54 protein-coding genes and 1 tRNA gene (1 of these 55 cut by a window edge) are annotated in these 57671 nt (G+C 31.3%); 25 read left to right on the plus strand and 30 right to left on the minus strand.

Features of this window, described 5'->3' with window-relative positions:
* Positions 1-38: 38 nt before the first annotated feature.
* Positions 39-1013: an NAD-dependent epimerase/dehydratase family protein gene (locus Q0873_RS13635; RefSeq protein WP_299108231.1), complete on the minus strand. Its 975-nt coding sequence runs from the start codon at positions 1011-1013 to the stop codon at positions 39-41.
* A 181-nt stretch (positions 1014-1194) separates the two neighbouring features.
* Here Q0873_RS13635 and Q0873_RS13640 point away from each other — a divergent pair, with 181 nt between their 5' ends.
* Entirely contained in the window at positions 1195-1716 is a 522-nt protein-coding gene (locus Q0873_RS13640) for a hypothetical protein (protein WP_299108233.1), read from the plus strand.
* On the opposite strand, the gene Q0873_RS13645 is transcribed toward Q0873_RS13640, so the two are convergent.
* The 3 genes from Q0873_RS13645 to Q0873_RS13655 are packed head-to-tail and all read right to left on the minus strand — an operon-like array spanning position 1706 to position 3988.
* Positions 1706-2176, minus strand: a complete 471-nt coding sequence (locus tag Q0873_RS13645) for a regulatory protein RecX (protein ID WP_299108235.1) — start codon at positions 2174-2176, stop codon at positions 1706-1708. The genes Q0873_RS13640 and Q0873_RS13645 overlap by 11 nt on opposite strands.
* Positions 2177-2193: 17 nt before the next feature.
* Complete coding sequence (locus Q0873_RS13650; RefSeq protein ID WP_299108237.1) at positions 2194-2910, minus strand: LytTR family DNA-binding domain-containing protein; 717 nt, start codon at positions 2908-2910, stop codon at positions 2194-2196.
* A 1-nt stretch (position 2911) separates the two neighbouring features.
* The gene (locus Q0873_RS13655) at positions 2912-3988 is read right to left on the minus strand and encodes a sensor histidine kinase (RefSeq protein ID WP_299108239.1); all 1077 of its coding nucleotides are present in this window, start codon (positions 3986-3988) and stop codon (positions 2912-2914) included.
* Between the two features lie 209 nt (positions 3989-4197).
* On the opposite strand from Q0873_RS13655, the gene Q0873_RS13660 reads away from it, so the two are divergent.
* Positions 4198-6528, plus strand: coding sequence for an outer membrane beta-barrel family protein (locus tag Q0873_RS13660; protein ID WP_299108241.1), 2331 nt, complete (start codon positions 4198-4200; stop codon positions 6526-6528).
* A 96-nt stretch (positions 6529-6624) separates the two neighbouring features.
* Here the strand turns inward: Q0873_RS13660 and Q0873_RS13665 are convergent, their stop codons facing one another.
* The 4 genes from Q0873_RS13665 to Q0873_RS13680 are packed head-to-tail and all read right to left on the minus strand — an operon-like array spanning position 6625 to position 13246.
* Positions 6625-10089, minus strand: a complete 3465-nt coding sequence (locus tag Q0873_RS13665) for an efflux RND transporter permease subunit (protein WP_299108243.1) — start codon at positions 10087-10089, stop codon at positions 6625-6627.
* Positions 10090-10112: 23 nt separating this feature from the next.
* A complete protein-coding gene (locus Q0873_RS13670) occupies positions 10113-11294 on the minus strand; it encodes an efflux RND transporter periplasmic adaptor subunit (RefSeq protein ID WP_299108245.1) in 1182 nt (393 codons plus the stop codon).
* 11 nt (positions 11295-11305) lie between these two features.
* Entirely contained in the window at positions 11306-12628 is a 1323-nt protein-coding gene (locus tag Q0873_RS13675) for a TolC family protein (RefSeq protein ID WP_299108247.1), read from the minus strand.
* Positions 12629-12640: 12 nt separating this feature from the next.
* Positions 12641-13246 carry a TetR/AcrR family transcriptional regulator gene (locus Q0873_RS13680; protein WP_299108249.1) on the minus strand — a complete coding sequence of 202 codons (606 nt, stop codon included), beginning with the start codon at positions 13244-13246 and terminating at the stop codon, positions 12641-12643.
* A gap of 126 nt (positions 13247-13372) precedes the next feature.
* Here Q0873_RS13680 and Q0873_RS13685 point away from each other — a divergent pair, with 126 nt between their 5' ends.
* From Q0873_RS13685 to Q0873_RS13705, 5 genes are all read left to right on the plus strand, one after another.
* Positions 13373-14344, plus strand: a complete 972-nt coding sequence (locus tag Q0873_RS13685; protein WP_299108251.1) for a polyprenyl synthetase family protein — start codon at positions 13373-13375, stop codon at positions 14342-14344.
* A 53-nt stretch (positions 14345-14397) separates the two neighbouring features.
* Positions 14398-14471: transfer RNA gene (locus tag Q0873_RS13690), tRNA-Ile, on the plus strand.
* Positions 14472-14796: 325 nt separating this feature from the next.
* The gene (locus Q0873_RS13695; RefSeq protein WP_299108253.1) at positions 14797-16254 is read left to right on the plus strand and encodes a hypothetical protein; all 1458 of its coding nucleotides are present in this window, start codon (positions 14797-14799) and stop codon (positions 16252-16254) included.
* A complete protein-coding gene (locus tag Q0873_RS13700; protein WP_299108255.1) occupies positions 16241-16717 on the plus strand; it encodes a hypothetical protein in 477 nt (158 codons plus the stop codon). The genes Q0873_RS13695 and Q0873_RS13700 overlap by 14 nt, the downstream gene beginning before the upstream one ends.
* Positions 16718-16855: 138 nt before the next feature.
* On the plus strand, positions 16856-17245 hold the full coding sequence (locus Q0873_RS13705; protein ID WP_299108258.1) for a hypothetical protein: 390 nt from the start codon (positions 16856-16858) through the stop codon (positions 17243-17245).
* Between the two features lie 256 nt (positions 17246-17501).
* Here the strand turns inward: Q0873_RS13705 and Q0873_RS13710 are convergent, their stop codons facing one another.
* Entirely contained in the window at positions 17502-17699 is a 198-nt protein-coding gene (locus tag Q0873_RS13710; RefSeq protein WP_299108260.1) for a hypothetical protein, read from the minus strand.
* Between the two features lie 171 nt (positions 17700-17870).
* On the opposite strand from Q0873_RS13710, the gene Q0873_RS13715 reads away from it, so the two are divergent.
* Positions 17871-18083, plus strand: a complete 213-nt coding sequence (locus tag Q0873_RS13715) for a helix-turn-helix transcriptional regulator (protein WP_299108263.1) — start codon at positions 17871-17873, stop codon at positions 18081-18083.
* A gap of 64 nt (positions 18084-18147) precedes the next feature.
* Here Q0873_RS13715 and Q0873_RS13720 read toward each other — a convergent pair whose 3' ends face one another.
* On the minus strand, positions 18148-19824 hold the full coding sequence (locus Q0873_RS13720; protein ID WP_299108265.1) for a formate--tetrahydrofolate ligase: 1677 nt from the start codon (positions 19822-19824) through the stop codon (positions 18148-18150).
* Between the two features lie 207 nt (positions 19825-20031).
* Between Q0873_RS13720 and secDF the strand changes: the two genes are divergently transcribed.
* The 4 genes from secDF to Q0873_RS13740 all read left to right on the plus strand — a co-directional run bounded on the left by secDF (position 20032) and on the right by Q0873_RS13740 (position 25835).
* Positions 20032-23025 (plus strand): protein translocase subunit SecDF, encoded by a 2994-nt coding sequence (gene secDF, locus Q0873_RS13725; RefSeq protein WP_299108267.1) that lies wholly within the window; start codon positions 20032-20034, stop codon positions 23023-23025.
* Positions 23026-23119: 94 nt separating this feature from the next.
* The gene (locus Q0873_RS13730) at positions 23120-24238 is read left to right on the plus strand and encodes an adenylate kinase (RefSeq protein ID WP_299108269.1); all 1119 of its coding nucleotides are present in this window, start codon (positions 23120-23122) and stop codon (positions 24236-24238) included.
* A gap of 77 nt (positions 24239-24315) precedes the next feature.
* On the plus strand, positions 24316-25305 hold the full coding sequence (obgE, locus tag Q0873_RS13735; protein ID WP_299108271.1) for a GTPase ObgE: 990 nt from the start codon (positions 24316-24318) through the stop codon (positions 25303-25305).
* 110 nt (positions 25306-25415) lie between these two features.
* Positions 25416-25835: an RDD family protein gene (locus Q0873_RS13740; RefSeq protein WP_299108273.1), complete on the plus strand. Its 420-nt coding sequence runs from the start codon at positions 25416-25418 to the stop codon at positions 25833-25835.
* A 363-nt stretch (positions 25836-26198) separates the two neighbouring features.
* Here Q0873_RS13740 and Q0873_RS13745 read toward each other — a convergent pair whose 3' ends face one another.
* The 12 genes from Q0873_RS13745 to surE all read right to left on the minus strand — a co-directional run bounded on the left by Q0873_RS13745 (position 26199) and on the right by surE (position 37287).
* A complete protein-coding gene (locus tag Q0873_RS13745; protein WP_299108275.1) occupies positions 26199-27497 on the minus strand; it encodes an HlyD family efflux transporter periplasmic adaptor subunit in 1299 nt (432 codons plus the stop codon).
* 1 nt (position 27498) lies between these two features.
* Positions 27499-29688, minus strand: a complete 2190-nt coding sequence (locus tag Q0873_RS13750; RefSeq protein WP_299108494.1) for a peptidase domain-containing ABC transporter — start codon at positions 29686-29688, stop codon at positions 27499-27501.
* Positions 29689-29774: 86 nt separating this feature from the next.
* Positions 29775-30773 (minus strand): hypothetical protein, encoded by a 999-nt coding sequence (locus tag Q0873_RS13755; protein ID WP_299108277.1) that lies wholly within the window; start codon positions 30771-30773, stop codon positions 29775-29777.
* A gap of 170 nt (positions 30774-30943) precedes the next feature.
* Complete coding sequence (gwsG, locus tag Q0873_RS13760; RefSeq protein ID WP_299108279.1) at positions 30944-31984, minus strand: grasp-with-spasm system ATP-grasp peptide maturase; 1041 nt, start codon at positions 31982-31984, stop codon at positions 30944-30946.
* 105 nt (positions 31985-32089) lie between these two features.
* Positions 32090-32257, minus strand: coding sequence for a hypothetical protein (locus Q0873_RS13765; RefSeq protein WP_299108281.1), 168 nt, complete (start codon positions 32255-32257; stop codon positions 32090-32092).
* A gap of 146 nt (positions 32258-32403) precedes the next feature.
* Positions 32404-32646, minus strand: a complete 243-nt coding sequence (locus Q0873_RS18255; protein ID WP_363322556.1) for an HTH domain-containing protein — start codon at positions 32644-32646, stop codon at positions 32404-32406.
* Positions 32647-33639: 993 nt separating this feature from the next.
* Entirely contained in the window at positions 33640-34116 is a 477-nt protein-coding gene (locus tag Q0873_RS13770) for a C40 family peptidase (RefSeq protein ID WP_299108283.1), read from the minus strand.
* A gap of 1 nt (position 34117) precedes the next feature.
* Positions 34118-34621, minus strand: coding sequence for a C40 family peptidase (locus Q0873_RS13775; protein WP_299108285.1), 504 nt, complete (start codon positions 34619-34621; stop codon positions 34118-34120).
* A gap of 14 nt (positions 34622-34635) precedes the next feature.
* On the minus strand, positions 34636-35097 hold the full coding sequence (locus Q0873_RS13780; protein WP_299108287.1) for a hypothetical protein: 462 nt from the start codon (positions 35095-35097) through the stop codon (positions 34636-34638).
* 6 nt (positions 35098-35103) lie between these two features.
* Positions 35104-36225 carry a lipid-A-disaccharide synthase gene (lpxB, locus tag Q0873_RS13785; protein ID WP_299108289.1) on the minus strand — a complete coding sequence of 374 codons (1122 nt, stop codon included), beginning with the start codon at positions 36223-36225 and terminating at the stop codon, positions 35104-35106.
* A 13-nt stretch (positions 36226-36238) separates the two neighbouring features.
* A complete protein-coding gene (locus Q0873_RS13790) occupies positions 36239-36529 on the minus strand; it encodes a hypothetical protein (protein WP_299108291.1) in 291 nt (96 codons plus the stop codon).
* Positions 36517-37287, minus strand: a complete 771-nt coding sequence (gene surE, locus Q0873_RS13795; RefSeq protein ID WP_299108293.1) for a 5'/3'-nucleotidase SurE — start codon at positions 37285-37287, stop codon at positions 36517-36519. Before surE ends, Q0873_RS13790 begins: the two co-directional genes overlap by 13 nt.
* Positions 37288-37402: 115 nt before the next feature.
* Between surE and Q0873_RS13800 the strand changes: the two genes are divergently transcribed.
* From Q0873_RS13800 to Q0873_RS13810, 3 genes are all read left to right on the plus strand, one after another.
* Entirely contained in the window at positions 37403-37924 is a 522-nt protein-coding gene (locus Q0873_RS13800; RefSeq protein WP_299108296.1) for a hypothetical protein, read from the plus strand.
* A 71-nt stretch (positions 37925-37995) separates the two neighbouring features.
* On the plus strand, positions 37996-40113 hold the full coding sequence (locus Q0873_RS13805; protein WP_299108298.1) for a carboxy terminal-processing peptidase: 2118 nt from the start codon (positions 37996-37998) through the stop codon (positions 40111-40113).
* Between the two features lie 585 nt (positions 40114-40698).
* Positions 40699-40872 carry a hypothetical protein gene (locus Q0873_RS13810; protein ID WP_299108300.1) on the plus strand — a complete coding sequence of 58 codons (174 nt, stop codon included), beginning with the start codon at positions 40699-40701 and terminating at the stop codon, positions 40870-40872.
* Here Q0873_RS13810 and Q0873_RS13815 read toward each other — a convergent pair whose 3' ends face one another.
* Positions 40873-41667 (minus strand): DUF2797 domain-containing protein, encoded by a 795-nt coding sequence (locus Q0873_RS13815; RefSeq protein WP_299108302.1) that lies wholly within the window; start codon positions 41665-41667, stop codon positions 40873-40875. It lies immediately after the preceding gene.
* Positions 41668-41735: 68 nt separating this feature from the next.
* Here Q0873_RS13815 and Q0873_RS13820 point away from each other — a divergent pair, with 68 nt between their 5' ends.
* From Q0873_RS13820 to Q0873_RS13830, 3 genes are all read left to right on the plus strand, one after another.
* Entirely contained in the window at positions 41736-43247 is a 1512-nt protein-coding gene (locus Q0873_RS13820; RefSeq protein WP_299108304.1) for a GH3 auxin-responsive promoter family protein, read from the plus strand.
* Positions 43248-43323: 76 nt separating this feature from the next.
* A complete protein-coding gene (locus tag Q0873_RS13825) occupies positions 43324-43809 on the plus strand; it encodes a Crp/Fnr family transcriptional regulator (protein ID WP_299108306.1) in 486 nt (161 codons plus the stop codon).
* Between the two features lie 68 nt (positions 43810-43877).
* The gene (locus tag Q0873_RS13830) at positions 43878-44420 is read left to right on the plus strand and encodes a hypothetical protein (RefSeq protein ID WP_299108308.1); all 543 of its coding nucleotides are present in this window, start codon (positions 43878-43880) and stop codon (positions 44418-44420) included.
* Here the strand turns inward: Q0873_RS13830 and Q0873_RS13835 are convergent.
* The 7 genes from Q0873_RS13835 to Q0873_RS13865 all read right to left on the minus strand — a co-directional run bounded on the left by Q0873_RS13835 (position 44398) and on the right by Q0873_RS13865 (position 50807).
* Entirely contained in the window at positions 44398-45180 is a 783-nt protein-coding gene (locus tag Q0873_RS13835; protein ID WP_299108310.1) for an ABC transporter permease, read from the minus strand. The two genes, Q0873_RS13830 and Q0873_RS13835, sit on opposite strands and share 23 nt — an antisense overlap.
* Before the next feature lie 4 nt (positions 45181-45184).
* Positions 45185-46102, minus strand: a complete 918-nt coding sequence (locus tag Q0873_RS13840; RefSeq protein ID WP_299108312.1) for an ABC transporter ATP-binding protein — start codon at positions 46100-46102, stop codon at positions 45185-45187.
* A gap of 99 nt (positions 46103-46201) precedes the next feature.
* Positions 46202-46666, minus strand: a complete 465-nt coding sequence (locus Q0873_RS13845) for a hypothetical protein (RefSeq protein WP_299108314.1) — start codon at positions 46664-46666, stop codon at positions 46202-46204.
* A gap of 77 nt (positions 46667-46743) precedes the next feature.
* Complete coding sequence (locus Q0873_RS13850) at positions 46744-47997, minus strand: tetratricopeptide repeat protein (protein ID WP_299108316.1); 1254 nt, start codon at positions 47995-47997, stop codon at positions 46744-46746.
* A gap of 11 nt (positions 47998-48008) precedes the next feature.
* Entirely contained in the window at positions 48009-48896 is an 888-nt protein-coding gene (locus Q0873_RS13855; RefSeq protein ID WP_299108318.1) for a DUF4350 domain-containing protein, read from the minus strand.
* Between the two features lies 1 nt (position 48897).
* A complete protein-coding gene (locus tag Q0873_RS13860) occupies positions 48898-50442 on the minus strand; it encodes a M56 family metallopeptidase (RefSeq protein WP_299108320.1) in 1545 nt (514 codons plus the stop codon).
* On the minus strand, positions 50439-50807 hold the full coding sequence (locus tag Q0873_RS13865) for a BlaI/MecI/CopY family transcriptional regulator (RefSeq protein ID WP_299108326.1): 369 nt from the start codon (positions 50805-50807) through the stop codon (positions 50439-50441). The genes Q0873_RS13860 and Q0873_RS13865 overlap by 4 nt, the downstream gene beginning before the upstream one ends.
* 121 nt (positions 50808-50928) lie before the next feature.
* Between Q0873_RS13865 and Q0873_RS13870 the strand changes: the two genes are divergently transcribed.
* The 7 genes from Q0873_RS13870 to Q0873_RS13900 form a co-directional block, all read left to right on the plus strand.
* Positions 50929-51435 carry a DUF456 domain-containing protein gene (locus Q0873_RS13870; RefSeq protein ID WP_299108327.1) on the plus strand — a complete coding sequence of 169 codons (507 nt, stop codon included), beginning with the start codon at positions 50929-50931 and terminating at the stop codon, positions 51433-51435.
* A gap of 254 nt (positions 51436-51689) precedes the next feature.
* Entirely contained in the window at positions 51690-53387 is a 1698-nt protein-coding gene (gene lysS / locus Q0873_RS13875; protein WP_299108328.1) for a lysine--tRNA ligase, read from the plus strand.
* Positions 53388-53538: 151 nt separating this feature from the next.
* Positions 53539-54969, plus strand: coding sequence for a DASS family sodium-coupled anion symporter (locus tag Q0873_RS13880; RefSeq protein ID WP_299108329.1), 1431 nt, complete (start codon positions 53539-53541; stop codon positions 54967-54969).
* A 70-nt stretch (positions 54970-55039) separates the two neighbouring features.
* Entirely contained in the window at positions 55040-55513 is a 474-nt protein-coding gene (locus Q0873_RS13885) for a Crp/Fnr family transcriptional regulator (protein WP_299108330.1), read from the plus strand.
* Positions 55514-55597: 84 nt separating this feature from the next.
* The gene (locus Q0873_RS13890) at positions 55598-55891 is read left to right on the plus strand and encodes a DUF1330 domain-containing protein (RefSeq protein ID WP_299108331.1); all 294 of its coding nucleotides are present in this window, start codon (positions 55598-55600) and stop codon (positions 55889-55891) included.
* A gap of 407 nt (positions 55892-56298) precedes the next feature.
* Positions 56299-56964 carry an ATP-binding cassette domain-containing protein gene (locus Q0873_RS13895; RefSeq protein WP_299108333.1) on the plus strand — a complete coding sequence of 222 codons (666 nt, stop codon included), beginning with the start codon at positions 56299-56301 and terminating at the stop codon, positions 56962-56964.
* A 155-nt stretch (positions 56965-57119) separates the two neighbouring features.
* Positions 57120-57671 carry the 5' end (the start) of a ComEC/Rec2 family competence protein gene (locus Q0873_RS13900; RefSeq protein ID WP_299108335.1) on the plus strand. It continues 1467 nt past the right edge of the window, so the window shows 552 of its 2019 coding nt (coding positions 1-552); it begins with the start codon at positions 57120-57122; the stop codon falls past the right edge of the window.

Genomic DNA, 57671 nt, shown 5'->3' on the forward strand with positions numbered 1-57671 from the left:
TATGTTTTTGACTTCCGTGCATATGTAGTCGTAAAAAATTACAAAGCTTTCATGTCCAACTCACCACCCAATTTTATCTTTAAATTGCTAAGCATTTCTTGGGTCATAGAAGTTAAATCAAATTCGTGTCTCCAGTTCCAATCATCTCTTGCATTGGTATCATCAATTATCTGTGGCCAACTATCGGCAATCTCTTGACGAAAATCTGGATTATAGGTAATTGTAAATTCTGGAATATGTTTTTGAATTTCAGCAGTTATTTCAGCTGGCGTAAAACTAATTGCTGCTAGGTTATATGAAGTTCTCACCTTTATACTTTCTTCTGGTGCCTGCATTAATTGAATGGTAGCATTTACAGCATCATTCATATACATCATTGGCAAACGAGTAGTAGCGCTTAAAAAACACTCATATGTACCCTTCTTTAAAGCATCAATATAAATATCAACCGCATAATCTGTAGTTCCTCCTCCTGGTAATGTTTTCCAACTTATAATCCCTGGATATCGAATACTACGAACATCAACTCCATATTTAGCATGATAATAATTACACCAATGTTCACCAGCAATTTTACTAATTCCGTATACCGTTGATGGTTCCATTACCGTTTGTTGTGGTGTATTGATTTTTGGTGATGTAGGTCCAAATGCTGCCATTGAACTTGGCCAATAAATTTTATCGATATGTTTTTCTCTTGCTAGTTCTAATACTGCAAGCAACGAAGTCATGTTTAAATCCCAAGCTCTTTGAGGATATTTCTCTGCAGTTGCAGATAACATTGCCGCCATTAAGTATACTTGGTTTACTTTATATTTCTGAATGACTTTTAAAATATCTTCTTGACTAGTTGCGTCTAAAATTTCAAACGGTCCTTCACTCATCATCTCCTCAGACCCCTCTCTTATATCTGAAGCTATCACATTTGATCCTCCGTATATAGTTCTTAATTTTTGGGTTAATTCAGTTCCTATTTGCCCGCAAGCTCCTATAATTAATATCGTGTCACTCATTTTTAAAAGTTCAAAAAATATAGGTTTCAAAGTTAGTAAATTTCATTTTTCGTAAAAATTATTTATTAAAATTTAACTTAAAACAAAAAACACACATTAACCACCTGAGTATAAAGGTTTAACTTTTTTATTTGAAAAATACGCAATTAAAAATGTAATTTTACGCCATAATTATGGCTTTATGTTTAATCGAATTGGTATTTTAATTTTATTAGTAATTAGCATTAGTTGCACTTCTAAAAAGCAACAAAATAAGGCAAACACTGTAGATACTACAGACATGTCTTCTATAAAAAACTATGCTGATTATACTTCTTTAGATGAGCGTGCTTCAAGTAAAGTTAAAGACTGGAATGAATACCAAGAATTAGAAGAGTTTTTACAAGAATTTAAAAGTGTTTCCCCTACCGAAGCACTCAACAATGCTTTAGAGCTAAAACGACTTACAAAGCAATTAAAAGATAGTTCTGATATTGACATTATGAAGCTTCCTGCTTTTAAAGCTCGTATCAACGTTTTTGAAAATGAAGTGTTACGTTTAGCTGATATGACCTATATCTCTGCTATTAAAGCTAACGATGTTTCTGCCCAAATTGAAAGAACCCTTGCGTTGTTTGGAAGTGTAAACTCAAAACTTAATAACATCTACTTAAAAGAACAGTTTGATGCTGAAATTAACTTAGATAGTTTATTTAAGCAATAAGCTCATTTACTGTTTTAAAAACCAAGTCGGTTTCATACCCTCGATAGAGTAAAAAATCAATTATTTTTTTCTTTCTTTTAAAAATATTCTCTTCTGTAACTTGATTATTTTTCTTTTCAATTAAACTATGCAAAGATGTTAGATAATCCGTTTCGTTTATTTCTTTTAAGGCAGTTTTGATATTGTAAGTAGAAATATCTCTTAACTTCAACTCTCTTGTAATACGTTGCCTTCCCCATTTTTTTATTCTAAACTTTCCTCTTGCAAAACTTTTTGCAAAACGTTCTTCATTTAAAAAATTATGTTCAAATAAATGTAGTAAAATAGCTTCCTTTGCCTCAGGAATTAAATGATATTCTGCCAGTTTTTTCTCAACTTCTTTATGACATCGATCTTGATAAACACAATAGCGTTCTATTTTTCTTTTTACTTCTTCTATTGATGTTACCTGCTTCTTCATACAGCAAAAATACAATGCTACTTCCAGTTATTTAAAAAAGAAACTACCTTTTCTTTATAGCTAGCTCCAATAGGTATTTCTGTAGAATTCACTTCGATATCATTTACAGTAAATGCAGATATTTTATCAATATTTATAATATACGAACGGTGCACTCTTAGGAAGTTCTTTTCTTTTAGTTCTTCTTCTATTTCACTTATTCGGTATTTAGAAACTATTTTTTTATTGTTCGTGGTATGAATTTTAATATAATCTTTCAAACTCTCAATAAACAAGATATCTTCCAAGATAACTTTATGAAATTTATTCCCTGATTTTATCAGCATAAACTCCTCCGCAGCTTCTTTATTGGGTACAACCTCAACCGCTGTTTTGTTATCCTTTACAAAGCGATCTACCGCTTTAAAAAAGCGTTCAAAAGTAATGGGTTTTAACAAGTAATCAATTACCCCTAAATCATAACTTTCTATAGCATAATCTCTGTAAGCCGTTGTAAAAATTGTTTTAGGAGGATTCTTTAAGGTTTTTAAAAAATCGATACCTGTTAAGTTTGGCATTTTTATATCTAAAAACAACAAATCAACTTGCTGTGTATTTAATATTTCAAAGGCTTTAATTGCATTATTACACGTTGCTACGACTTCTAAGCTTTCTATTTTCCCAATGTGTTTCTCTAGCAATTTAATTGCTAATGGCTCATCATCTACTAACAAACATTTTATTTTCTTATTCATATTACTGATTCACCATTAATGTTACTTCAAATGTATTTTCTGTTCCTCCAATAGCCAATTCATATCCTTCATTATAAATTAAATCTAGCTGCTTTTTAACATTTAACAATCCTAGATTCCCTTTATTATTTGATTGATAATCTTTAGAGACAGTATTCTTTATATTAAAAACAAATTTAGCATCTTTACTGGACACATGAATATTAATCTCCGGAGAGCCACTATCCTCTCCTGCTCCATGTTTAAAAGCATTTTCTACTAGAGACAATAAAATTAATGGTGGAATCTCTGTATCGTTTTCAATATCTTCTACAAACGTAACTTTTAGTCTTTCATCGTAACGTAATTTTTCCAATTCAATAAAATTCTTTAATAATTCTATTTCACTTGAAAGCAACACAAATTTTCCATTACATCGATACAAAACATGATCTAAAATTTCAGAAAGCTTGCTAATTGAAGTAGATGTTTTTGGTGAATTTATGATAGAAAGTGAATATATATTATTCAATGTATTGAACAAAAAGTGTGGGTTTAATTGCCCTTTTAATGTTTTTAATTCTATTTCTGATTTCTCTTTTGCTAAGGTTAACTTTTTTGATTTTTCTCTTGAATCTTCAAAATAATACTTCACTGCAACAAACACTAAAACATTGAGTAAAATTGTAGGAATATATTTTGCCAGTAACCATCTATAATCCGAGAAAATTTCTTGAATAGATTCTTGTTCAAATGGAGGTACCCTCACCAAAGGTTCAGCTACATGAACTACCAACACTCGACTCAAGACACCAAACAAATAAAAAGCTCCTAAAAACACTAATATCGAAAGCAGATATTTTTTGGTTTTTATAAATTTAGGTATCCAAAAATAAGCAACAAAATAGGCTGCTATTATCTGAGTTACAAAACTTAAGCAATTAAATATCAAAGCCTCAACAATAGTAAAATGTTGGTTCTTATCATTAATAATAATATCTCTTAGAAGGTCTAAACTAAAAAGTATAAACCAAAATAATATATGACGAGCATATTGGTTCTTTCTAATATATTCAGAAAATTTTTGTAGTGCATCCATATCACCACAAAAATAAACGCTATTCCTTCAAATTCTACAATGAGTAGACGAAACTTGGTTTTTTACTCCCAAACAACCACTTTCGACTCCCTAATTAATTCGGTCTTTAAAAAACACTTTAACGTCGATTTTTCACCCCTGTTTATCTATATATAAAATAGTGCATGCTAGAATGATTCACATTTGCGGTATAACTCAAATTAAACGAAATGAAAAAAATATTCTGCATGCTCATCTTCTTGAGCTCAGTAGCTTTAACCGCCCAAGTAACCATCAAAGGAAAGGTACTTGAACAAAACTCTAATCAACCATTAGAGTTTGCCACTGTTATTTTAACAGACCCAGCCACCAAACAAATTATTGCTGGAGAAACTACAGATCAAAACGGACAATACACTATAAAAACTAAACAAGGAACCTATGATATTAAAGTTGAGTTCATTGGTTTTAAAAACAAGTCTATTCAAAATATATCTTTGAGTAAAAATCAAACGATTCCAACTTTCTTTTTAGAAGAAGATGCTGAAAAATTAGATGAAATTGAAGTAACTGCCGAAAAGTCTACGACCGAATACAAATTAGACAAACGAGTGTTTAACGTTGGAAAAGATTTAATTTCTAAAGGAGGATCTGTTAATGATATTTTAAACAATGTTCCTTCTGTAAATGTCGATATTGAAGGAGCAGTTAGTCTAAGAGGAAACCCTAATGTTCGTATTTTAATAAATGGAAGGCCTTCAGTTTTAACAGCAAATAACGGATTAGAGTCTATTCCTTCAGAAACCATAGAAAAAGTAGAAGTAATTACCAATCCTTCTGCTAAATACGATGCTGAAGGAACTGCTGGTATTATTAATATAATTCTAAAAAAGAATAAAAAAGGGCGTTTTGGAAGTTCTTTACAAGTAACCACAGGTATACCAGACAACCATCGTGTGAATTATAACCTCAATTATAAAAAGGAAAAATTCAACCTGTTTTCTAATCTTGGATATCGTTATATGAAATTTGATGGAAGCGGTTTTTTAAACAGAACGAATTTTAATGCTACCAACAATCCAATTTCTTTTTCAAACAGGACAACTCAAAGCACAAGAAGCAGGAGTACTTTTAATATTTATTTTGGAAGTGACTATTATATCAATGATAAAAACACCATTACTTTAAGTTATTATCACAGAAACAACTTAAGTAAAAACAGTGTTTCTTATGAGTTCGATTTTTTAAACAGTGCACAACAAACCGATAGCAAACTTTCGACAGAAGAGTTTTATAGAGAACCTCAAAAAGCCAATCAAATTGAGTTTAACTATGTAAAAACCTTTGATAAGAAAGGACAAAAATTCACTTTAAATCTTCAATACGATTTCTGGAATGACGATGAAAATGAGTTTGTAAAAGAACAGCAACTATTCCCTGCTAACGCAACTATTAACACTTTACAAAGTAGAGATATTGAAAGTAGTAAAGACTTCTTGTTTCAATCGGACTTTAAACTTCCTATTACAAAAAAATCGCATATAGAAATGGGAATTAAAGGAGAGCTTAGAAATATAGATAGTGATTACAAAGTTTGGGACAATACCGTTTTAATAGATAGTTTAGATAATCTATTACGCTACCAAGAGCGTATTTACGGAGCCTATGTTCAATACGGAAACAGAAAGAACAAACTACAGTATTTATTAGGTTTACGTGCTGAACATGCGAACACTGGAAGTACCGATAGAAAAGACCAATTTAGAACAGACAAAAGTTATACTGATTTTTTCCCAACAGCTCACTTGACGTATAATTTTAGTCAAGCAACCAATTTACAGTTAAGTTATAGCAGAAGAATTCGTCGTCCGAGCTTCTGGCATTTAAATCCGTTTGGTGGAATCTCCGATCGTAGAAATATTCGTGTAGGAAATCCAGATTTAGATCCTATGTATACCAATTCTTATGAATTAGGTTTTCTAAAAAGATGGAGTAAGTTTACAGTGAATCCTTCTGTATACTATCAAAAAACTACCAATGTATTTGAAACTTTAGTTACGGCTAATTCTTTCGGTGCCTTGGTTTCAAAACCTATCAATTCAGGAACTGAAAAAAGATTCGGAGCAGAACTAGCGGTTCGTTTTTCTCCATACAAATGGTGGAGATTATCTAGTGAATTCAATTATTTTTCATTTACACAACGTGGAATTTATACAGTAGATGACAATAACTGGTCTACTCGAGTAAACTCACGAATGAGGTTTTCTAAACTAACTATTCAAACAAGTTTTAATTACCAAGGAGAGCGTCAAAGCGGACAAATATTTACAGAGGCTCAATACCAAGCAAACGTGGGGATTAGTAAAGACTTTTGGAACGATAAAGCTACCATAACCTTAAATATGAATAATATTTTCGATTCTCGTGTACGTAAGCAATTGATTACAGGAAGTAATTATACAGCATACCGCTATGAAAGACCTATAGGCCGTTTTTCTTCATTAACCTTTATTTATCGATTCAATAGAACTAAAAGAGATCGTGATCGTTTACCTGATTAATAAACAAATTATCAAAAATTAACAACCATATTTTAAAACAAAAAGGGCTGAAAGCACGATGACTTTCAACCCTTTTTTTAGTTAACAAATATTGTTTTACATAACTCTACGTAACCACATTTTAAAACGTGTTATTAGGTAGAATAATATTGGAACCACAATTAACGTTAAGAAGGTAGCTATGAATAATCCGTAAATTACTGTCCATGCTAATGGACCCCAGAAAATTACGTTATCACCTCCCATATAAATATGTGGATTAAATTCACTAAATAATGTATAGAAGTTAATATTGAATCCAGTTGCTAACGGAATTAATCCTAAGATGGTTGTAATTGCCGTTAATAATACCGGACGTAAACGAGCTTTACCTCCTCTAATGATTGCTTCTCCTAAGGTATTTACATCTACATAATCATCTTCAGCAATACCATTTTCAACTTTCTTTCTATCAATTAATAACTGAGTATAATCTAAGAGGACTACCCCATTGTTTACTACAATACCCGCCAATGAAATAATACCCATCATGGTCATCATAATTACGAATGGTTTTGCAGTAATAATTAATCCTCCAAATACTCCAATTAAACTTAAGAAAATCGCTAACATGATAATTCCAGGCTTCGAAACTGAGTTGAATTGGAAAATTAAGATTAAGAAAATCAAACCAAGTCCAGAAAAGAACGCTCCCATTAAGAATGCCATTTGCTTGTTTTGTTCTTCAATCTGTCCAGTATAATTAATCTTTACAGTATCTGGTTGTTCTGTAAACGATTTCATTTCATTTTCAATCTGCGCTACAATTGCCGCTGCATCTGTATACCCTGGAGCTAATGCCGAATAAACAGTTACCACACGTTTTACATCTTTATGCTTAATAGCACTATATCCTGAGGTATTGGTTTGTTTCGCGATAGCTGATACTGGAATCTCTTTGATTTGACCAGAAGCCATATCTCTAAAGGTTATTTTCTGATTGAAAATAGCACTCTTATTATATCTATTATCCTTGTTAAAACGTACATAGATATCATAATCTTCACCGTCTTCTTTATAAATACCCGCTTTCGATCCGAAAATTGCATTACGTAATTGACTACCTACTTGAGAAGAGTTTACTCCTAATTCTCCAGCCTTTTTACGATCTACATTTACCAACATCGATGGCTTTGATTTATTAACATCAATCTTTAATTCATCAATACCAGCAATACTTTTCGAATTGATAAAATCACGCATTTTTTCTGCTGTATTAATCAATTCTCCATAATCCTTTCCTTCTAATTCAATATTAATAGGATATCCTGCTGGTGGTCCAACGGCTTCTTTTTCTACAGAAATTGCCAATCCTGGATAAATTCCTTTTAAGGCCTCCGTTACTTTCTTCTGCAACTCCTTACTATCTGCTCCTTCACGGTATTTATACTCACGCATTGAAGCGGTAATCTTTCCTCTGTGTGGCATTTCTGCGGTAGATCCACCATCTGTTTGTGGATTTCCAGATCCTGCTCCTACTTGAGAAACGGCACTTTCTACTAAGAAGTTATGATCACCATGCATATACTCAGGAGAGTTTAATACATTGTATACACGTTCTTCTAGGTCTTTCATAATCAGATTTGTCTTTTCAATATCGGTTCCTTGTGGATATTCGATATAAACAATAATCTGATTTGGTGTGTTATCTGGGAAGAATTCTACTTTTGTTCTCTGACTCTGCACTGAAGCTCCAAACCCTCCAAAAGCAAAGAATAATAAAAGGAATGTTCCTAGCGTAATTACATACGGTCTCCACCCTTTTAAAGCAGCTCTTAATGCTCTTTCATAAAAACGCTCCCAACGTGGTAATACATTATTTTGAAACGCATTTGCCCATGGTCTTAAAGCCATTCGATACACCCATAACATAATTGCTGTGAATACCATGATTGACCCTAAAGCTCTATATGTTCCTCCAAAAATGATTATCAGTAATCCAATTACTGCCATGATAGATGACAAGGTGATAATTCTCTTTAATGGCATGTTCTTATCTTCAACACTCATAAATTGAGATACCATTACTGAGTTAAAGAAAATTGCCACAAATAAAGACGATCCTAATACTACTGATAACGTTACTGGGAAGTAAATCATAAACTGTCCCATTACTCCAGGCCACATTCCTAAAGGAATAAATGCCGCTACAGTTGTTGCTGTAGAAATGATAATTGGAAAAGCAATCTCTCCAATACCTTTTTTAGCTGCTTCAATTCTTGGCATTCCTTCATCCATTAAACGATATACGTTTTCTACAACCACAATACCATTATCTACTAACATTCCAAGTCCCATAATTAATCCGAAAAGAATCATGGTGTTCATCGTATATCCTAACCAACTTAAGATCATTAAGGACATGAACATCGACATTGGAATTGCAAATCCTACGAACAATGCATTTTTAAATCCAAGGAAGAACATTAGTACTAATACTACTAAGATTACCCCGAAAATAATGTTGTTTACTAAATCATCTACCTGACCAATTGTTTTTGATGATTGATCATTGGCAATTGTAACTTTTAAATTACTTGGAAAAACATTTTCTCTAGCATCCTTTACAATTACTTGAATCTTCTCAGCTGCCTCTACCATGTTTTTACCAGAACGTTTCTTTACATCAAGCATTACTACTGCTTCACCAAACTCACGTGCATAGGTAGTTTTATCTTTATCTTTAAAAGAAACACTTGCAATATCTTTTAAGTAAATTGAGTTTCCTTTTTCAGATTTTACCACAAAGTTTTGTAATTCTTGCGGATCTTCTATTTCTCCTAAAATTCGAATGGTTCTACGTTGCCCACTTGCAATCAAATTACCAGCAGACATGGTTAAGTTCCCTCCATTTACCGAGTTGATAATATCTTGGAAACTCACCTGAGCAGCCATCATTTTATAAATATCAACCGCAATCTCTACTTCTTTCTCCTCTGCTCCACGGATATCTACTTTCTTGATCTCTGGTAAATCTTCAATCTCATCTTCTAAATACTCACCAAACTCTTTTAACTTATCTACTGGATAATCTCCTGAGATGTTAATGTTTAAGATTGGCATTTCTTCAGACATACTCAATTCAAACACATTTGGTTCTACTTTAGCCCCGTTAAAGGTTGGCCAATCTTCACCAGAAGTTTCTTGATCTATCTCGTCTTTTACTTTTTGCTTCGCTTGGTCTACGGTAATGTTTTCATCAAACTCTACCACTACCATTGAGTAATCTTCTTGTGATGTAGAAGTAATTTCTACCACATTACTTACCGTTTTTAATTTATCTTCTAACGGATCTGTAATTAATTTCTCTATATCTTCGGCAGTGTTTCCAGGGTATATAGAACTAATGTAAATCTTAGTTTCTCTAATCTCCGGAAAGTTTTCTCTTGGCATACTTAAGAAGGCAGAAATACCCATAATAAGTATCATCACCATCATTACATAAATGGTTGTCTTATTATTAATTGCCCAAGAGGATAAACCGAATTCTTTATCGACTTGTTTTTTTTGTTTTTCAGTCATTTTAACGTGTAGTCTTTAGTTGATTATTTTGCTTGAGACACTGCTAAGATCTTCACCTCTTGCCCATCTTTTACACTACGAGCTCCTTCTTCTACAATCTGCGCTCCGTTTGCTACTCCAGATAAAACCTCAATAACATCTCCTTGTGTTTTTCCTGTAGTAATAATAGCCTGCTTAGCAACTCCTTTTTGATCTTTTACATCTTTTACTACATAGATATACTGCTCTCCTTTTGCATTTTCAGAAATAATACTCTGTGGAATTAAAATTGCATTCGGATTTGTATAATCGTTGATTTTTAACTTTGCAGTTAGGTTTGGCTTGATGCTTCTATCTTTGTTAGGAACTCCAATCTCTACTTTAAAAGTTCTATTTGCTGGATTGATAAAGTTTCCTGCTTGACGAATAGTAGATTCTAATGATTTTCCTAAGATTGGAAACTCTACCTGAACACTTTTTCCTTTTTTAATAGAAGTGATATAACTTTCTGGAACATCTGTTTCGATATACATATCTCCTAAGTTTACAATTCTAAAAACTTCAGATCCCATTCCTGGAGCAACTACCGTTCCTTGTTCTTTAATTACATCATCAATTACTCCTGTAAAAGGTGCTCTAATTACAGACTTTCCTAATTGTCTTTTTAATTGGTCTACCGCATTCTTTTGTGCTTCATAAGATGTTTTTGCTTGTAAGTATTGAATCTCAGATCCAATTCTTTGCTCCCATAATCTCTTTTGACGCTCGTAGGTAGTTTTTGCTAATGCAGCTTGTGCTTCTACTTGTGCTAACTGGTTTCCTAAACCACCATCATCAATTTTAGCTAAGGTTTGTCCTTTTACTACTTTTTGTCCTTCTTTTACAAAAATGCGTACTAATTGCCCTGGCATTTCAGGATAAATCAAAACATTTTGTTTTGTTTGTACATCTCCTTGTAATTCTAAATAGTGTACAAAATCTTCAGTTTTTGCAGAAAACACTGTAATTAAAGGAACTTTTTTATTGGTATCTAATTCAGAAATCTTATCGTTTAATTGTTTGATCTCTGCAGCTAGTTCTTGCTGTTTTGTATCTAACTCTGCCTTCTTTGTTCTTATTTGAGCTAAATCATTGGTAGCAATTACATCTTGTACAGACTGCCCTTTGTCGCCTCCACATGAAGCTAAAAGTACAGATAGTAATACTATTGAATATATTTTTCTCATTATAGTTGATTTTATTTTATTGGTGTATTTAATGCGTTGTCTAATTTTGCCTTGTTGGCAATGATGTTTAAAATTGATTGTAAGTAACTGTTTTGTTGTCCGTACAACTGATTACGAGCAGCTAATAAATCGATACTCGTAGTAACTCCTTCATCAAACTTTACTTTTTGTTTGCGTTCAATTCGGGTAGCTAATGCTAAGTTTCTTTTTGCAGTTTCGTAATTTTCAATACTTAATTGGTAGTTACTCTTAGCTTGTTCTGCCTGTAAGTTTAAGCGTTGTTTTGTTTCAGATAAACGGATATCTGCACTCTCTAAAGCAATTCTTGCTTGTGCAGTTTTTGCTGTTCTCCCAAAACTGCTAAAGATTGGCACGTTTATTCCTACTCCAAAAACAGAAGTTGAAATCCATTCTTGCGATGAATTAAAGAAGTCAAAACTATTCGCGTTTGCTAATCTAGAATAGTTTACAAAAGCATTGATGCTTGGTAAAGCTCTACTTTTTTCTAACCTCATTAACAATCGCTTGCTTTCTCTATCATTTTGAGCGATTCTAAAATCAATATGATTGTCTAAATCAAACGATTCTGCTAACAAATTTAAATCATTAGTACTCAATACCAAATCATCTAAACCATCTGTTAAAGTTAACTTAGTATTTATTGGATTCCCTAAAGCCAAGTTTAACATTTGATACGCAATTTCTCTATTTCTATCAGCATTTCTTTGCTGACTGATAATATTTCCTTGCGTAATTTCAAACTGCTCTACAGTTTCTTCTTCTGTTAATCCTTCTTTAAAACCTTCTCTCGCTCCTTTTAATTGACGATCTACAGTTTTCTTATTTTCCTTTAATATATCAATACGCTCTTCTGCAACTAGTACATTTCCGTAAGCATTGATAATAGCTTCTCTTGTTGCTAATTCGGTTTTCTCTTTTGCTTGTTCTGAAATTTTTAAATAGGTTCTTGCTGCTTGTAATCCTACTAAGTAAGATCCATCAAACAATAACTGACTTAAAGTAACTGTACCTGTAATATTGTGCTTTGCTCCAAAATCAATAGTACCGTCGTTATTAAAGTCAACCCCTGGAAATTGTTGTTTTAAATTGTTTTGATAATTTACAACTCCGTTAATTTGAGGTAACCCTGTTGCTGTAGTTTCCCATTTTCTTTTTTTCGCTGCTTCAATATCATTCAAAGCAACTTTATTATTATAGTTATTTTTAATAGCAAAATCAATAGCCTCTTTCATTGATAAGCTCATTTCTTTTTGTTGTGCCACCCCAATTGTCACCACAAAGAGAAGGTTAAGAATTATTAATCCTCTTTTCATTAATTATTATAGTTAAATAGCGTTGTTTAGTAATTCGTTTTCTAAAATTTCCAGACCTTTTTTAGTGGCAATAGCTCGTATATGATATTCTAACACTTCATATTCAACCTTCATGAGTTCGTCCATACGTTCTCCATAGTATTCACTATCAAAAATTCCGAAGATTAACGTGAAATAAAAATTAGTTACTAATTCCTTTTTAATCTCTGGACGGTATAAACCTTGCTCAATTCCTTTTTCCAAATTATCGGTATTACAGTCTCGAAACATACAAATCTCTCTATCTACAAGATTCGTATACGATTCTGGGTAATACTTTTTTAATTGAAACATAGGTGAGGTTTTTGCATTTTTAAACATCTCTTTAAAGATCTTCTTTACCGCAAATTCTTCTTCGATTGCATTGTAACTTTGTTCTTTAATAAACATAATTGCATCATCAATCGCTTTTTGAACTGCCTCTATAGAAGCGTCTACTAAATCGTTCTTGTTTGAAAAATACTTATAAAGTGTCTTTTTTGATATTGCCAATTCGCTGGCTATATCATCCATCGTTACGCTTTTGAACCCATAGCTCAAAAACATTGCTCCTGCCTTTTCTAAAATTTTATCCTTCATAATCGAGGGCAAAGATATGGTAGGAAACTTTAGAAACAAAAAAAGTTTCCAAAGTTTTAATGATTTTTTAACATTTTAGTTTACATAGCATATTTCTTTACATTATTTTTACCAAAAATTTCAGATTTGGACTTATTACAATATCAAAACGATTTTTTAAACTATTTAGAATCTCAGAAAATAGTAAGAGAACCACAGAACTTATATCAACCTATAGATTATATCCTTCAGCTAGGAGGTAAAAGAATCCGACCAATATTAACACTAATTGCTGCTGATATCTTTTCGGGTGATTATACCAAAGCCTTACCAACAGCATTAGCGGTAGAAGTATTTCATAACTTTACCTTAGTACATGATGATATTATGGACGACGCTCCTTTACGCAGAGGTAAAGCAACCGTTCATGAAAAGTGGGATTTAAATACAGGTATTCTTTCTGGTGATGCCATGTTAATTTTAGCATATCAGTATTTTGAGAATTATCCGCCACATATTTTCCAGCAATTAGCAAAATTGTTTAGTAAAACTGCTTTAGAAGTTTGCGACGGACAACAATTGGATATTGATTTCGAAACAAGAAATGATGTTTCTATTGAGGAATACATTGAAATGATTCGTTTAAAAACATCGGTTTTAGTAGCTGCTGCCTTAAAAATGGGGGCCATTATTTCTGAAGCAGATGAAGAACAAGCCAATCATTTATACAACTACGGATTAAACTTAGGAATCGCTTTTCAATTACAAGACGATTATTTAGACACCTATGGAGATCCTGAAACCTTTGGAAAACAGGTAGGTGGAGATATTATTGAAAACAAAAAAACCTATTTGTATTTAAAGGCTTTAGAAGTTGCTTCTGAAGAGGATAAAAACACTTTAGTAAAACTTTATAATTCTGAAGAACAAGACAACGATGCTAAAGTAGCAGCGGTAACCGCTATTTTTAATAACAACAATATTACCCAACACACACAACAACTTATTGAGTACTATACTAATAAGTCTTTTGAGAGTTTAAGTTTGTTAAACATCTCTGAGAAAGCCAAGCTTGGTTTACGTATGTTTGGGGAAAATTTAATGAATAGAAAAGTGTAAAAAATTGTTTTTATTTCAATAAAAGTTTTTATTTTTGCACACCCAATAAAACGGGTCCTATAGCTCAGTTGGTTAGAGCACCTGACTCATAATCAGGGGGTCCATGGTTCGAGCCCATGTGGGACCACCTTTAAAGCTTCACTTTTAGTGAGGCTTTTTTGTTTTAAATCCTTAACCTACAACACATTCAAAAAATCAAACTCAAAAAAATTATTTTTTTTTATCACTTAGACCTCCTGACTAACTTGTAAGGAGCATTAGCTATTTTTCCTATCGAAAATATGTAGAAACGATTGCTTTTTAATCGTTTTACACACTTTTCAACAAACTTCCCTATCCTCTTGTCTAGTTGAAAAAGTAATTGATTCACTTACCAAAAGTAATCGAAACAACTACCTGTTTAATCATTTATTCAACTAACTTTCAGTAACCTAACTTAAAATTCTAAAAAAATGAAAAAGTCAAAATATTTATATATTTGTTTTATGCTATTATTCTCTTTTTATAATTGTTCTCAAGAAAACGATCTATCTAAAGAGGTTCTAGTTCAAAGTAATTACTCTATTCCTTCTGTAAAAGAAACGCAACAAACATTTCAACAAACCTTCTTTTCAAAAAATACATTTTCAAAATCTGAAAAACAATTAGATATTTTATGGGAAGAATCTAGTGTTAAAAAATATAAAGAAGACATAAACATTTTGCACACTCCCATTGATTTAAACAGTGAAATACGTATAAAATCATTGGTTAGTTCTGTAGAAAAAGAAGGCGTTATAGAATCCTATATTTTAACCTTAGTTTATGATGAAGATTCTAACAACCAAGCCTTTTCGGGTTATATTTTTAAACATGACAACAAAGGTGCTTTTATTGAAGTTTATCAGTATAAACAAGGTACTTACATTCAAACCTTAAAAGAAATAAATACTTCTAAAAACTTTTCTAATAGAGGATGTTCTTGTAGCACTTCCGTATTAGAAGTAGTACAGCTATTGCAAGCTGGTTGGGATGTAGGAGGACTATTAGATTGTGTTTGTGTTGGAGGCACAACAGGAGGGGGCAGCTCAACATTTCAAGAATGGAGTACTCCAGGCAGTAAGCTAAAGGATCCTATTGGTTGGCATTTAGGTCATAATAATACTTTAGGAGGCGGTGGAGGTTCTACTACAGGCAATACCTCAAACTCTAACAATAATATTTCAAATGAACTTGAAGTACAAGACATTAAACCTTGGTGGAATGAAGATGATAAAATTATTAACAATCTAACTGATAAAGCTAAGTGTGTATATGATAAATTAAAAAACAATACTTTAATAAAGAAAACTTTAGATAATTTTAAAGGTGAAGATGCTCCCGTACATCTTAAATTAGAAATGAAGTCAAATTTAAGAGATAACAAAGGAGATATCATAAATGGACAAACTATATATGGAGATAAAATAAGAATTGTTATAAACACAGAAAAATCAAAGGATAGACCTTCATTATCTGTTGCTAGAACAATTATTCATGAAGCTATACATGCTAAAATTTATAGAATGATAAGAACCAGAAGTCAATTAGTTTATAATCAATATACAAATACTTATCATTTACCAGATGGCTCAAAAGCTGATTTCCCAACATTATTTGACTATTATGATAAATTTCCAAATAATCCTCAACATAATTATATGGCTGACTATTATAGAACAGCAATGGAAGAAAGTTTAAAAGAATATGCTAAACTAATAGGTAAAACCTACCCAAATCAATTATATAAAGATTTAGCATGGATAGGTCTACATAATACCAAAGCATGGGATAACATGTATGCCGATAAAGTATATACTAAAAACGAACAATTAAGAATTATAAAATCAACTTATAAATTTAATAAAAGCGGAAATAATGAATGCGATTAAGTTATTATTGTTAGCAATATCATTTACTTGTTATTCACAAACAAAAAATGACGATGCTTTTTTTTTATTAAAAAAAACAGATAAAAATTATCTTATCACACCTAAAAATGAAATTTTTAAAAAAGGAGATTTGATTCATTTAGTAGATAGAAACAAATATGAAACATTTCTTAAAAAAAGAGAAGAGCTAAAAAAAAATAAAAGTTATTATTACGATCCAGAAAGTGGACAAGACAATATTAAATTTAATGTACCTTCATTATCTTTTGCAATACAGAATAAAGAGTTAATCAATCATTGCGAGACACATTTTTTAAACTTCGTTAATTATAAATGGATTAAAGAAAATACATGGAAAGAAAACAACCCCAATATTATATTTAAAGATTTATATTTTTTGCTCAAAATTGAAAAAGATAAATATTTGAAGCTTAAAGTTGTTAGAGTAGTTATCGCTCATTAACACATACTAATTGTAAGAAAGATTAGTAAGCGATGGAGTAAAAGTTTATGAAGATTTACCTGAAAATAGAAAAAAAGAATTAGATAAAGCTTTAAACACCTATTATCACACATTAACAAAAAATTGTCCAAAATAATTATGAAAAAAATATTCTTTATTCTATTAATTCTATCTTTTGTTAAAGCTCAAACTCAAGAGCAAAAAAAAGACACGTTATTTATTAAATATGATGAAAAAATTTTAAAGAAATGGAAACATCCAACTACTAAAAATTACTTTTATAGTTTTAAACACCTAAAAGAAAATGTAGAATATATTTGTTTTGAACAAAAGAAAGTATGTAAAAAAATAACTACTTCTTCAAGTATAAAAAATTTTAAAGAAATATTTAAAGAATCAAAAACCTATAATATTTATAATAGATTCAGAGCAAGTAATTTGTTTGATTTTCTTTTAAATTATAAAACTGTTTTTTTAGTTAGAAAAGAAGAATTTATCGAAGTTGATATTGAATATTCAATAGAATAAAATACTTGCTAGAATTACATTAAAAAGGGTAAAAATTACTCTTACCCTTTTTCCAATAAAAAATTTCTATTCCTTAAAATTTACTTATCAAAAAGAGATGCGAGTACCCCTCAAAAAAACTATTTATGGGAATTATTGAAAAAAGGTAGGGAAAATACCAATACAAAACCCTAATATTAAAACATTTAAATCAACTTGTAAAAAAAACAACTCAAAACTCGTAGATGCTCAAATAAATATTTTTCACCAATCATTTTCAACCATTAGACCTTTCTTTTTTAATAGGCGGATACATTTTCTGTTTGACCTCTAAAATTTCATCTTTTAATTTCTTATTAGCTTTTTCTAACAATTCATTTTGTTGTTTTATAATACTTAATAAATCGTTCATAGCATGAAGGTTTTCTAATTGAGCATAGACTATTCTTTCAAGATCGACTTTAGTGTAAAGCATAAGATGGTTCTGTTTTAAATTGCTATTAAAAAGTTTTAAAATTTTATTTCTATGCTTTAAAAGCATTTCAAAGTTATATAAAATTTTTTAAATCTCCCTACAAAGCATATTTTAATACTTGAAACATTTATTTTTCTTAGCTATTTTTGTTATTAAATCATAGAGATTGCTATGGATAAACCTATTTATAATAGAATAAAAGCTGTTTTAGCTGAAAAAGGAAAAACCAACAATTGGTTGGCAGATGAAATGGACATGAATAAGAATACCATTTCAAAATGGTGTAGAAATGATATGCAACCAAGAATTGAAAACTTATTTCAAGTTGCTAAACTTTTAGAAGTAGATGTAAGAGAACTTCTTGTGTCTACTAAAAAACAATAAACAACGAGACATAAAAAAACCAGCACAAACATGCTGGTTTTGATTTTATAAATGTTATTGTTTCTTAAGATAATCCAGAAATAACACCTGTGTTATCAATTGTCATGTTTTCAGAAGCAGGTTTTGCTGGTAATCCAGGCATACGCATCATTTTTCCTAAAATAGGAATGATAAACTGTGCTCCTGCTGCTATTTCAATTTCTCTTACCGTTACTGTAAACCCTTCTGGCCTTCCAATTAACTTATCATTATCTGAAAAAGATTTTTGTGTTTTCGCCATACAAACAGCAAAATCATTAAATCCTAATCGGTCTATTCTACGTAAGTTTAATTGTGCTTTTTTACTGTACTCTACGTTTATTGCTCCGTAAATTTCTTTGGCAATAGTTTCAATCTTTTCTTTTACCGGACTCTCCCATGAATACAACGGCTTAAACTGGGTAGCTTTGTTTTCAACTACATCTACCACTGCATTTGCCAATTCTTTGGTTCCTTCACCTCCTTTTGCCCATCCACGAGACACTACCGCTTTTACTCCTAGATTTGCACAAGCATCAATTACAAAGTTTACTTCCTCTTCAGAATCAGAAATAAATGAGTTGATCGCTACCACAGGTTCAATAGCATACTTTCGAATATTTTCAATGTGCTTTTCTAGGTTTTTAAACCCTTCCTGTACACGTGCTAAACTTGGTGTATTGTACTCTTCCTTTGGAGCTCCTCCATGATGACGTAAAGCTCTAATCGTTGCAACCAACACCACAGCTTTCGGATTCAATCCTGCATACTGCGATTTGATATTTAAAAACTTCTCTGCTCCTAAATCGGCCCCAAATCCAGCTTCGGTAACCACATAATTAGATAATGACAATCCCATTTTTGTAGCAATAATCGTATTGGTTCCTTGTGCTATGTTTGCAAAAGGTCCACCATGAATAATCGCTGGGTTCTCTTCTAAAGTTTGTACTAAATTAGGTTTAATAGCATCTTTTAATAAAATAGCCATAGCATCTTGTGCTTTTAAATCACGTGCAAAAACAGGCTTTTTATCAAAAGTAAATCCGATAAAGATATTTCCTAAACGTTCTTTTAAATTGTCAAAAGAAGTCGCCATACATAAGATAGCCATTACCTCTGAAGCCGGAGTAATATTGAATCCATCTTCACGAGGAATTCCATTTGCCGTACCTCCTAATCCAATAGTAATTTGACGCAACGAACGATCGTTCATATCAATTACACGTTTCCATAATATCGTACGTGGATCAATATTTAAATTATTCTCTTTGCTCTGTAGGTTGTTATCTATTAAAGCAGACAGTAAATTATTGGCCTTTTCTACAGCGTTGAAATCACCTGTAAAATGCAAATTGATGTCTTCCATTGGCACTACTTGTGAGTATCCTCCACCAGCAGCTCCTCCTTTGATACCAAAAACAGGTCCTAAAGAAGGTTCACGCAATACCACCGTAGCTTGTTTCCCTACTTTATTCAACCCTTCTGTTAATCCGATAGATACCGTAGTTTTTCCTTCTCCAGCAGGTGTTGGTGTTAATGCGGTTACCAAAACCAGATTATTTTCTTTGACTTTATCACCATTAATTAAGTCTAAAGGTAATTTTGCTTTGTATTTCCCATACATTTCAAGATCATCTTCAGCAATCTTTAATTTTTGAGCAACGCATTTTATATGTTTTAATTCTTTCGCTTGGGCAATTTCTATATCTGTTAAATGTGCCATGAATATCCTTTTTAAGTTGTTTGTTTTATTGTAAAAAAAAGCAGGTAAATATACGCAATATAATTGCCATGATTTTGACCATTTGTTATTAAAAATTGCATAATTCTGTAGGAAAGAGATAAATATGTTAAAAGAATTCGCTTTTCTTTAGCTGAAACCCTATATTTGCACGTTTTTTAAAAATAAAGTCGATTTAAATTATTTACAATGCAAAACAAAGGATTAATTAAATTATTTGCTATTCTATTTGGTTTAGTAAGTATTTATCAGTTGTCTTTCACGTTTTTTGCCAACAAGGTTGAAGACAGTGCTAAGGCGTACGCAAAGAAGAATGTACCAGATAATGATGGTAGAACATTAGCTAGATTTGAAAAAAGATATTTAGACAGTGTTGCCAACAAAGAGGTAGTTAACTTAGGATTTGCACAATACTCTTACAACGACATCAGGGAGAAAGAAATGAACCTTGGTCTTGATTTAAAAGGGGGTATTAATGCAATTTTACAGGTTTCTGTAAAAGACATCTTAATAGGATTGTCTAACGATTCTCAAAACCCAGTGTTCAAACAAGCATTAGCAAATGCAGATGAAGCACAAAAGGATAGTCAAGAGAATTACTTAGATTTATTCTACAGTAAGTTCGAAGAAGCAAGCAAAGGAAGCGTTAAATTAAGTGACCCAAGCATTTTCGGAACAAAAGCTTTACGTGAAAAAATAGACTTCAACAAAACAAATGAGCAGGTTAAATCGACTTTACAAGAAGAAATCAATTCTTCTATCAACACTGCTTTTGAAGTATTACGTAGCCGTATTGATAAATTTGGGGTTGTACAACCTAACATTCAAAGAATTGGAACTTCTGGTAGAATTCAAGTAGAATTACCAGGAGCAAAAGATATTGATCGTGTAGAGAAATTATTACAAAGTACTGCTGAATTACAATTCTGGGAAGTATTTACAAATGCTGACATGGTTCCGTTTTTCCAAGTAGCAAACGCGAAATCAATTGAATTATTAAAAGAAGATACTGCTGAAGACGCTGCAGAAGCAAAAGATTCTACAAAGACAGACAGTATTGACGATTTATTAGGAGAATCTGCTGACTCTACGAAAGTAGCGGAGCAAAAAATGTTATTTACATACTTACAACCAAACGTTCAACAAATAAGTTCTGTTGTTGGATATGCAAGAGTTGTAGATACTGCAAAAGTAAACAGCTTATTAGCTAATAAAAACGTTAGAGCTCTATTACCCAACAACTTACGTTATGTAAAATTCTTATGGGATTATAAGCCTTTTACTCCACAAAGAAACGCTCAAAGCTCAGATGCTGAACTATTTGAAATGGTTAGCTTATATGCTATCAAATCTAATAGAAAGAACCAACCACCTATTGATGGTGATGTAATTGCAGATGCTAAGCAGGAATACGACCAATTAAGCAAGCCTGAGGTTGCAATGACAATGAATAGTGTTGGTACTAAGAAATGGTCAAAACTTACAGGAGAAAACATAGGAAAACATGTTGCTATTGTTTTAGATGATTACGTTTATACTGCGCCTATTATCAATCAACAATTAGGAAGTAATTCTTCTATTTCTGGTGGTAATATGACAGTAACTGAAGCTCAAGACATTGCAACAGTATTAAAAGCAGGTAAGTTACCAGCACCAGCTCGTATAATTCAAGCAGAAGTTGTTGGACCATCTTTAGGACAAGAATCTATTGACGCAAGTTTATGGTCATTTGCTTTAGCAATTGTTTTAGTATTAGTATGGATGTTCTTATACTACGGTAAAGCAGGTTTATATGCAAATGTAGCTTTAGTGGTGAACATCTTATTCATTTTCGGAATTTTAGCATCGTTCAACTCGGTATTAACATTACCAGGTATTGCAGGTATTATTTTAACTATTGGTATGTCTGTAGATGCGAACGTAATTATATTCGAAAGAATTAAAGAAGCATTAAACGGAGGTAAGAGTTTAGGAGAAGCTGTTGACGAAGGATTTAGTATCAAAGGAGCATTATCTGCAATTATTGATGCAAACATTACTACTTTATTAACAGGGGTTATCTTATATGTATTCGGAACTGGACCAATTAAAGGTTTCGCTTTAACATTAATGATTGGTATTGCTACTTCATTATTTACAGCAGTATTTATTACCCGTTTGTTTATTGACGGATCTGTAGAAAAAGCAACTGCATTACCATTCAACACCAACTTATCTAAAAACTGGTTTAAAAACATTAACATAGAATTCTTAAAGAAGCGTAAATTAGCTTATATCGTTTCTGGTACGTTAATCGTGATCGGTTTAGCTTCTATGTTTACCTTAGGATTAAAACAAGGAGTTGACTTTAAAGGAGGTCGTTCTTATGTAGTTCGTTTTGATAAACCAATGAAAGCAAATGAAGTTGCTGCTAACTTAAAAGCTTCATTTGGAAACAACGCTCCAGAAGTTAAAACTTTTGGTTCAGACAACCAATTAAAAATTACTACTGCCTTTAAGATTGATGAAGAGGGTAAACAAGTAGATAACGAAGTACAAACTGCATTATACAACGGATTAAAGCAGTATTTAGGAGATACTTCTTATGAAAACTTTAAACCAGGATTTGAAAAAGCTGGTAACGGAATCATGAGTTATATGAAAGTAGAACCTACGATTGCTGATGATATTAAAAACGCAGCATTATTAGCCGTTATTGGATCATTAATCGTAGTATTCTTATACATCTTATTAAGATTTAGAAAAATGTCTTTCTCTATCGGTGCAGTAGCAGCGGTATTCCACGATGTATTAGTAGTATTAGGAGTATTCTCTTTACTATACAAAGTGATGCCTTTCGATATGGAAATTGGACAATCATTTATTGCGGCTATCTTAACCGTAGTTGGGTACTCGCTGAATGATACCGTGGTAATTTTCGATAGAATTCGTGAGTATGCTGGTAACAGCAAATCATTTAGCGCTGGTTTAGTAGACAAAGCATTAAGCAGCACATTAGGTAGAACAATCAACACCTCTTTAACAACATTATTAGTAATGTTAGCTATTTTCTTCTTCGGAGGAGATAGTATTAAAGGATTTATGTTCGCATTAATCGTAGGGGTTGCTGTAGGTACGTATTCATCTTTATTCGTAGCTACTCCAATCATGTTCGATACTACTAAAAAAGAAGATAAAGAATAAACTTTATATACAAGTGTTTAAGCCGTTTTGAATATAATTCAAAACGGTTTTTTCATTTCATAACAACAAGTTATCTTTGCAATTTGAAAATCAGATGAAAATTACAAAACTCCACGACTTATACTTTAAAGAATTCCTTTCTGAAAGTGAAATCTCTACCATAGTAACATCCCTAGCGCAACAAGTTCAAAACGATTTACCTAAAGATGAAATACCATTTTTTGTAGGTATTTTAAATGGTTGTTTTGTGTTTGCTGCAGACTTTTTACGTGCGTATAAAGGAAAATGTGAAATGAGTTTTGTAAAGTTAGCTTCTTATGAAGGAACTAGTTCTTCTGACAAAGTAAAGAAACTAATTGGTATTAATGAAGATTTAACAGGACGTACCGTAATCATCTTAGAAGACATTATTGATACGGGCACTACACTGCAAGAAATCTACGAAATTTTTAAAAGCCAAAACGTAAAAGAACTTAAAATAGTGAGTTTGTTCTTTAAACCAGATGTGTACAAAAAAGAACTTAACATTAACTATGTTGGAAAGAGTATTGAAGACAAGTTTATTGTTGGTTATGGTTTAGACTATGACGGTTACGGAAGAAATTTACCCGCTATTTATCAATTAACATCACAACCCAAAATGAAGAACATTGTATTATTTGGCCCTCCAGGTGCTGGAAAAGGAACCCAAGCTGAAATTTTAAAAGACAAGTACAATTTAGTACATATTTCAACTGGAGATGTATTCCGTTATAATATAAAAAATGAAACTGAATTAGGTCTTTTAGCAAAAACCTACATCGATGCTGGTGATTTAGTACCAGACGAAGTAACGATTAACATGTTAAAAGCAGAAGTAAATAAAAATGATGGTGTAGCCGGATTTATCTTTGACGGTTTCCCTCGTACTGAATCTCAGGCGGAAGCTTTAGATAATTTCTTAGCTGAAAAAGGAGAGCGTATTAATGGAATGGTAGCTTTAGAAGTACCAGAAGATTTATTAGTATCTCGTATTTTAGAAAGAGGAAAAACTAGTGGTCGTTCTGACGATACTGATGAAGAGAAAATCAGAAATCGTTTTAACGAATACAATACAAAAACAGCAATATTAAAAGATTTCTATCTAGCTCAAAACAACTATTTCGGAGTTGACGGAGTTGGTAGTATTGAAGATATTACAAATCGTTTATCAGACGTATTTGATAAATTATAAACTATAAATTCCTGCTAAAATGCGGGAGTTTTTTACGATAACAATTAAGCTCACATTGTGAGATAAATTAAAAGAAAATGACTGAAGGAAATTTTGTCGATTATATTAAAATCCATGCGGCTTCTGGTAAAGGAGGTAGAGGTTCTGCTCACTTACACCGTGAAAAATTTGTAGCAAAAGGAGGTCCTGATGGTGGAGATGGAGGTCGTGGAGGACATGTAGTAATACGTGGAGATAAAAGTATGTGGACACTTTTCCATTTAAAATTTAAACGTCATTTTAAAGCAGAACATGGTGGTGATGGTGGATCTAGTAGAAGTACTGGTAGTGATGGTGCAGATATTGTAATTCCAGTACCACTAGGAACTATTTTTAGAGATGCTGATACCGATGAAATTCTTTTTGAAGTAACAGAACATGACGAAGATATTATTTTATTAGAAGGAGGTAAAGGAGGTAAAGGAAACTGGCACTTCAAATCTCCTACCAATCAAACACCTCGTTATGCGCAACCTGGAATTGAAGGTCAAGAAGGGTGGTATCGTATTGAGTTAAAAATCCTAGCAGATGTTGGTTTAGTTGGATTTCCTAATGCTGGGAAATCTACTTTATTATCGGTTTTAACCGCTGCAAAACCTAAAATTGCTGATTATGCTTTTACAACCCTAAAACCTAATTTAGGAATTGTTGAATACCGTAATCATCAAAGTTTTGTAATGGCTGATATCCCTGGAATTATTGAGGGAGCTTCTGAAGGAAAAGGATTAGGACATTACTTTTTACGTCATATTGAACGTAATTCGTTATTGTTATTCTTAGTTCCAGCAGACAGTGATAATATTAAAAAGGAATATGAAATCTTATTAAACGAACTTCGTAAACACAATCCTGAATTGCTAGACAAAGATCGTTTATTGGCCATTTCTAAATCAGATATGTTAGATGATGAATTAAAAGAAGAAATTAAACAAGATTTACCTGAAGGTGTCCAAGCCTTATTTATCTCTTCTGTAGCCCAACAAGGACTTATGGAATTAAAGGATAAATTATGGACGATGTTGAATTAATTTCATCTCTTCAAAATATTTAAAAAAGCAATCTCATTTGAGGTTGCTTTTTTAGTTTTAAAACTAATTTAATTGCCGTATTTTTATCCCAAAAGAGCATTTGTTAAATTATGAAAGAGAAAAATTACCCAGGTGTATTCTTACGCGCAAAAGCTGCAATTATTGATTCGATAATTATTATCCTTTTACTTCTTTTAGTAACCGATATATTTTCAAATTTTGAAAATGTTCCTGATACTGCTAAAATTATTGCCTTCGTACTAATTTTTGGATTATACGACCCTATAATGGTTTCCATTTTTGGGTCAACAGTCGGACATCGATTTAACAACTTAAAAGTTCAAAAACTGACAAATGGTAAAAAAATAAACTTTTTACAAGCTATTATTCGTTTTATCGTAAAAGCTTTACTTGGTTGGTTATCCTTTATAACCGTTTCTTCAAATGAAAACAAACAAGCCATTCATGATGGCATCGTTCAATCTGTAGTTGTTTTTGATGACATTGACTCTTATGATTACAACCTTTAAAACTAACTTCTATCTTTTGACACATGTATTTTCCAAAAACACCCTAGTTTTTACAGGTCTCTTTAATCAGTAAAACCTTCTTTGTTAACTACTAGGATATTCTTTGACCGCTTCTACTTTCTAAGTGCTTTTTCTACATTCCATGACTATATGGAACATACTCCATTTAGATGTTCTTCTTCTTTCTTAAAGCATCAACTCAACTCTAATTTATAAAGCCTTTCTTTATATAAAGAAGGTTTTTGACTTTTTACATTGGTAAATTGTAAATGCTTTATGTAAAATTTGGCTATTGAATTAATTCCATATTTAAAATGGCTTTTAATTATGTCTTATCAAAGAATTAGTTGCAACAGTTTTAAACTACCTACTCAAAACTTTTCTAAATTGATTAAAAAAGCGTTCTATCAAACGTAAATCTTCAGTAATTATTTCAGCTGTTCCACGCATTTCATGCTTAAACTCAATCTCTTTATCATAAGACGTGACTAATTTTTCAGGAAGTAATACATCTATAGTATAAAATCCTTCTTTATCGGAAACTACGGAAATATTATTAACTATTCCTTTTAGAACTCCAAATTCATAATCTGGGTAATTTTCTAATTTTACGTTTACTCGTTGCCCTATTGCTATTTTTCCCGAATTTAAAGATGGTGTTTTTAGTTTAGCAATATAAGCTGAATGTTTAGAAGGAATAACAGTAAAAACAAGATCTCCTTGTGTTACGGTTTGATTTTCATTCCAATAATTTAAAAAAGAAACAGTTCCACTTATTTTAGAGATAAATGCATATTTTAATTCCCAATCTTTAATAGTTTTCTTTAGTAAATTAAAAGATTGAATCGTATTTTTTAGTAAAGTCATTTCTTCACGAATACGTATAATTTCATTCCCTTTAGAAGTTTTCGTACTATTGGCAATTGCTTCACGCAATTGAGAAATTGAAGAATTCATGTTCTGGTAATTGCGTTCTGCTTGTAAAAACCCTAATTGTTGAGCTTCGTAATCTTTTGCGGAAATTACACCTTTTTCAAATAATGATTTACTCCTTTCTAAGCCTTTATTTTTAAATCCTAATTCGGTTTTGTTTATTTGCTTTTGAGATTTTAGATTTTGTAACCTTCTTTTTAATTCAGATGCAATTATATTATTAGCAATAGCTTCATTTGAATAAGGCTGTAACTGTTTATTTAAAATGTATTGTATATAATTATTCTCAAAATTAGCGTAAGCATTTTCAATATCTCCAAGAAATAAAAGAGGTATTCTTTCAAAAGGAAAAGAAAAACTGTCCTTTTTTAAGATAATAGTATCTATTACAGATTTTAGATACAAAACATCTTCATAATTAGCTGTATTTTCGACAAAGGCAATAGGGGTACCTTCACTAATTTCTTGAGTGTCTTTTACCAAAATCGTATCTATCTTTCCTGTAACTTTAGCAAACGCTTTTTGAGGAGGGATTTTAGTAGTTATAAGTGCTTCTGAAGTAATAATATCCGGATACTTTATGAGCCAAGATAAAAGTAATAGCATTAGAACTAATACTAAAAATAAAGAGTTTCCCCAACGTATCATCCAATGGGGTACTTTCGTAAGTATTTCTTGTACTTCTTCGCTCCTCAGCTCTATATTATCTAAATGATTATTTTGTGGCATTTTATTTTCCTAATTCTAATTGATTTTTCACCAAGTGATAGTAGTTTCCTTTTTTCTGAATTAAAGTATTGTGATTTCCAACTTCGACAATTTTCCCCTTATCCAAGACAACAATTTGATGTGCATTTTTTACAGTACTTAATCTATGTGCAATAACAACCACCGTTTTGTTTTCAAAAAAAGTATTGAGTTTTTTCATAATCACTTTTTCATTATTGGCATCTAATGCACTTGTAGCTTCATCAAAAAACAAAAAGCTTGGGTTTTTATAAACTGCTCTTGCAATCAATAGACGTTGTTTTTGTCCAGTACTAAGACCAACACCTTCCATACCAATTTTTGTGTTATAAGAAAGCGGTAAAGACTCTATAAATTCTTTTATATTTGCTACATCAACAGCATGCCCAAGTTTCTTTTTATCCACATAATCTTCGCCAACCGCAATATTATTAGCAATGGTATCATTAAAAATATAGCCTTCTTGCATCACAACTCCAGATTGATGTCTCCATGTTTTTTGTGATACATTTTGCAAATCGTGACTACCTATTTTTATTTGCCCACTATTAGGATCATAGAACTTTAAGAGCAATTTCATCAAGGTAGTTTTACCACTTCCACTCACTCCAACTATTGCTGTTACTTTTTTTGCAGAAATGGTTAAATCTAAATCCTGTAATACCATTTGGCTAGATCCATTATATCGAAATGACACTTTAGATAATTCTAAATCCACATTCAAAGGAATATCTGTGATTTTCTCACTATTCTGCTGTTCTTCATCTTCTTTATTGTGAATCTCAGATAAACGATCTAATGAGATTTTAGCATCTTGAACTTCTCTAATAAAGTCAATGAGTTGTGCTATAGGTGAGTTTAATTGCCCAACGATATAACTAATAGATAACATCATACCTAAAGTAATATCTCCGTCAATAACCAATTTCGCAGATAGTACAGTAATTAAAATATTCTTGAGCTCATTAATAAACCCAGAACCTACACTCTGGTATTGCTCTAATGCCAAAGTTTCAATAGAGACCTTAAACAAACGTGCCTGCACAAACTCCCAAGACCAACGCTTTCTTTTTTCTGCATTGTGCAATTTTATTTCTTGCATACCATTAATAAGCTCAATCACTTTACTTTGCTCTTGACTCACTTCAGAAAAAAGCTTATGATCTAAATCTCTTCGTTTTTTAAGGAAAATAACAACCCATAAAAAATATAAAAAGCTACCTGTTAAGAATATCCCAAACAACAATAAGTTGTAATACGCTAGTACAAAACTAAACACCAATAAATTCATCATCGAAAACAACACGTTTAATGATGACGTAGTTAGCATCTGTTCTATACGTTTATGATCATTAATTCGTTGTAGTATATCTCCAGTCATGCGAGTATCAAAAAAAGCAATAGGTAAATTCATCAGTTTTATAAAAAAATCTGAAACCAAGGATATATTAATCCTTGTGCTAAGGTGCAATAATATCCAACTTCTTATAATCTCAATGGCTGTTCTACCAATGAATAGTGCTAATTGGGCAAATAGAACTAAATATATAAAATGTATATCTTGGTTTTTAACACCAATATCGACAATACTTTCGGTTAAAAATGGAAAGATAAGTTGTAGTAAACTCGCCGTAATTAACCCAATAACTAATTGCCATAAGAACCGCTTGTATTTAAATAGGTATTTAGATAAAAAATTAAAACCGAATCCTTGATTATCTTTTTCAATATCTGAATTGTAGAATTTTGGAGTTGGCTCTAATAATAACGCTATACCTTCCTCTGTTTCCTCAGTTGCATTATTACCGATCCAGTGCTTTAAGAGTTCTTCTTTCTTGTATTTAAGTAATCCATGGGCTGGGTCAGAAATACAAAAAGTATCCTTTCTAATTTTATAGAGAACTACATAATGTTTACTATTCCAATGAAGGATGCAAGGTAAAGGAGCTTGTAATAAGTCTCGCATGTTAATTTTTACTCCTAAACTTCTTAAACCTATGTTTTCTGAAGCATTGCTTAAACCTAATAAACTACTTCCTTCTCTTGTAGTTTCACTTAATTTACGAAGGTATTGTATAGAAATTGTTTTTCCATAATGCTTAGCAATTATTTTAAGACAGGTCGAGCCGCAATCTTTCAGATCGGGTTGTTTGTAATGAGGAAATGATTTAATCATTCTTTTTTATCAAATCGTTGATTATGAAGTATTTAAATATCTTTTTCTTTAAACTTATTATTGAATTATAGATTAGTAAAAAATCAATTTACATTTTCTTTTGCAGGTTCTATTTTGTGGCAAGAATTTACTTTATACCATTTATTATTAGAATAATTAAGATCTGAATTAGAAAAACAGCAATAGCGGAATTTACATGATTTGCAATTTTCAACTAAATCATTGCTAATTCTCCATTTCTTCTGAAATTCGGGACTTCTAAGAACTTGACTAATTGAAACAGTAGTATTCGATAAATTTCCAAAATGTTCTTCATGATTTATATAATTTCTAATAAAACCAAATTCATCAATACAAATTTTACGATTAAGAGCAATGTTATATTTCTTTGATTCCATAAAGCTCTTCAAAGTAAAAGTTAAATTTGAACGAACAAATTTTTCAGTCCAATTTAACTCTTCATCTTTTATTCTATTTATCTGTACGTAATTTTTATTTTCTTCAGTTTTAAATTGCTCAGAACCTAAATAAGTTACAGAGGTAACCCTAACATTTTGGTCGAAAAAATCCATAGAAAATACGTTCTCAAAAGAACTTGGAACAACAACATCAATACATTTGAAAAAAGAATCAGTTGTTGCATTAAAAATTTTTAAAATTTCTTCAGACGTTATATCACTATCTGCCTTGATGGAAAGCATCAACATTTGACATCCTAATTCATTAAGCTCCTTTACTACTTTGATATAATCATATTGAGAAGAAGCGCCTATTTCTAAGATAGCTGAATAGCACTCGTTCTCAAAATATACATCTTCGCTAATTTTAGGAAAACTTGTGGGACTATCAGTTAAAAAACAAATTTCCTCAGTAAGAAAGTAATCAATTATCTTAATTATATCGTTTCCGAACTTTGAGATAATGAAATCGATACTTTTTCCATCTATTTCTTTTAATACATTGTATGTTATTTTCGTAATTGAAATAAGCTTACGCCTCGTTAAATCATATATTACATAGCCTTTATCTCCTTCAACTAAATAACAATCTGTAAAAACTCTCAAAAATTTACTTTTATCCATAATTCAAAATTATTGTTGTATTTAATTTGTAGTTTTCTCTAACACGATATTGATTAGTATTTATCAATGAGTTTCGACCTAAAAAACGTTTATTAACATTCTCATTTGAATATTCAAATGAATCAACTAAAATATTGTTAAGGGATAATTCTTCAAGTGAAATATCCGAATTAAGAAGTTTTTTCTTCATTTTTGGTTAAATATTTATATATATGATACTCTATATTGTAATTACAAGGTCGGCTAACCATTCCAAATTGACCTACTGAGTTGATTTCTAAAAAATAGTATTTTCCATTTTTACTTTTGATAATATCAATTGAACCTGTATTAAATCCAATAATTTTCATCAATTTTTTTATTTTAAGAGTCAATTCTTCTGGTAAACTAAAGGGAATATTTCTATTTGGCTTTTCTCGATCGTATCTTCTAAAATCTACAGCGGTTTTTTCGTTATTCTGTGAAAATATAGCCATGCTGTAAAAATTTTCTCCCATAACAAAAGTTCTGATTTCAAAATCTTTATCTACCTTTTCTTGTATCAAACTTGGAGAGAAATAATTTGGTAGTTTATCTAATATAGAATCATTCAATTCATTTGTGTAAGACGAATGTAATTCTCTTAACTCATCGTCCATAGAGGCTATTGGCTCAAAAATCGATTTGGTTATTAGGGAATTACTAACCTCTTTTTGAAATTCTAATATTTGACTCTTTTTAGAAACTATTTTGGTTCTCGGAATGCAAATACCCAATTTGTTTGCTAGAAATAGAATCTCTAACTTGTTTACTCTAGTTTTTAGTCTATTTCCTAATATGACTTTGCCTTGTATAGTAGAGTTGAAAATGTAGTCATAAAGTTCTTTTAATTCCGATTTTTGATTTGATCTTATTGCTTGAAGAAGAACCGTAGACAAACCTGAATTAGTCAGATCTACTACCATGTTTTCAAGACTGGCACTTGGTCTTCTAAACCAAATTGAAGCATATTCTTCCGTAAAGTTCTCATCGTTAACTTTTGTGTTACCAGGAATATTTATGTCAACGCTATCGAAATTAAAATAATCTGAATATAGATCATTTTTACGATTTATTAATTTATAAGAATCTAGATTTAATCTTTTAAAATGTACACCATATCTATAAAACCAGTTACAAACTTCATCAGAAGACCCATCTCTATCCTGAGTTATAATTAAATGTTTTTCCATTGATTTATTTTAAAATAAAATTACCTCTACTTGCAAATAATGATTTACCAATAGAGGTAATTAGTTGTAATTTAAACTCTTACTCAACAGATGTTGAGAAAGGTCTTAATCATCATGGATATCACCATGCGACTCCTGTTTAATGATCCAACCTAAGAATCTTACATAAGTATGGCACATTTCAAGACATTGACGTGGACGTCCCATATCACCACCTTTGATTGTTTCTAAAGTCTCAATTTCTTTAATTTTAAAATCTTCTAATTTTAACATTTTAAATAATTTATAAGTTAACTCTTCTTTTAAAGGGTGAAGAATATCCCCTCCTATGTAACCTGCAGTTTATCATAATGAAGGCAATATAAAACGAGGTAATGCAAGTATTTTGCATTTGGAATTAAATATGAGAAACTTTCTTTTTATTTCTCTTCACTCTCGACAAATCCAAGCACGAAATCACATTTGTAGGAGTAATAATATGTTCTCGTAATTTGGCAATATTCGATGGGTGCTCCCATATTTCTCATTAATTCGAGAATATTATATACACTTCGTCTAGAAACGGATAAACGACGAGATAAATCATCTGCTGTACCCGTTGATTTTAGTTGAATCAATCTATCTACTCTTTCTATAACTTGTATTTTTTGAAGGAATTCCAATTTTTTTGTTTTTTTATTATTTCTTTTTTCGTTTGCAGTTATAGGATTTACATTTATCCATTAAAACAATATCTTCATAAAAAAATATTCCTTTAGATAAAACACCATATTCTATAATTTTCTTTATCAGTAAAAGCTCTTTTCTATTTTTTATTAACATGTTCTAACTCCAACAACATTACAGTTCTCGTTTTTGAGTTACTTTGTCTAATATTGGGATACAACATTTTTCAATATTATTAAATTACCCACTCTTAATTCCTGCATTGCTTCTTAGAGTATTTGGTGATTTTCATGAAATTTGGTTATAATTTGCAATTTTTATAGCAAAAAGCTCAATAATACATACCGATTATGCATAAATATTTTCTATCTCTTTATTAAAGAGATAGAGATATTTTTGAAATAAAAAAGACGAATATGCTTAATTAAAACCTTTTGATTTATTCAATATTAAACATATTACCTACTCTTTTAAATCTATTGATTTATATTTTGCTTAATAAAATATTCATAGATTTACATGTAGCAATTTTACATGTAGCAATTTTACATATGAGCAAATCTAAAAAAAAAATCTAAAAGCCGAAAAGGTTTATATTTTTTATATGGATCCGACATATAGATTCAACAATAATTAATTTGGAAAATGATTTGCCAAAGTATACAGTTTTTTTTTACAGAGGTTGAAAATAAAAGAATTAATAGAACCTATATTAACAAAATGCTACCGAATTGACTCAGAATGATTTCAACAGAGAATCTGAATACATAAATATAATTCAAACACATGGTTGAGCTAAAATTCGAACATCATATATAGAAGTGACTTTTCAAATGTAAATTAATTATAAAATAAGCACTTATCCTGATGGAGTAACTTTGAATGGTACACAAAAACTAACAAATGGTAAAATCCATGAGTTATTTTAAAAAGTTCCCTAATACAATCTTAATGATAAAAAATTATAAGTAGTTTTTTTAGTTTTAACCCTATAACACCCTTTTAGCTTTTACAAAAGCTTCTTTCCAGTAAGGTTCATTGATAGAAGTTGTAATAACTCCTTTTGAGGTTGTAGAATGGATAAATTTTACCTCTCCATTTTCTACGGAAGTAACTAATCCCACATGATTAATATTTCCTTTTAAACGAGCAATATCAAAAAACAGTAAATCTCCCTTTTTAACTTTAGATAAGGGGATTTCTACTCCTTCCCTACTCATTAATGCAGAAGAGCGTGGTAAGGACTTGTCAAAAGCTCTAAAAACGGTTGTTACCAAACCCGAACAGTCCATTCCTCTTTTGGTAGTACCTCCTGCTCTATAAGACACTCCTTCATAAGATTTTGCCAATGTAATCAATGCAACTACTTCAGAGTTTTCTTCACTCGTAGTTTCTCCACCCTGATTCCAATAACGAAATACGATAAACCCAACAATGAATATAAAGAGAAGTAGTCTTTTATTCATATTACAATATGCGTTTTGCTTTTATAAAAGCTTTACGCCAATATTTTTGCCATAGAGAAGTTACAATAACACCTCTAGAACTTGTAGAGTGTATAAAATGAATATCTCCATTCTTAACAGAAGTTACCAAACCTACATGATTCACCTTTCCTCTTTTTCTTGCCGTTTTAAAAAACAACAAATCTCCTCGTTTTACTTTCTTTAAAGGAATATCGTATCCTTTCGTATACATTTCACGAGAAGTTCTAGGTAAATCAACATTTCGTTGTTTAAATGAAGTGTGAATTAAGCCTGAGCAATCCATACCTCGCTTACTCATACCTCCAAACTTGTACGGTACTCCTTTATAAGATACAGCAGTCCAAACAATTTTATCTGCAACAGTTACTTCCTTATTGGTAATGTTTTTCCCTTTAGGCGATTGAGATGAGGCTATTTTCTTTGATGATCCACAAGAAATCATTAATAATGCACCTAAAAATAGTAAGAGTAGTTTTTTAATCATATACAATATTTCAATTATTCCTTTTGTATTTGCTCATTATTTTCCCTCAATGGACCCACATCATCCCAAACAAACTTGTATCCTGAATCTAAAATCTCAACTTCAAAATCTCTTTCAAAGTAATAGATATTCTCTGTCATAGTTCCTATTGCAAATGCAGATAAACCAATAATAAAACAAATCAACATTAGTAAAATATTCAACAATCTATGAAGTTTAATTTTATAAATAAACTTATTTACAACATAAACGAGTGCTAATATACAGGTAAAATAGAACAAAAGATTGATTAAAAACTCTTTCCAAAAAATTTGAAAAGACATAGAAGTATGCCAACCTTTACTTATCCAAACTAATGGAAAACCATACATCATGGTTCTAGGAGCATCGACGGGTAAAACATACCACCATTTTGTAAAAACGAAAAAAAATAGAACCGTTAGGGGAATTACTAATTTTAAAATTAACGATTTCATGCTTTTTTAATTTGCTCGATTAGCCACCCCTTTAACAATTAATTTTGCTGTTTTTTCAGAAGCTCCTTTCCCTCCTAACTTCTGTTCTAATTTAAAGTAGGCTAAAAACAAATCTTCTCTATGTTCTTCTTCTAAAATATTTGTCAATTCAATTTTTAAATTCTCTTTTGTAAAATCATTCTGAATCAACTCGGTAACTACAGGTTCATCCATAATCAAATTCACCAACGAAATATATTCCAACGTAATAATTCTTTTAGCTATTTGATATGAAATATTACTTCCCTTATAACAAACTACCTGAGGCACCTTAAACAATGCTGTTTCTAAAGTTGCAGTTCCAGAACCCACCAACGCAGCATGTGAAATGCTTAATAAATCATAGGTCTTATTGCTAATCAGTTTTACATTTTTGTTTTTGATAAACTCATTGTAAAATGCTTCAGACTGACTTGGCGCGCCTCCCACTACAAATTGATACTCTGGAAAATCATCTACTAAAGACAGCATCACTGAAAGCATTTTTGTAATCTCTTGCTTTCTACTACCTGGTAATAACGCGATAATATCTTTATCTCCAAGATTGTGTTCTTTTCTAAAAGCCTCTTCATCTATTTGCTCTCTATCGGCAATCCCATCAATTAACGGATGTCCGACAAAGTGTACATCGTATCCATATTTTTGATAAAATTCTTTTTCAAACGGAAGAATTACAAACATTTCATCTACATCTCGCTTGATACTTTTTACCCTTCCTGCTCTACTTGCCCAGACCTGTGGAGAAATATAATAATTCGTTCGTATACCATTTTCTTTTGCCCATTTAGCAATGCGAAGATTGAAACCTGAATTATCAATAAGAATTAGTACATCAGGATTATATTCGGCAATATCTTTTTTGCAAAAAGAAATCATGCCCAAGATTTTTCTAAGATTCATTAAAACCTCCACAAATCCCATAAAAGCACGCTCTTTATAGTGTTTCACTAAGATGCCTCCAACCGACTCCATCAAATCTCCTCCCCAAAAACGTATATCTGCATTCGGGTCTTCTTTATACAAAGCTTTCATTAAGTTTGATCCGTGTAAATCTCCCGATGCTTCTCCTGCTAAAATGTAATACTTCATTTACCTATCCTAACTAAATAAACTTAATAACCAAGGTTAACAAGGCTATAAAAATAGTTCCTAACAATACTCCTCTTGCTCTATAATCTTGATTCTTTTTTAAGAAAATAAAGAATACAAATAAATTCGGAATTGCAGACAAAGCGATCACAGTTCCTAATACGCCTCCTTCTTTTATTTTTCGAATAGTTTCCGAAAGGCTATTTGTATCTGAAATGTATTCTAGATAAATAAACATTCCGCACAATGTAGCAAAAAGCGATACTACAAAACCTATTGCTATTTCTTTTCTTATAATTCCCATGAATTTAATTTTTGAATTGCATGATGTGCTGTCATATCAAACTGAACTGGAACCACTGAAATGTAACCATTCTCTAAGGCCCAAATATCAGTATCTTGTCCTTTGTCTCTATTTACAAACTCACCAGATAACCAATAATACTCTTTCCCAAACGGACTTTTTCTCTTGTCGAAATCTTCCTTCCAATATCCATTTGCTTGTCTACAAACGCGTACTCCTTTAATCTCGTTTTCTTTTAACTTCGGAATATTTACATTTAATACAACACCTTCTGGTAATCCATTTAACAACACATTCAATGTGATTTTTTCAATAAACTTTTTAGCCGCTCTAAAGTCGGCATGCCAATCAAAATCTAATAATGAAAAACCAATCGCTGGAATCCCTTCAATTCCTGCTTCCACTGCGGCACTCATCGTACCTGAATAGATGACATTAATAGAAGAATTAGCCCCATGATTAATTCCTGAAACACATAAATCTGGAACACGGTTCAAAATTTTATTTTTAGCCATCTTAACACAATCGGCAGGAGTACCTGAACAGCTGTATTCTAATTGTGGACCTTCATCTATCGTAATAGGATTACAGTGCAGCACATTGTTTACCGTAATTGCATGTCCCATTCCACTCTGCGGACTATCAGGAGCAACCACAACAACATCTCCTATTTTATTCATTATTTCAATTAACATTCGAATTCCTGGAGCGGTAATTCCATCGTCATTTGTAACCAATATTAATGGTCTTTCTTGCATAGTATCTTAGTTTTCTAACAAATGTAACATAAAAAACGCACATTTTTTTTAACATTTCATAAAGATAGATTCAAGCTTTTTATACGTAATCTTGTATGTATCAAACTTTAAGGTTATGGCACGCATAATAATATACGTTAGCATTTTTATCATTTCAACTTTTTTCTCGATTGTAAATGCACAAAGTAGTTCTAAAGTCCCTTGTTCTGATATAGAATATTCTCAATTTGATTTTTGGGTAGGTGACTGGAATGTATACAATACGAATGGAAAACTTATTGGCACCAATAAAATCGTTCGCGTTCCTAATGCTTGTGCAATACAAGAAAACTGGGCTTCTAAAGCTTCCAAAAGCCAAGGAACCAGTTATAATTATTACAACAAAACAGATAAATCTTGGAATCAAGTTTGGATTGACAATTCAGGGTTTTCTTTAGAGCTAAAAGGAGCCTATAGCAATAACCAAATGAGTTTAAAAAGTAAGCTTGTAAGCTCTCCAAAAGGAAAATATTACAATCTAATAACCTGGACAAAAAACAACGATGGATCCGTAACGCAAGTTTGGGATTATTTAGACGAAAACAATAAAAAACTAAAAGAAGTTTTTAGAGGCATTTATAAAAAAGACGAAAACTAAAAAAATTGGCATTATTTTAGTAGATTAGCTAAGGTATAATGCTACAACTTTAAAACACGACTAGAAGGTATATGAAGACGAAATTTTTGATCACGTTACTAGCTATTGGATTGTTATCTAATAGCACTTTTGCAAATACTACTAACGCAAAAGACCCTGAAAAAGATAGAGTACTAATTTATGTTTTAAAAAATATCCTAGGGAGATTTCACTACGTTAAGAAAGACCTAAATGATGATTTTTCTGAACACGTGTATAACAGCTTTATTGATGGTTTAGATCCTAGTAAACGTTATTTTACTCAAGAAGACTTAAAAGAATTTTCTCAATACAAGTACTTAATAGATGATCAATTACGTCAGTCAAATATTGATTTTTACAAGTTAGTATACGGACGTTTTTTAGAAAAAATGAAAGGTGCTAAAAATACCTATAGAACACTTCTTGCCAATCCTTTCGATTATAAAAAGAAAGAATTTATCGATGTAGACTACGACAAAGTACCATATGCAAAAAACAAAGAAGCTTTAAAAGAGCATTGGCGTAAACAATTAAAACTATCGGTATTAAGTAGAATTGAAGATGCAGAAAACCAACAAGCCGAAAAACTTAAGAAAGATAAAGATTTCGCTAAAAAATCTTTTAGTGAAATGGAAAAAGAAGCTAGAGCGGAGGTTTTAAAAAACATGGATGATTTATACTTACGAATTGAGGAGTTAGAGAATTCTGACTGGTATTCGACATTCTTAAATAGTGTTGTAAGTGGTTTCGATCCGCATACCTCTTATATGTCTCCAAGAATCAAATCTCGTTTTGATCAAGATATGTCTGGTAAATTAGAAGGAATTGGTGCTCGTTTACAAAAGAAAGGAATTTATACGCATATTGTTGAGTTAATTTCTGGAGGTCCTGCTTGGAAACAAGGAGAATTAGAAGCAGGTGATATTATTTTAAAGGTAGCACAAGGAGATGGAGAGCCTTTAGATATTGTTGGTATGCGTTTAGATGATGCCATTACTTTTATCAAAGGTAAAAAAGGTACAGAAGTACGTTTAACAGTAAAGAAAAAAATAGACGGTTCTATTAAAGTAATTCCAATTATTAGAGATATTGTTGAATTAGAAGAAACCTTTGTTAAATCTAGTACCGTTGAAAAAGATGGTAAAAAGTATGGTATTATAAACTTACCTAAATTCTATATCGATTTTAACGATACTGATAGAAGAGATGCAGCAAAAGATATGGAAAAGGAAATTGCTCGTCTAAAGAAAGAAGGTGTTGAAGGTTTAATCGTTGACTTAAGAGATAACGGAGGTGGATCTTTAAAAACAGCCATCGAAATTGGAGGGTTATTTATTGACAAAGGACCTATTGTACAAGTAAAATATAGAGGTGAAGATCCTTTAGTTAAAAATGATACTGATCCAAAAATTCAATGGAATGGCCCATTAGTTGTAATGGTAAATGAATTATCAGCTTCAGCTTCAGAAATTTTTGCAGCAGCAATGCAAGATTACAAGCGTGGAGTAATTATTGGAGGAAAACAAACCTATGGTAAAGGTACCGTTCAAAACATCGTACCAATCAATCGTTTTTATGCTGACTATCCAGATGATTTAGGAGTCATAAAAATGACCATTCAAAAGTTTTATAGAATTAATGGTGGATCTACGCAAATAGAAGGTGTTTATTCTGATATCTCTTTACCTAGTAGATATAGTTATATGGATTTTGGTGAGCGCGACTTAGACGGTGCTTTAGCATGGGATAAAGTTCCTCAGGCAAAATATAATACTACCAATTCATATAGTAACTTTGGAGATGTTGTATACAACAGTAAGCAGCGTGTTATGAACAATATTAAGTTTCAAAAAATTAACGAATACGCTAAGTGGTTAAGAAAAAAACAAGATGAAAACACTTACGCTTTAAGCTACGACATGTTTAAAAAGGAAAGTAAAAAACGTGTGGATGAAGGTAAGAAGTTTAAAGATGTTTTCAAGTTTGAATCAAATCTAACTTTTGAATCACCTAAGTACGAATTAGACCTATTTAAAAAAGATACTGTACTCGAAGAAAAGCGAGTTGCATGGCATAAAAACTTAAAGAAAGACATTTATATGAATGAAGCTTTAAATGTGCTCAGCGAACTAAAAATGAGCACTAACCATATAGCTGTCAAGCATTAACAAAAAAGCGGATTCAAAATGAATCCGCTTTTTTGTTGGTTTTAAATTATGTTTCCTATTAAAAAAAAACTATATTTACCTAGAACTATATACAATTCGTGGGATTATAGCTTACTCAAAAAATTACACAACGAGATGCTAATAATCCGAAAGATTAACAATTTACTTTACAGTAAACAATACTATAACAATTATTTTAACCGCTGTACTTACAAGTACAAAAGGGTAGAAACCTATTTATCTATATACAGTCGTCTTTTTGAATGTCGATCAATTGTTAGTACTCCAGAAACAATAACCTACACTTCTAATATTACTTTTGGAAGTACCCTCAATAGTGCTCAAAAAATAATTGTAAGTCCATATCGATTGGTCAAAAATTCTCATCTATGCGATATTATTTTTTACACCACCAAAATAGGGAAGCACAAAATTATTATCGAACTTCATTTTTTTAAAAAGAAGCTTGTTTTTTTTAAACAAACCTTCCCCTCATCTATAGATTTAAATACAATCACAACAAATTTCAAAAGCAAATATTCGTTAGGCGGAAAAGACACCATTAATTTAAACAACAGTTTAATAATGGATAATAACAAGTCTTTTATAAAGATTGAGAATGAAGTAGCACTCTGTATTTATTATTTCAATTTAAATTCAGAATTCTACCCTTATTTATTGGAAAAACAAAAATTAACTCAGGAAGAAAAACTTCAGAAAAAAATGATTTTAGAAGATAAGTTATTACAGCAAATTTAGTTACCTAACATGAATACTTAATACCAATCCTTCATTAGCACGAACATTAAAAACAGTTTCATCTTCAAAGATTAAATACTGTCCTTTTACCCCAACTAATTTTCCAGTATAAGAGCCTTCCTTCACCATATTTAAACTTTTAGGTTTTGCAGGGTACTTTTCTACCGGAAAGGAAATTTCTGTTTCAGAATTGTTCTCTATATAGTATTCCTTAACTTCATCTGGTATAAACTCCTGTAAACGCTCTCTCCACTCTACTAGATTTACATCTTCAATTTCATTCTTAAGCATCTTGCGCCAATTCGTTTTATCCGCCACATGGTCTTTTAAAGCAACTTCTGTAATCCCTGCTAAATACCTATTTGGCACCTCAACAATTTCTATAGCTTCATGTGCTCCTTGATCTATCCAACGAGTAGGTACTTGACTTTTACGTGTTACTCCAACTTTTACATTACTCGAATTTGCTAAATACACTATATGCGGTTGCAATTGTGCTTTCTTTTCGTATTCTAAGTCACGATCTTCAATTCCTAAATGAGCTTTACTTAATTCGGGTCTCATTATCCAATCTCCTGCTGTTGGTGTTTCAAAAAAACAGCTTTTACAAAACCCTTGTCGGTATATTTGCTTTTCCTTATGACAGTTCAAACACTCATAAGTAACAAAGTTCATTTCCAATTGCCTACCAATTAACTGATTCATATTTAAAAAATCAGTTTTCATATCTAAATAATAGTGTACCGAATCTAAATTTTCGGTGGTCATTTTTTTTAAGACTCCTTGGTATTGCATTCTCTAAATTTTATTACTTTTAGCTTTTAACAAACTTACAGTAAAAAATCTGAATTTAGCGTTAAACTATGCCATTTCCATTTATAAATTCTATTATTTCTTGGTTTTTAAAAAAGAGAAAACATCAAGTAGAGTTATTTTTAAAGTATCCTGTTGACGTTCAAGAGGAGTTGCTTTTTAAATTAATTCATACTGCTAAGAATACTGAATTTGGAAAACAATTTGATTTTGCTGCAATTAAAAACTATGCTGATTTTTCTTCTAACATACCTATTCAAAAATATGAAACTGTTGAGCCGTTAATAGAACGTTGTAGGAAAGGAGAACAAAATCTTTTTTGGCCTACAAAGATTAAATGGTTTGCAAAAAGTAGTGGTACTACCAATGCTAAAAGTAAGTTTATCCCTGTAAGTGATGAGGCTATTGAATATTGTCATTTCAAAGCAGGAAAGGACATGTTATGCATGTACATTAACAACAATGAAGAAGCACAACTTTTTACTGGTAAAAGTCTTCGGTTAGGTGGTAGTTCTGCCATTTATGAAGACAACGATTCCTATTTCGGAGATTTGTCGGCTATTATTATTGAAAACATGCCCTTTTGGGCTGATTTTAGCTCAGCCCCTAAACAAGAAGTCGCCTTAATGGGAGAATGGGAAACCAAAATGGAAGCCATTATTGACGAAACTATTCATGAAAACATTACCAGTTTAGCTGGAGTTCCTTCATGGATGTTGGTATTATTAAATCGTGTGTTAGAAAAAACAGGAAAGGATAATATTTTAGAAGTTTGGCCTAATTTAGAAGTATATTTTCACGGAGGGGTTAACTTTAATCCGTACAGAGAACAATACAAAAAACTCATTCCTAAAAAAGAATTTAAATACTACGAAACCTATAATGCTTCAGAAGGGTTCTTTGCCATTCAAGACCAAAATAATTCTGACGAGTTATTGTTAATGTTAGACTACGGAATTTTCTACGAATTCATTCCAATGAGCTCTTATGATGGAGAAAACTCAGTAGCTATTCCCCTTTCAAAAGTTCAAAAGGATATTAATTATGCTGTAGTCATTACCACAAATGCTGGTTTATGGCGCTATTTAATTGGTGATACTATTAAATTTACCTCAACCAACCCATATCGTATAAAAATTACAGGAAGAACCAAACACCATATTAATGTTTTTGGAGAAGAATTAATTATTGAAAATGCGGAAGAGGCTTTACAAGCGGCTTGTGAAAAAACAAACAGTGAAATTAAAGACTATACAGTAGGACCAATCTTTATGAATGGAGATAGCACTGGTGGAGGTCATGAATGGATAGTTGAATTTAAAAAAGCTCCTGAGAATTTAGATTTTTTTATAGAATTATTAGACAACGCCTTAAAAAACTGTAATTCAGATTACGAGGCGAAAAGATATAACAATATGACCCTATCTATGCCTAAAGTACATATGGCCAAAGAGGGGTTATTTTATGAATGGTTAAAAACCAAAGGCAAATTAGGAGGACAACATAAAATACCTCGATTATCAAATACACGTTGGTTTTTAGAGGAGCTTTTAAATTTGTAAAATGAATGATTTTAATCAAAATAACGCCTCTCTCCTACTAGAGAATCCTGAGTTTGCCGAAGCTCTGCAAAGTATTATGATATATCAGAAATACCCTAAACATCATTTGCTACATGAAGCGGGAACCATTTGTAATCATTTTTATATTCTCATTTCAGGAATTGCTAGAGTCTTTTATTACAAAGAAGATAAAGACATTACTGTTCATTTTTCCGCAGAAAGAGAAAGTATCACTACAATAGATAGTCTAATTCAACGAAAAAAAAGCAAATACAATATTGAAGCATTGGAAGATTTAGAAGTTTTTGCAGTTCATATTAATGATATGGAAGAGCTCTTCCAAAGTAATCCGAAGTACGAGCGTTATGGCAGGTTATTTATGCAACAAATTTATATAGAATTGGTAGAGCGTATAGATGATTTACAGCTGCACACTGCTCAAGAACGTTACCAAACACTACTCGCTAAAAAACCTTACTTATTTCAACGTGTCTCTTCCAAACACATTGCTTCTTTTTTAAGTATTACCCCAGAAACTTTAAGTAGAATTAGAGGAAAGTAAAATCTTGATATTTGTCAAGAATTTTAAAATTTAGAGCCTGTAAATTTGTAGTAACAAACAACATAACAATGGTTTTACAACAAGCTCTTAACGACTTTTACACTCAAAATAAACTGGAAAAAGAAGGAGGTTCGAATAACAACTGGTTTTACCTCCATTTTAACCTTTTCTCTATTAAAGTACCGAATTCAGACTTTAGAAAAAAAGTGATTCATATTCATGACATTCAACATGTGTTATACAATTGTGATACCACATGGAAAGGTGAAGCATTCATTGCTGGATGGGAAATAGCCACGGGTATGTGGAAACATTTACCTATTGGTTTTATGAGTATTTGGGCTATGGGCTTTTCTTTACTAAATTATCCTACTGAGGTGATCAATGGATATAAAGAAGGGCTAAAAGTAACAGGTATTATTGATCTTAAACTAAGTAAAGAGCAACTGTTACAACTAACTATTTCTCAAGTAAAAGAGAAAATTAAAAGAAAGCACCCCTTAAAAATGAATATATTTCAGAGGTGCATTTTTTTATTTTGGGTAAGTATTAGTTTACTCTCTGTGTTATTTCCTTTGGTTCTTTTGCTTATTTTATATTTAATCTTCTAATATCGAAATACCCTAAAATACAGGTAACAATAAAGCAAAAGACACTATAAACCAACACAGAGGAATAACCAAAGGTTAATGGTGCCTTATCTCCTAAATTTATTGACAACAAATTATAGGCATACGGAAAATATATTGATTCAGGTGCTTGTGAAGCAATTAAACCTACAATAACCAAAACCATTCCTACTGCTAATGGAACAATAAAATTCTTTACGCGAAAACTCAACCAAAACTGAATTCCAACAATACCTAAAGAAGCTATAAATGATAAGAACAGCATCTTTATATACTTAAAAAACTCTGGTTGAAAATCTAAAAACCCAAGATCTGGATAAAAGGCTCCTAGTAAAACTCCAAAGAACAGAATAGCCAAATAAAAATATACGTAGGTAATCAGAATAGACAAGAGAACAATAGACAACTTTCCAAAATAAACACTCCATTTAGGTACTGGAAGCGTAAAAATATGTTTTATCCCTGAAGCTTTATGCTCTACTTGAATTATTAAACTTGTAATCAACACAATGAACATAGGCACAAAAAACGGAATTGAATTTTTCACCTGATTCACCATAAATTTCTCCCAAGGATTCACTCCTACTTCCGGAATTAGTTTTGCATGTTTTACTGCATAGACAATAAAAAACAATAAGGGTATGCTTAATGCACTTATAATTGTTAACCAAAAAGCAAAAGTTCTCTTAAGCTTGATTAATTCATTCTTAGTATTTGAAATATAAAATGATAATGCCGACATGATATTAGTTTTCTGTTAGTGATAAAAAAAGTTCTTCTAAGTTATTTTTAATATTTACCTGAAAGACCTGAACATTATTCTTTCTTAAGGCATCAATAACATTTGTTATTTCTTCTTTGTGCAGTACTTCTATTTGAAGAAATTCTTTAGACTCAGAAGTATTCACTTTTTCTAACTGCTCTAATACACTTAACGCTTCTATAAACTTATCTACTTCTAATTCTATAACAATACTCTTATCTTTAGATGCTTTTAAGGCAGCAACCGTATCTTGATACAACATTTTACCTTTTCGAATGATTCCAACATGTGTACATGTTTTCTCTATTTCACTTAGTAAATGACTTGAAATAAAAACGGTAGTTCCGTATTTTTCATTCAATTCTTTAATAAGCTCTCGCATTTCAATGATTCCTTTCGGATCTAAACCATTGGTAGGTTCATCTAAAATGACAAACTCAGGGTTACTTAGTAAAGAAATAGCTAACCCCAAGCGCTGTTTCATTCCCAAAGAATATGCTTTTACCTTTTTCTTTTTTGCATGCGTTAATTTTACGATTTCTAAAACTTCGTCAATCCTTTCCGAAGCAATATTCTCGCGATAATTAGCAGCAATTTTCAAATTATCTACAGCATTCAAATGTTCATACAAAGAAGGGTTCTCAATAAGAGCTCCAATCTTGTCTAAACTAGACACTCGATTCTTTGATGTAAAAGGCTCTCCAAACAATGATACTTCTCCTGATTGTTTTTTTAGAAGCCCTAAGATTAAACGAATGGTGGTACTTTTTCCTGATCCATTTGGACCTAAGAATCCGTAAATACTTCCTTTCGGAATTTTAAGATCCAAATTCTCAATATCCTTTCTGGATTTTGAGTACGAAAAATTGAGGTTTTTCGTCTCTACAATGAATTGATTCATACTATGGTTTTATTTGTTTAGTTATTTCTAAAACGAACGAATCAAAAAAATGTAACAAGCAGTATTTTAAACAAATAACAAAATGCGAAGTAAAAAAACTTAGTTACTAGCTATTCTTATTGGTAGTGTATATTCCGTTATTACAGGAAATCCTTTCTTTAAAGCTGGAGTAATTACGGGAAGGTTTTCTATTGATTTTTTTACAATACTATCTAATTGCGGGAACTTAGATTGAGCATTTTTTGAAGATTGAATTTCTTTTAAATTTACTTTTCCTTTACTAGAAACTTGAATGACTAATAAAACCGTTTCATCTATATCTTCTTTTACCGAAAATTGATGTTTCTCAAGTTCTACAAACACCCTTTTTTGTAGCTCTTTTTCAAAGCACTTTGTCTTTGCTTTTCCTTCTAAATGATCACAAGCAACAAAAGCAGGAGACACATCTACTTTTGTGTAATCAACAATAGTATCAAATTGTAATTTCTCCTTTTTTGTAGAAGACAAATTACTACATGATACATTAGTAAGAATAAGTAACAATAAAAAAAAACGTATTCTCATCTCATTGATTTTGAGATGAAAATACGAATTTTTAGTCATTAAAAGAACTTTAAAAAGCCTCAATAGTTTTCAATCAACTATTCTAAAATTTCGCCTTTTAAAAAGTGCTCTTTTTTTATTTCTTTTATTCTTCTTTCTGCGTTTACTGTAAACAAAGAATCTTTTCGTTCAAACCTATCTATATATCTTTGATAATATTTATAAGCTACTTTTTTGTCTTCGTAATAATTATCAGAAAAGTTGGCTAGCAGATACAATGCTTTGTAGTTATTTCTATTTTCAGCAATTGCTTTCTTGTACTGCTCAATCACCCTTTTGGGCTTCTTTTGTTCAAAAAACACATTTGCCATTCCTAAATGAGCTTGATCTCTTGGTTCTTTACCTACAATGGTTGCCATTAAATAATTCATTGAAGCATTTTGTAAATCCTTTTCTTCAAAATAAATACTTCCTAAAAATATATAGCTTTTAAAATCTGACCTATCTAATTTTAACGCTTTTGAAAAATACATTTTAGCGCTATCAAGCTCTTCTATTTCGTAATAAGACTTCCCTAACATCTTATATGTATAGTGCTCGTTTGGTTTGATAGAATCTATTTTCTTTAAGAGTCTAATTGCCTCCTTATATTTCTTCTCTCTAAAGAAATCGTTTATTTTCAATTTGTTCAAATTGATATGATTAGGAACAACTTTTAAACCCTTGTTTACAAATAAATTTGAAGAATCTCTATCTCTTAAAACTCTATAGGCTAGAGCTAATTTCTCTATTGCCTTAATATGCTGGTTATCTCTCCTATAAGCTTCTAAAAAATTATCTATTTTGAGGTTCCTCTTTTTTAATTTTTGGTAAACCAATCCTAGATAATATGGGTAGTTAGCATTAGTATTATCGGCTCTTTTCAATTCTTTGAAAAAAGTTACTGCCTTTTTAATTTGGTTTGTTTTTAGATACAGTTTTCCTAAGAGGTATTTTGCTAACAGATTGTCTTTGTCCTTATCAACAATCTCTTCCAATAATGCAATGGCTTTGTTAAATTGATTGAGTCGAATGTGTATTTTTCCTAGCTTCAATTTTAATACATCATTCTCTTTTAAACTCAATGCTTTTTCATAGAACCCTGTGGCTCTTTTGTAATTATCTATAGACTCATAAACTGAAGCTATCTTTTTGTTTTTGATATAAGTTTCAGGCAATTCATTTAATAGCACCAGTGCTTTTTGATACCTTCCTATACTTGTTAAACTATCAATTGTTTTAAAAGTCGAAACTTGCGCTCCGACTTTTAAACAAACAATCATACTTGCCATAAAAAATAATTTCTTTTTCATTTATTTTAATCTTAATTAGTTAGCCAAGTCAAAATGTTTAATAGTAATTTATAATTCTCTTCTGCTCCTTCTGCATTCATTCCTACTTTAAATCGATTTCTTCCTGCTAATTGTGCTGTAAACATGGCTGCTTCTCCAAATATTGCTACTCTTCCTTGACCATATTCCATAATAGCACCTTGTGATAGTTCTTTTGCCTTAAAACGCTTTGTTTTTTCTGTAAAACGCCACATAGTATCAGGCAAATGGACAACCATTTTCTCATTTGTTTTTAAAATAGAAACTGCTTTATTGGGAATTTTAAACACTTGCCCAGTAAAGGTTCTTATACTATTTAGTTCTTTGTAGTTCTTGTTTCCACCTGTTATATTATGTTCTCCCAGTAACAAGTTCTCTTTTGAAAACTCTAAGATTCCACGTTGATTTTCATCCAACAAAAAACTATCATAAAAAGTAAACCCAAATGCTTTTGCCAAAGGCTCACTTGCTCCAGCAAATGGCATATGATCAGCTATTAAAAACAAGGAACCTCCTTTTTGTACCCATTTTTTTACACTTGCTATTTCTTTTGAAGTAAAAGCACTTGGTGTAGGAGTGACAAACGGACCTCTAGCTCCTTCAACAAGAGCATTTGCTATTACCAAAACCTTTATTCCTTTTAAACTCTCTTTCGAAAATTTATTGGTAAAACCTTTTACCTTATATCCAGTTTTTGCCAATACTAAAGCAAAAGGTTTGTATCGATTATCTTTTGTGTGAAAATTATTATGAGCTTCATCTATAAATACTTCAATTCCTCTTACTTTTTTTTCAATGCTTGGCGAATATAACGTATCGGCTACCTGCTGAGCTTCAACAGACATTTGTAAGAAAAACAAAACTATAACTAGATATCTCATTTTACTCTACATTAAACGTAATGGGTAATGTATATCCAGTAATTACCTTTTTACCATCTTTTTCTCCTGGTAACATCTTAGGTAGTTTATGAACTATTTCCATTGCATGTTCTTTTAAAGTAGGATGCGGTGCTCTTGCCCTTACGTCTTTAATTTCACCGTTCTTTCCAATTTTAAATTGCACATAAATTCTCTTTTTTCCTTTTTCTAATCCTAGTTTATTGGCCAATTTAGTATCGAAATTCTGAGCAACAAACTTCATCAGTTTCTTATTAAAACACTCCTTATTTGCCTCAACACACCCTGGAAAAGTCGGATACTTATCTAATGAGACAAATGGAACATTTTCAGCGTCTTGATTTCCTAATTTTCTCTTAGTATCCATATTAGACTTCATAGCATTCATCATATCTTTCATACTACTAAACATGATTTTTCTACCATCTTTCCCTTCAAAAAATCTAATTTTTGTATTCGAAAGCAACTTCTCTTTTTCATCTCGTTTTGCGATTACTTCTTCATATTCTTTACGCTCTCCTTTAGATAATTCATGTAATGCGTACTCTTGCGTTTCTGGAGCGTCTTTACTAATTAGCACATCCATGTAAGTCATCTTTGTTTCAGAGATTGCTGGATTTTCATTTAAACTAAAGTATATTCTTTGTTTATCTAATTTAGGTTCGGTAATGGATTTCTCCGTGTCTGAACATGCTGTATACAAAAGCATACTTGCTAATACTGGTACTAATAATAAGTACTTTAACTGTTTAATTTGTTTTGATTTGTTTTTTGTCATCATACGTATTCGTTTTTTGATTAATGAATGTTTATAAAATTGATTAATGAATGAAATGCTCTCCACCTGAAAGATATCGGAGAGTAAATTGTTTATATAGTTTTCTTTTGGAGTGGATTTGCTAACCACCTCATCTGAAATATATTCATGTACTAAAGCAACTCTGTTTTGATATATATATACCATAGGATTGAACCACATTACAATCTTTAATGCTTCAAAAAATAACAGGTCCAACGAATGTTTTTGTTGGCTATGCACCAACTCATGCTGAATAATTTTCTCTTGTTTATCACTAGAAATTCCTTTCCCTAAAAAAATGTAATTAAAAAACGAAAAGGCTTTGGAGTTTTTTGGCAGGAGTACCAGTCTATAGTTTTGTCTTTTCTCCGCTCCGTAAACAAATATTAACCGAACGATTCTATAGAGTTTCAATACAAATACCAATGTGAATAGTATACAGCCCGCATAAAACAGCACATCTAAATAATTAATTGATTGATACCAAGCCGACTTTTCAATTACCTTTTGAGGTGATAGTACCACTTCAGGTAACAAAATGGTATATTCTTGAGGTACGGCTTTTTGAATGGTCGTTACCTTTATTAAGGGTAATATAAACGAACCCACTGCAGTTGTTAACAAATACCATCTGTTCTTTGTAAAGAATGTTTCCTTACTTAAAAAGAAATCATATACTGCTACAAACAATACCTGAAACAATACAACTTGAATTACATAATTTATCATGACTTTTTCTTTTTATCAATTTCTTTTAAAATACTTTCTAGTTCAGTAATATCCATTTTGTTTTCCTTCATAAAAAAGGAAACCATACTCTTAAAAGAACCTCCAAAGTATCCATTCATTAACTTATGTAAACTTTGATTGCTATACTCATCTTTATCTATAAGAGGAAAATATACATATCCTCTTCCCTTAGGTTCATGTCCTACAAATTCTTTTGTTTCTAAAATTCTAATAATAGTTGAAACTGTATTATAGGCAGGTTTAGGCATTGGAAGTTCTTCTATAACTTCTTTTACCGAAGCTTTATTTAACTCCCATAAAACTTGCATTATCTGTTCTTCTGCCTTGGTTAATTGTTTACTCATCTTCTATTATTTTATATAAACTCTTAACAAATATAACTAAAAACTTAGTTAAAACTAATTTCTTAGTTTATTTATTTATGTAACAAACAGTTTTTATATTCGTCATATCAATAAAAATTCAATGGACATACTGTTATTATTACTAGGGTTTCTTCTTATTTTTCTTGGACTAATAGGTTCTTTTTTACCAATTCTTCCAGGGCCTTTAACAAGCTGGGGTGGATTATTGTTATTGCACATGACCAGTGTTATACCTCAAAACTGGACTTTTCTAGGAATTACTTTAGCAATAGCCATATTTATTTTTATCATTGATTATTTCATTCCTGCTATGGGAACCAAACGTTTTGGCGGAACCAAATATGGAGTCTATGGTACTACAATTGGATTGTTTATAGGTCTTTTTTTCATTCCTATTCCATTAGGCTTTCTGCTCGGGGCATTTGCCGGAGCATTTATTGGAGAATTAATGTATGATAGTAAGGATACTACTAGAGCAATCAAAGCATCTTTTGGTGCATTTATAGGCTTCTTAGCCTCTGCAACAATAAAATTTTCTGTTTCAGTAATTTATTTGGTATTGTTTCTAATGGATTTTTGGAATTATAAAGGAGCTTTCTTTAGCTAAATTGAATGCAAAAAAAAAGCAACCCATCTCAGGGCAGCTTTCCATCGGTTAACAAAACCTAGGTGATTTAACACCTTAACAACACAACTAAATGCTGCTTTTAAAAAAAGACAGCCTGCAAATATACATACTTTTTGAAAACCACCAAATAAAAAAAACATTTTTTACAAAAATCTACTATTTGTTAACGTTGCTTAGTTCTGTAATTGATTGTATCTTTGCCCCTTTAAAATTTAAACAGTAAAAAGTTAATCATGCAATTATCAGAACAAGAAGTTGTACGTAGAGAAAAACTTACGAAGTTACGTGAGTTAGGTATCAATCCATACCCAGCAGATTTATTCCCATTAAACTCTAATTCAAAAGCAATTAAACAGGACTTTGAAGAGGGTAAAAAGGTGGTAATTGCTGGTAGGTTAATGTCTCGTCGTATCCAAGGGAAAGCTTCTTTTGCCGAATTGCAAGATAGTGAAGGAAGAGTACAGGTATATTTTAACAGAGATGAAATTTGTACTGGAGAAGACAACACTTTATACAATGAAGTTTATAAGAAATTATTAGACATAGGTGATTTTGTAGGAATCGAAGGAGAGTTATTCAAAACTCAAGTTGGAGAAATCACTGTAATGGTAAAAGATTTTAAATTATTAAGTAAATCTTTAAAACCTTTACCATTACCAAAAGTTGATGCAGAAGGAAATACATTTGACGGATTTACTGATCCTGAAATGCGTTACCGTCAGCGTTATGCAGATTTAGTAGTAAATCCACATGTAAAAGAAGTTTTTGTAAAGCGTACAAAGTTATTCAATGCAATGCGTCAGTTTTTTAATGACGCTGGATATTTTGAAGTTGAAACACCAATTTTACAACCTATTCCTGGAGGAGCAGCAGCAAGACCGTTTATTACACACCATAATGCATTAGACATTCCATTATACATGCGTATTGCTAATGAACTATACCTAAAGCGTTTAATTGTTGGTGGTTTCGATGGTGTTTATGAATTTTCTAAGAATTTCCGTAATGAAGGAATGGACAGAACTCACAATCCAGAATTTACAGCAATGGAAATTTATGTAGCTTATAAAGACTACAACTGGATGATGGACTTTACTGAAAAGTTATTAGAGCACTGTGCTATTGCAGTAAACGGAACTACAAAAGCTACTTTCGGAGAATATGAAGTAGACTTTAAAGCTCCATATGCACGTGTAACAATGGCAGATTCTATTAAGCATTTTACAGGATTTGATATTACTGGTAAAACAGAAGATGAAATTCGTAAAGCTGCTCAAGATATGGGTATCGAGGTAGATGACACTATGGGTAAAGGAAAATTAATCGATGAAATTTTTGGTGAGAAATGTGAAGGAAACTACATTCAACCAACATTTATTACCGATTACCCAAAAGAAATGTCTCCTTTATGTAAAGAACATAGAGACAATCCTGAATTAACAGAGCGTTTTGAGTTAATGGTTTGTGGTAAAGAAATTGCAAATGCGTATTCTGAATTAAATGATCCTATTGACCAACGTGAACGTTTTGAAGCTCAATTAAAATTAGCTGAAAGAGGTGATGATGAAGCAGGTGAGTTTATTGATCAAGATTTCTTACGTGCTTTAGAATATGGAATGCCTCCAACCTCTGGTTTAGGTATTGGAATGGACCGTTTAATTATGTATTTAACAAACAATCCATCTATTCAAGAAGTTTTATTCTTCCCACAGATGAAGCCAGAGAAAAAAGCGCCTGCAGTTGAGTTAAACGATGATGAAAAAGCTGTTTTCACTTTATTACAAAAAGCTGAAAAAATTGGCTTAAACGATTTAAAATCTCAAAGTGGATTATCTAATAAGAAGTGGGATAAAACTATTAAAGGATTAACCAAAAATAAACTAGCTAAAGTGGAAAAAACTGAAGAAGGTTTATTTGTAGAAGTGATTTAATATTATCCATAATACATATATAAAAGAGGGGTTGCAAAAATGCAATCCCTCTTTTCATTTACTACAACGTTCAATAAAAGGAAAACACATTGGTTCATTTTTGTTCGAAATCAACTATATTCGATTCCTTTAAGTCAACTTATTATTTGTTATGCCAAACTCAAAAAAAATTGGTCTTGTTCTAGGCCCATTGTTTTTTCTAATTATCATAAACATTCCTTTCAATCTCATTTCTGAAAATGGAGATGCCGTTATTGGAGTAGCCTTATGGATGATTACTTGGTGGATAACAGAGGCTGTTTCTATTTCGGTAACGGCATTGTTACCTTTAATTTTATTTCCGCTGTTAAAGATTATGCCCATCGCAGAAGTAGGTGCTAATTACGGTAGCCCTATTATTTTTCTTTTCTTTGGAGGCCTTGTGCTTGCATTGGCATTGGAAAAAGTAGATCTACACAAACGTATTGCTCTTAACATTATAAAAGTTACAGGTACAACTCCTAATAAAGTTATTTTAGGTTTTATGATTGCCACGGGTGTGTTGAGTATGTGGATAAGTAATACAGCAAGCACAGTAGTTATGCTTCCCATAGCTTTATCTGTAATTCAACTATTGATAGATGATGAAGATGGATTCACTAAAGATGACAAAAACTTTGCTTTAGCGGCCATGTTAGGAATTGCGTTCTCGGCAAATGCAGGAGGAATAGCCACTATTATAGGTACTCCTCCAAACTCTGTTTTAATTGGTTTACTTGAAAATGAATATCAAATTGAAATTTCCTTTTTACAATGGATGACTATTGGTTTACCATTTTCTATAATCATGATTGCTATTGTTTATATAGTTCTGGTAAAATGGATGTACCCAAATAAGAACCTCCAATTCAAAGCTTCGAAACAGGTAATTGATTCAGAATTAGATAAATTGGGCAAATTATCAGCTCGAGAAAAACAGGTATTAGTCATTTTTGGTATCACCGTATTCTTATGGATTTTTAGAACTTTAATCAATAAGTTGTTCCCTGGCTTAAAACTATCAGACACCATCATTAGTATGATTGCGGCGGTTTCTCTTTTTGCTTTTCCATTTAATTTTAAGAAAGGCGAATTTATCTTACAATGGAAGGATACCGAAAAATTAGCTTGGGGTATTTTAATTCTCTTTGGAGGAGGACTAGCACTAGCAAAAGGTATGTCTAGTAGCGGTATTGTTGATTTTGTTTCTAACACCATTGCTTCCAGTAATATAAGCATCCTACTAACGGCTTCTTTATTAATCTTCTTAATGCTTTTTATGACAGAATTAATGAGTAACGTAGCTCTAGTAGCTGTATTAGCTCCAGTAGTAGCTGGTATTGCTATTCGTTTAAATATTCCTATCCTAAACTTACTTATTCCTGTAACTATTGCCAGTAGCTGTGCTTTTATGCTACCGATGGCTACTCCTCCAAATGCCATAGTTTTTGCGAGTGGATATATAAAAGTACATCAAATGGCCAAAGCAGGTGTTGTTTTAAACTTGATAGCTATTGCCCTTCTTATTGCACTTTTCCAATTTGTAATTCCATTTTTGTTTTAAGAGCTTTATTCATAAATAAACTAAACCAGAAAGAAATCTTATCTTTCAGTTCGACTTACAAATAATAAAGATGCAAATAGTCAATATTAAAAAAGGACATACCCTACAACGCTCTGGTGATACTAACAGTAAAGTTTATGAAGTTGTATCTGGGTTGCTTCGAAGCTATACAATAGACCAAAAAGGGAAAGAACATATATTTATGTTTGCTCCTGAAAATTGGATTATTGCTGATGCAAATCCAGAAGGTACTCCTTCTGAATTCTTTATTGATGCATTGGAAGACTCTACAGTTAAGATAAGAGACAAAGATTTAAGTCAAATCCCTTTAAATGCTTCACCTATAGCAAAACGTATGCTTGTTTTACAAAGAAGAATTATCATGTTAATGAGTTATTCTGGTTTGCAACGTTATGAACATTTTATTGAAACCTATCCTAATCTACTACAGCGTATTCCTCAAAGGATGATTGCTTCTTATTTAGGCATTACTCCTGAAGCACTGAGTAAAGCCAAAGGAGACAAACTTCGTGCTTCTAAATAATTCTTTATTTCTTAATATTTATTAATGCACACCTGTTGCGCCACAAATACTTTTGTTGAAGTATTAATTATTAAAATAAATAGTATGAAAGCATACATGTTAGCATTTGTAAGAGTAAATGATTTAGAGACTTTTAACAAAGAGTATATTGAGAAAGCAGTTCCTATCGTAGAACGTCATGGAGGTATAACCGTTGCTGTTGATGAAAATCCCGATTTAATAGAAGGAAACATCCCTTCTGGACGAGTAGTTATTGTTGAATTTCCAACTAAAGCGGCTGCTGAAGGTTTTTATAATGACCCAGAATACCAACCTATTAAAGCTTGGCGACAAAAAGTTAGTCAAAGTGACTCAATAATTCTTGAAAAAGGATTTTAATAGATACTTTTTTTAATATAAGAAACAACAAGCAACTACAATAAGTAATCTTTTTAAAGATTACTTATTGTTTTATTATACTTCTTTTTAATAACTTCGTTTTTCAATGGTTGCTTGAAAATGAACACTAAAGCTTTTTGGAAATATTATCTAGATATTAATTTATTTAATATCCCGTTCTCTTTATTCTTCGGAATAACAGCAGGTATTATTTGGAGTTTCGTAATTTTTTCTTCTTTTGGAATATTTGTTGGGTATCTTGGTTTTTATTTTTTTAAGGAGCATGAATACTACACCTATTACAATCTTGGTTTTACAAAAAGCAATCTTTTAACAAGAACTTTCCTTGTCAATTTATGTATTTCGATACTACTATTAACAATTTATATCTTAATTGTATAACTAACATGGGAGTATTAGAAGTAACAAACCTTAGTAAATCTTACGGAAGCAAAAAGATTTTAGAAAACATCAGTTTAAAGTGTACTACTGGTGAAATAATTGGTCTTTTTGGTCGCAATGGAACTGGTAAATCAACATTATTAAAACTCATCTTTGGTACGATACCAGCAGATTCAATCACCATAAAAATAGATTCAAAAATTATTAAACCTAATGCAATCATAGCTTCAAAAAAGATAGCCTATCTACCTCAGGATTCTTTTTTACCAAAAAGTAAAAAAGTACGAGATATTATCCCTTTATTTTTTCCTAATGGAAATGACCAAGACATGATTTTCTATTCACCTCAAATAGCCTCTTTTGAAAAGTTAAAGGTGGGTGATTTATCCATCGGTCAATTACGGTATCTAGAGTTATTACTTGTTGGAAATCTAAACCATCAATTTTTAATGTTAGACGAACCATTTTCAATGGTGGAACCTATTTATAAAAATGTAATACAAGAATTATTACTTACGCTAAAAAAAACAAAAGGTATTATAATAACCGACCACTACTACGAAGACGTACTGAAAATAACAGATAAAAACTTCCTGATAAAAAACACCAAAAAAATGAAAGTAAATGGTAAAAACGATTTGGTGAAATATGAATACCTCAGATCTTCGTAAGTCTTATTTCTTATTTTACACGTACTTTATCAGTACAACAGAAGTACACTTTGAAAATAAAAAACATAGATTAATCTACACTTTCCACCTAGTCTAAGATAAAACCAACTGCTATCTAAACATTCTCATTCTTTTTTCAATAGCTTTAACTTGCTATGAGAACATTAGTTAGTTATACCCCTACCTACTTTTTAGTCTTTTTAATCATTGGAATCATCATACAATTTCAATGGAATATATGGTGCTATACATCGATTTATGTATACACCTTATTATTTATACTACTTCTTATTCTCTTTTATTTAAAACAAAGAAATACCAGAGTGTTTTTTACAATTTTAAGCTCATTACTATTTGTTCTTATAGGAGTTTGTTTGGTGTTTATTCAGGATACTAAAAATCATAAGTATTACTATAAGAATTATTATGAGAAAAATAATTTTGCTGTATTAACCGTCCAGCAAGTACTAAAACCAAACTTATATAACCATAAATATATTGCAAAGGTTGCTCAAGTGAATCAACAAAACACATGTGGTTTTGTTTTAGTAAGCATACAAAAAGACAGTTTACTCCCTCTTATTAGAGAAGGTCAACAACTTTATCTAAAACCTGATTTTAAAGAACTAACGTCTCCCTTAAATCCATATCAATTCAATTATAAAAATTATTTAGCCAAACAATACATTTATCAGCAAATTTTTACA

It is taken from the genome of uncultured Tenacibaculum sp. (assembly GCF_947498805.1).
Taxonomy (GTDB): Bacteria; Bacteroidota; Bacteroidia; order Flavobacteriales; family Flavobacteriaceae; genus Polaribacter.

Bases quoted from the DNA above. Each gene is read 5' to 3' on its own strand.
- Q0873_RS13635 (WP_299108231.1), bottom strand. From the start codon at position 1,013: ATGAGTGACACGATATTAATTATAGGAGCTTGCGGGCAAATAGGAACT.
- Q0873_RS13640 (WP_299108233.1), top strand. From the start codon at position 1,195: ATGTTTAATCGAATTGGTATTTTAATTTTATTAGTAATTAGCATTAGT.
- Q0873_RS13645 (WP_299108235.1), bottom strand. From the start codon at position 2,176: ATGAAGAAGCAGGTAACATCAATAGAAGAAGTAAAAAGAAAAATAGAA.
- Q0873_RS13650 (WP_299108237.1), bottom strand. From the start codon at position 2,910: ATGAATAAGAAAATAAAATGTTTGTTAGTAGATGATGAGCCATTAGCA.
- Q0873_RS13655 (WP_299108239.1), bottom strand. From the start codon at position 3,988: ATGGATGCACTACAAAAATTTTCTGAATATATTAGAAAGAACCAATAT.
- Q0873_RS13660 (WP_299108241.1), top strand. From the start codon at position 4,198: ATGAAAAAAATATTCTGCATGCTCATCTTCTTGAGCTCAGTAGCTTTA.
- Q0873_RS13665 (WP_299108243.1), bottom strand. From the start codon at position 10,089: ATGACTGAAAAACAAAAAAAACAAGTCGATAAAGAATTCGGTTTATCC.
- Q0873_RS13670 (WP_299108245.1), bottom strand. From the start codon at position 11,294: ATGAGAAAAATATATTCAATAGTATTACTATCTGTACTTTTAGCTTCA.
- Q0873_RS13675 (WP_299108247.1), bottom strand. From the start codon at position 12,628: ATGAAAAGAGGATTAATAATTCTTAACCTTCTCTTTGTGGTGACAATT.
- Q0873_RS13680 (WP_299108249.1), bottom strand. From the start codon at position 13,246: ATGAAGGATAAAATTTTAGAAAAGGCAGGAGCAATGTTTTTGAGCTAT.
- Q0873_RS13695 (WP_299108253.1), top strand. From the start codon at position 14,797: ATGAAAAAGTCAAAATATTTATATATTTGTTTTATGCTATTATTCTCT.
- Q0873_RS13700 (WP_299108255.1), top strand. From the start codon at position 16,241: ATGAATGCGATTAAGTTATTATTGTTAGCAATATCATTTACTTGTTAT.
- Q0873_RS13705 (WP_299108258.1), top strand. From the start codon at position 16,856: ATGAAAAAAATATTCTTTATTCTATTAATTCTATCTTTTGTTAAAGCT.
- Q0873_RS13710 (WP_299108260.1), bottom strand. From the start codon at position 17,699: ATGCTTTACACTAAAGTCGATCTTGAAAGAATAGTCTATGCTCAATTA.
- Q0873_RS13715 (WP_299108263.1), top strand. From the start codon at position 17,871: ATGGATAAACCTATTTATAATAGAATAAAAGCTGTTTTAGCTGAAAAA.
- Q0873_RS13720 (WP_299108265.1), bottom strand. From the start codon at position 19,824: ATGGCACATTTAACAGATATAGAAATTGCCCAAGCGAAAGAATTAAAA.
- secDF (WP_299108267.1), top strand. From the start codon at position 20,032: ATGCAAAACAAAGGATTAATTAAATTATTTGCTATTCTATTTGGTTTA.
- Q0873_RS13730 (WP_299108269.1), top strand. From the start codon at position 23,120: ATGAAAATTACAAAACTCCACGACTTATACTTTAAAGAATTCCTTTCT.
- obgE (WP_299108271.1), top strand. From the start codon at position 24,316: ATGACTGAAGGAAATTTTGTCGATTATATTAAAATCCATGCGGCTTCT.
- Q0873_RS13740 (WP_299108273.1), top strand. From the start codon at position 25,416: ATGAAAGAGAAAAATTACCCAGGTGTATTCTTACGCGCAAAAGCTGCA.
- Q0873_RS13745 (WP_299108275.1), bottom strand. From the start codon at position 27,497: ATGCCACAAAATAATCATTTAGATAATATAGAGCTGAGGAGCGAAGAA.
- Q0873_RS13755 (WP_299108277.1), bottom strand. From the start codon at position 30,773: ATGGATAAAAGTAAATTTTTGAGAGTTTTTACAGATTGTTATTTAGTT.
- gwsG (WP_299108279.1), bottom strand. From the start codon at position 31,984: ATGGAAAAACATTTAATTATAACTCAGGATAGAGATGGGTCTTCTGAT.
- Q0873_RS13765 (WP_299108281.1), bottom strand. From the start codon at position 32,257: ATGTTAAAATTAGAAGATTTTAAAATTAAAGAAATTGAGACTTTAGAA.
- Q0873_RS13770 (WP_299108283.1), bottom strand. From the start codon at position 34,116: ATGAATAAAAGACTACTTCTCTTTATATTCATTGTTGGGTTTATCGTA.
- Q0873_RS13775 (WP_299108285.1), bottom strand. From the start codon at position 34,621: ATGATTAAAAAACTACTCTTACTATTTTTAGGTGCATTATTAATGATT.
- Q0873_RS13780 (WP_299108287.1), bottom strand. From the start codon at position 35,097: ATGAAATCGTTAATTTTAAAATTAGTAATTCCCCTAACGGTTCTATTT.
- lpxB (WP_299108289.1), bottom strand. From the start codon at position 36,225: ATGAAGTATTACATTTTAGCAGGAGAAGCATCGGGAGATTTACACGGA.
- Q0873_RS13790 (WP_299108291.1), bottom strand. From the start codon at position 36,529: ATGGGAATTATAAGAAAAGAAATAGCAATAGGTTTTGTAGTATCGCTT.
- surE (WP_299108293.1), bottom strand. From the start codon at position 37,287: ATGCAAGAAAGACCATTAATATTGGTTACAAATGACGATGGAATTACC.
- Q0873_RS13800 (WP_299108296.1), top strand. From the start codon at position 37,403: ATGGCACGCATAATAATATACGTTAGCATTTTTATCATTTCAACTTTT.
- Q0873_RS13805 (WP_299108298.1), top strand. From the start codon at position 37,996: ATGAAGACGAAATTTTTGATCACGTTACTAGCTATTGGATTGTTATCT.
- Q0873_RS13810 (WP_299108300.1), top strand. From the start codon at position 40,699: ATGGATAATAACAAGTCTTTTATAAAGATTGAGAATGAAGTAGCACTC.
- Q0873_RS13815 (WP_299108302.1), bottom strand. From the start codon at position 41,667: ATGCAATACCAAGGAGTCTTAAAAAAAATGACCACCGAAAATTTAGAT.
- Q0873_RS13820 (WP_299108304.1), top strand. From the start codon at position 41,736: ATGCCATTTCCATTTATAAATTCTATTATTTCTTGGTTTTTAAAAAAG.
- Q0873_RS13825 (WP_299108306.1), top strand. From the start codon at position 43,324: ATGATATATCAGAAATACCCTAAACATCATTTGCTACATGAAGCGGGA.
- Q0873_RS13830 (WP_299108308.1), top strand. From the start codon at position 43,878: ATGGTTTTACAACAAGCTCTTAACGACTTTTACACTCAAAATAAACTG.
- Q0873_RS13835 (WP_299108310.1), bottom strand. From the start codon at position 45,180: ATGTCGGCATTATCATTTTATATTTCAAATACTAAGAATGAATTAATC.
- Q0873_RS13840 (WP_299108312.1), bottom strand. From the start codon at position 46,102: ATGAATCAATTCATTGTAGAGACGAAAAACCTCAATTTTTCGTACTCA.
- Q0873_RS13845 (WP_299108314.1), bottom strand. From the start codon at position 46,666: ATGAGAATACGTTTTTTTTTATTGTTACTTATTCTTACTAATGTATCA.
- Q0873_RS13850 (WP_299108316.1), bottom strand. From the start codon at position 47,997: ATGAAAAAGAAATTATTTTTTATGGCAAGTATGATTGTTTGTTTAAAA.
- Q0873_RS13855 (WP_299108318.1), bottom strand. From the start codon at position 48,896: ATGAGATATCTAGTTATAGTTTTGTTTTTCTTACAAATGTCTGTTGAA.
- Q0873_RS13860 (WP_299108320.1), bottom strand. From the start codon at position 50,442: ATGATAAATTATGTAATTCAAGTTGTATTGTTTCAGGTATTGTTTGTA.
- Q0873_RS13865 (WP_299108326.1), bottom strand. From the start codon at position 50,807: ATGAGTAAACAATTAACCAAGGCAGAAGAACAGATAATGCAAGTTTTA.
- Q0873_RS13870 (WP_299108327.1), top strand. From the start codon at position 50,929: ATGGACATACTGTTATTATTACTAGGGTTTCTTCTTATTTTTCTTGGA.
- lysS (WP_299108328.1), top strand. From the start codon at position 51,690: ATGCAATTATCAGAACAAGAAGTTGTACGTAGAGAAAAACTTACGAAG.
- Q0873_RS13880 (WP_299108329.1), top strand. From the start codon at position 53,539: ATGCCAAACTCAAAAAAAATTGGTCTTGTTCTAGGCCCATTGTTTTTT.
- Q0873_RS13885 (WP_299108330.1), top strand. From the start codon at position 55,040: ATGCAAATAGTCAATATTAAAAAAGGACATACCCTACAACGCTCTGGT.
- Q0873_RS13890 (WP_299108331.1), top strand. From the start codon at position 55,598: ATGAAAGCATACATGTTAGCATTTGTAAGAGTAAATGATTTAGAGACT.
- Q0873_RS13895 (WP_299108333.1), top strand. From the start codon at position 56,299: ATGGGAGTATTAGAAGTAACAAACCTTAGTAAATCTTACGGAAGCAAA.